The organism is Stenotrophomonas sp. STEN029 (assembly GCF_056760015.1).
In genome coordinates, this window is the sequence record NZ_JBRREC010000032.1 from 1 (window position 1) to 43,726 (window position 43,726).

At 63.4% G+C, this 43,726-nt stretch carries 32 protein-coding genes; 21 read left to right on the forward strand and 11 right to left on the reverse strand.

Annotated elements, in window-relative coordinates; translation table 11 throughout:
* Positions 1-82: 82 nt before the first annotated feature.
* Positions 83-925: a class I SAM-dependent methyltransferase gene (locus ACVOLI_RS09140; RefSeq protein WP_481534346.1), complete on the reverse strand. Its 843-nt coding sequence runs from the start codon at positions 923-925 to the stop codon at positions 83-85.
* A 304-nt stretch (positions 926-1,229) separates the two neighbouring features.
* Between ACVOLI_RS09140 and ACVOLI_RS09145 the strand changes: the two genes are divergently transcribed.
* Positions 1,230-2,723, forward strand: coding sequence for a SulP family inorganic anion transporter (locus ACVOLI_RS09145; protein ID WP_481534347.1), 1,494 nt, complete (start codon positions 1,230-1,232; stop codon positions 2,721-2,723).
* A 267-nt stretch (positions 2,724-2,990) separates the two neighbouring features.
* Here the strand turns inward: ACVOLI_RS09145 and ACVOLI_RS09150 are convergent, their stop codons facing one another.
* A complete protein-coding gene (locus tag ACVOLI_RS09150; protein WP_481534348.1) occupies positions 2,991-4,739 on the reverse strand; it encodes an acyl-CoA dehydrogenase family protein in 1,749 nt (582 codons plus the stop codon).
* 183 nt (positions 4,740-4,922) lie between these two features.
* On the opposite strand from ACVOLI_RS09150, the gene ACVOLI_RS09155 reads away from it, so the two are divergent.
* The 3 genes from ACVOLI_RS09155 (at position 4,923) to ACVOLI_RS09165 (ending at position 7,395) form a co-directional block, all read left to right on the forward strand.
* Positions 4,923-5,891, forward strand: coding sequence for a hypothetical protein (locus tag ACVOLI_RS09155; RefSeq protein WP_481534349.1), 969 nt, complete (start codon positions 4,923-4,925; stop codon positions 5,889-5,891).
* Between the two features lie 188 nt (positions 5,892-6,079).
* Positions 6,080-7,150 (forward strand): chitinase, encoded by a 1,071-nt coding sequence (locus ACVOLI_RS09160; protein WP_481534350.1) that lies wholly within the window; start codon positions 6,080-6,082, stop codon positions 7,148-7,150.
* Positions 7,151-7,221: 71 nt separating this feature from the next.
* Positions 7,222-7,395 (forward strand): hypothetical protein, encoded by a 174-nt coding sequence (locus ACVOLI_RS09165; protein ID WP_481534351.1) that lies wholly within the window; start codon positions 7,222-7,224, stop codon positions 7,393-7,395.
* A 135-nt stretch (positions 7,396-7,530) separates the two neighbouring features.
* Here ACVOLI_RS09165 and ACVOLI_RS09170 read toward each other — a convergent pair whose 3' ends face one another.
* A complete protein-coding gene (locus ACVOLI_RS09170) occupies positions 7,531-7,842 on the reverse strand; it encodes an ASCH domain-containing protein (RefSeq protein WP_481534352.1) in 312 nt (103 codons plus the stop codon).
* 123 nt (positions 7,843-7,965) lie between these two features.
* On the opposite strand from ACVOLI_RS09170, the gene ACVOLI_RS09175 reads away from it, so the two are divergent.
* Positions 7,966-8,739 carry a lytic transglycosylase domain-containing protein gene (locus ACVOLI_RS09175; protein WP_481534353.1) on the forward strand — a complete coding sequence of 258 codons (774 nt, stop codon included), beginning with the start codon at positions 7,966-7,968 and terminating at the stop codon, positions 8,737-8,739.
* A 169-nt stretch (positions 8,740-8,908) separates the two neighbouring features.
* On the opposite strand, the gene ACVOLI_RS09180 is transcribed toward ACVOLI_RS09175, so the two are convergent.
* Positions 8,909-9,382 carry a hypothetical protein gene (locus ACVOLI_RS09180; RefSeq protein ID WP_481534354.1) on the reverse strand — a complete coding sequence of 158 codons (474 nt, stop codon included), beginning with the start codon at positions 9,380-9,382 and terminating at the stop codon, positions 8,909-8,911.
* An 87-nt stretch (positions 9,383-9,469) separates the two neighbouring features.
* Here ACVOLI_RS09180 and ACVOLI_RS09185 point away from each other — a divergent pair, with 87 nt between their 5' ends.
* On the forward strand, positions 9,470-11,554 hold the full coding sequence (locus tag ACVOLI_RS09185) for an NHL repeat-containing protein (protein ID WP_481534355.1): 2,085 nt from the start codon (positions 9,470-9,472) through the stop codon (positions 11,552-11,554).
* 105 nt (positions 11,555-11,659) lie between these two features.
* Here the strand turns inward: ACVOLI_RS09185 and ACVOLI_RS09190 are convergent, their stop codons facing one another.
* The 3 genes from ACVOLI_RS09190 to ACVOLI_RS09200 form a co-directional block, all read right to left on the reverse strand.
* Entirely contained in the window at positions 11,660-14,695 is a 3,036-nt protein-coding gene (locus tag ACVOLI_RS09190) for a TonB-dependent receptor (RefSeq protein WP_481534356.1), read from the reverse strand.
* Positions 14,696-15,046: 351 nt separating this feature from the next.
* Complete coding sequence (locus ACVOLI_RS09195; protein WP_481534357.1) at positions 15,047-18,028, reverse strand: TonB-dependent receptor; 2,982 nt, start codon at positions 18,026-18,028, stop codon at positions 15,047-15,049.
* 384 nt (positions 18,029-18,412) lie between these two features.
* Positions 18,413-21,520, reverse strand: coding sequence for a TonB-dependent receptor (locus ACVOLI_RS09200; RefSeq protein ID WP_481534358.1), 3,108 nt, complete (start codon positions 21,518-21,520; stop codon positions 18,413-18,415).
* Between the two features lie 402 nt (positions 21,521-21,922).
* Here ACVOLI_RS09200 and ACVOLI_RS09205 point away from each other — a divergent pair, with 402 nt between their 5' ends.
* Positions 21,923-22,168: a hypothetical protein gene (locus ACVOLI_RS09205; protein ID WP_481534359.1), complete on the forward strand. Its 246-nt coding sequence runs from the start codon at positions 21,923-21,925 to the stop codon at positions 22,166-22,168.
* A 99-nt stretch (positions 22,169-22,267) separates the two neighbouring features.
* Here ACVOLI_RS09205 and ACVOLI_RS09210 read toward each other — a convergent pair whose 3' ends face one another.
* Positions 22,268-22,642: a YciI family protein gene (locus ACVOLI_RS09210; RefSeq protein ID WP_481534360.1), complete on the reverse strand. Its 375-nt coding sequence runs from the start codon at positions 22,640-22,642 to the stop codon at positions 22,268-22,270.
* A 166-nt stretch (positions 22,643-22,808) separates the two neighbouring features.
* Between ACVOLI_RS09210 and ACVOLI_RS09215 the strand changes: the two genes are divergently transcribed.
* From ACVOLI_RS09215 to ACVOLI_RS09260, 10 genes are all read left to right on the forward strand, one after another.
* Positions 22,809-23,240, forward strand: a complete 432-nt coding sequence (locus ACVOLI_RS09215) for a YciI family protein (RefSeq protein WP_481534361.1) — start codon at positions 22,809-22,811, stop codon at positions 23,238-23,240.
* 29 nt (positions 23,241-23,269) lie between these two features.
* Positions 23,270-23,707: a VOC family protein gene (locus tag ACVOLI_RS09220; RefSeq protein WP_481512334.1), complete on the forward strand. Its 438-nt coding sequence runs from the start codon at positions 23,270-23,272 to the stop codon at positions 23,705-23,707.
* Positions 23,704-24,117, forward strand: coding sequence for a VOC family protein (locus ACVOLI_RS09225; protein WP_481534372.1), 414 nt, complete (start codon positions 23,704-23,706; stop codon positions 24,115-24,117). The genes ACVOLI_RS09220 and ACVOLI_RS09225 overlap by 4 nt, the downstream gene beginning before the upstream one ends.
* A gap of 13 nt (positions 24,118-24,130) precedes the next feature.
* Positions 24,131-24,487, forward strand: a complete 357-nt coding sequence (locus tag ACVOLI_RS09230; RefSeq protein ID WP_282268480.1) for a DUF1428 domain-containing protein — start codon at positions 24,131-24,133, stop codon at positions 24,485-24,487.
* 200 nt (positions 24,488-24,687) lie between these two features.
* The gene (locus ACVOLI_RS09235) at positions 24,688-25,938 is read left to right on the forward strand and encodes an RNA polymerase sigma factor (protein WP_481534362.1); all 1,251 of its coding nucleotides are present in this window, start codon (positions 24,688-24,690) and stop codon (positions 25,936-25,938) included.
* Positions 25,939-26,003: 65 nt separating this feature from the next.
* Positions 26,004-27,653 (forward strand): M28 family metallopeptidase, encoded by a 1,650-nt coding sequence (locus tag ACVOLI_RS09240; protein WP_481534363.1) that lies wholly within the window; start codon positions 26,004-26,006, stop codon positions 27,651-27,653.
* A 235-nt stretch (positions 27,654-27,888) separates the two neighbouring features.
* Positions 27,889-29,862: a hypothetical protein gene (locus ACVOLI_RS09245; RefSeq protein ID WP_481534364.1), complete on the forward strand. Its 1,974-nt coding sequence runs from the start codon at positions 27,889-27,891 to the stop codon at positions 29,860-29,862.
* 237 nt (positions 29,863-30,099) lie between these two features.
* Positions 30,100-31,440, forward strand: coding sequence for a histidine kinase (locus ACVOLI_RS09250; protein WP_481534365.1), 1,341 nt, complete (start codon positions 30,100-30,102; stop codon positions 31,438-31,440).
* Positions 31,430-32,203 carry a LytR/AlgR family response regulator transcription factor gene (locus ACVOLI_RS09255; protein ID WP_481534366.1) on the forward strand — a complete coding sequence of 258 codons (774 nt, stop codon included), beginning with the start codon at positions 31,430-31,432 and terminating at the stop codon, positions 32,201-32,203. Before ACVOLI_RS09250 ends, ACVOLI_RS09255 begins: the two co-directional genes overlap by 11 nt.
* Before the next feature lie 28 nt (positions 32,204-32,231).
* A complete protein-coding gene (locus ACVOLI_RS09260; RefSeq protein ID WP_296252488.1) occupies positions 32,232-32,561 on the forward strand; it encodes a hypothetical protein in 330 nt (109 codons plus the stop codon).
* A 47-nt stretch (positions 32,562-32,608) separates the two neighbouring features.
* On the opposite strand, the gene ACVOLI_RS09265 is transcribed toward ACVOLI_RS09260, so the two are convergent.
* Positions 32,609-33,211 (reverse strand): hypothetical protein, encoded by a 603-nt coding sequence (locus ACVOLI_RS09265; RefSeq protein ID WP_282273375.1) that lies wholly within the window; start codon positions 33,209-33,211, stop codon positions 32,609-32,611.
* Between the two features lie 331 nt (positions 33,212-33,542).
* Between ACVOLI_RS09265 and ACVOLI_RS09270 the strand changes: the two genes are divergently transcribed.
* Positions 33,543-34,469, forward strand: coding sequence for an oxygenase MpaB family protein (locus ACVOLI_RS09270; RefSeq protein ID WP_481534367.1), 927 nt, complete (start codon positions 33,543-33,545; stop codon positions 34,467-34,469).
* Between the two features lie 136 nt (positions 34,470-34,605).
* Here ACVOLI_RS09270 and ACVOLI_RS09275 read toward each other — a convergent pair whose 3' ends face one another.
* On the reverse strand, positions 34,606-36,711 hold the full coding sequence (locus ACVOLI_RS09275; protein ID WP_481534368.1) for a M13 family metallopeptidase: 2,106 nt from the start codon (positions 36,709-36,711) through the stop codon (positions 34,606-34,608).
* A 321-nt stretch (positions 36,712-37,032) separates the two neighbouring features.
* Between ACVOLI_RS09275 and ACVOLI_RS09280 the strand changes: the two genes are divergently transcribed.
* Entirely contained in the window at positions 37,033-39,978 is a 2,946-nt protein-coding gene (locus ACVOLI_RS09280; RefSeq protein WP_481534369.1) for a bifunctional diguanylate cyclase/phosphodiesterase, read from the forward strand.
* Here ACVOLI_RS09280 and ACVOLI_RS09285 read toward each other — a convergent pair.
* A complete protein-coding gene (locus ACVOLI_RS09285) occupies positions 39,970-40,872 on the reverse strand; it encodes a LysR family transcriptional regulator (RefSeq protein WP_481534370.1) in 903 nt (300 codons plus the stop codon). The two genes, ACVOLI_RS09280 and ACVOLI_RS09285, sit on opposite strands and share 9 nt — an antisense overlap.
* Before the next feature lie 101 nt (positions 40,873-40,973).
* On the opposite strand from ACVOLI_RS09285, the gene ACVOLI_RS09290 reads away from it, so the two are divergent.
* Positions 40,974-41,771: a DODA-type extradiol aromatic ring-opening family dioxygenase gene (locus ACVOLI_RS09290; RefSeq protein WP_481534371.1), complete on the forward strand. Its 798-nt coding sequence runs from the start codon at positions 40,974-40,976 to the stop codon at positions 41,769-41,771.
* 202 nt (positions 41,772-41,973) lie between these two features.
* Complete coding sequence (locus tag ACVOLI_RS09295) at positions 41,974-43,620, forward strand: Na+/H+ antiporter (RefSeq protein WP_282271877.1); 1,647 nt, start codon at positions 41,974-41,976, stop codon at positions 43,618-43,620.
* Positions 43,621-43,726: the final 106 nt, after the last annotated feature.

The window sequence follows — 43,726 nt, forward strand, 5'->3', positions numbered from 1 at the left end:
GCTCGTACCCCATCAAGCCCCGGTCCAACGGCGGTTTCATCGACCGAAGCTTCGCGGCTTACGCCGCTCCCACAGAAGCGGGTTATTTGCGCACTGCCAGTACGCCATCCAGCGCCAGCTCAGCTTTGAAGCCGGCCTTCTGCAGGCGCGTGGCGACTTCGCGGGGTACGTCACGGCCGCTGGTGAGCTTGTTGGGGGCGCCGGTGTAATGGAACAGACGGCCGCTTTTGCGCAGCACGCGGGCGAGGTGGTCGTAGAACACCTGTGAATACAGCTCGCCGGCAATGCCGAAGCGCGGAGGGTCGTGCAGGACGGCGTCTATCGAGGCATCGGCGATGGTTTCGATTTCCTTCGACACATCACCATGGTTCAACTGCAGGCGGCCACCGGCGTGTTCACCATCCGGATCAGGTGACCACGGGTTCAGGGTGCGCAGCCACAGCACTTCCGTGCTCTTCTCGAACGAACGGATGCCGGCCACGCCTTCATCCAGGCAGCAGGCGGCGAAGTACCCCATGCCGCCGCAGGTATCGAGCACCTGCTTGCCGCGCGGCTCCACCAGCGCCACCTTGCGGCTGGCGTCGTCCAAGGGCGAGATCTGGGCGCTGACCAGCATCTTGATGCCGTCGATCTCGAAGGTGGGGATGCCCCAGTCGGTGGGCACCAGCTTGTACAGGCCGCTGCCGAAGCGCGAGGCGGCGCTGAACTCCTCGCCATCCCAGTAGTAGATCGTGCGGTCCTTGAGCTTGGCCGGCCACGGGTAATGCTGGCCCTTGTACTGCCAGCTGTCGGCGTTGAGGCCGACGGCTTCCTGATTGCGGCCCAGGTCGAGCGAGGCGCTGAGCTCGCTGCTGCCCTTCTTCAGGGCGCTCTGTAGCTGCTCGAGCAGCGGGCGGGTGAGCAGCGGGCCGGTGTAGTGGGGCATGGGTACGAAGCTGATGCGGGGGAGGGAATGCTACCGCAGGGTGGATTTTGGGGGTTTGGTTCTTCGCGAAGAGCACCCCTCCCCAGCCCTCCCCTTGCCTGCGGCAAAGGGAGGGAGTTCTGCCCCCTCCCTTTTGCGGAGCAAAGGGGAGGGCTGGGGAGGGGTAGCTTTGGACGTTCAGGCTTTTGCCGGGAACCCTGCACCAACCAGCGCGCAGCAACCCAAGCAGGCATAATTCGCGCCCCTCATCTTGATTCTGCCTGCGCTGCCGCACCCCATCGGCCAGCGCCGGCGGCCAGCCCGTATGTCCTTCCTGCATTCTGAACTGGCGCAATGGCGCGCCAATCCCCTGCGCGAGATGTTGGCCGGAGCCGTGGCCACCTTCGCGCTGATCCCCGAGGTCATCGCGTTCTCGTTCGTGGCCGGGGTGGACCCGCAGGTTGGCCTGTTCGCTTCCTTCGTGCTGAGCATCGTCATCGCGGTGTTCGGCGGGCGGCCGGCGATGATCACGGCGGCTGCCGGTTCGGTGGCCTTGGTGGCGGCGCCGCTGATCAGTGCGCATGGCCTGCCGTATCTGTTTGCGGCGGGCCTGTTGGCGGGTGTCATCCAGATCGTATTCGGCGTGCTGCGGCTGGGCGTGTTGATGCGCTTTGTCAGTAGCTCGGTGCGCACCGGCTTCGTCAATGCGCTGGCCATCCTGATCTTCGCCGCGCAGCTGCCGCAGCTGCACGGCGCCACTGCCGCCACCTGGGCGATGCTGGCGTTGGGCTTGTTGATCATCTACGGACTGCCGCGACTGCCCCTGCCGGGCATGCGGGCGATTCCGTCGCCGCTGATCTGCATCGTGGTGCTGAGCGTGCTGGCATCGTGGCTGAAGCTGGATCTGCCCACGGTCGCCGATCTGGGCAAATTGCCGGATGCGCTGCCGCAATGGATGGGCCTGCCATCACTGCCGGTTGATCTGGAGACGCTGCGCATCATTGCGATGCCGGCCTTGGCGATCGCGATGGTGGGTCTGCTGGAATCGATGATGACGGCGCGGGTGGTCGATGAACTCACCGATACGCCGAGTTCCAAGAACAGAGAGTGCACGGGTCTGGGCGTGGCCAATATCGCCGCCAGCCTGTTCGGCGGCATTGCCGGCTGCGGCATGATCGGGCAGACCGTGGGCAACGTGAAGTACGGCGGGCGTGGTCGGCTGTCGACCTTGTTTGCCGGCGTGTTCCTGCTGGTGCTGATGGTGTTGCTGAAGCCCTGGGTTGGGCAGGTACCGGTGATCGCGCTGGTCGCGATCATGGTGATGGTCAGCGTGTCCACCTTTGACTGGCGCAGCCTGGGCGCACTGCTGCGGCATCCACGCCTGTCCGGTGTGGTGATGCTGGCCACGGTAGCGGTGACGCTGGGCACGCACAATCTTGCGGCCGGGGTTGGCGTTGGTGTGTTGCTGAGTGGTGTTTTCTTCGCGCTGAAGGTGGCGCGCCTGTTGCGCGTGGAAACGCTGGATCAGGCTGATGGCAGCCTTCGCCATGTGGTGCGCGGGCAGGTGTTCTTTGCGTCCACGGATGCCTTCATTGATGCCTTTGATCCACGCGTTGCTGAAGGGCGTGCGGTGACGATTGATCTATCTGGTGCGCAGCTGTGGGATATCACCGCGGTGGCGGCTTTGGAGAAGGTGGTCAGCCGCTATCGCCATCACGGCGTGAAGCCGCGCGTGCTGGGGCTGGACCGACAGGCACGGACGCTGATGCGGCGGGTGTTGCGCGAGGGTGAGCTGGCAGCGGATGACCCGTCTTTGTAGGAGCGGCGTAAGCCGCGAAGCCGGTGGAGCTGCCGATTACCAGGTTGATTGCAATTACAGGATCTTCTTCGGCGGATAGCTCGGTTGCTTCGCGGTTTACACCGCTCCCACAAGCGTTGGCCGCACGTGTTGCTGTTGTAGGAGCGGCATCAGCCGCGAAGCTGATGCACTTGCCGGTTGCCTGGGGAGTTTGCAATATCAGGAACTTTCTCGGCGGATGGTGCAGTGGCTTCGCGGCTTACGCCGCTCCTACAAACACCAGAGGGCTTACATCACGTCCCAGGTGTAGCCGCCGCGTTCCAGCACCGATGCGGCCAGCGATTCGACGATCTCATCTTCGTTGCGCTCCAGTCCCCGCACGTTGCGCGCCATGCGCCGGCGCGCCTGACGGGCGAACAGGCGGGCGATCTTTACCGCGTCGTCCGCTGCGGGGTGACCGGCCTGCAGCAGGCTCTCCACGCGCGACAGCACGCACAGCCCGACGAACAGGTCGATGGCGATATCGGCTACGCGCTTCTGCGCGTGCTGCTGGTCGGCGATCCTCTTGCCGTGCTTGCGCAGCAACCGGTCCGAGGCCTTGGACAGCTCCACCGTGTACTTCTCGCACAAGCGCGCCAAGGGCCGCAACGCATCATTGAGTGGTGTGCGGATACGGCCAGTGCCATAGCCGGTGGCTTCACGCACGCGGCGTCCGGCATAGTCGCTGAGCACGCCGAAGCCCTTGATCGGGTCGTTGAAGATGCCGCCGACCGCGCTCTGCAGCTCACTCAATGTCGCGCCCACACCCTTCAGGCCATTCAGTGCCACGTACAGGCGCAGGATTTCGTTGGTGCCTTCGAAGATCGACAGGATGCGCGTATCGCGGGTCATCTGCTCGTAGGGCAGTTCGCGCATGAAGCCGTTGCCGGCAGCAATCTGCAGGGCCTCGTAGCAGCTGCGCTGCACCGCTTCGCTGGCGAATATCTTGCTCATCGCCGCTTCCACCGAATAGTCGGTGCGGCCGCTGTCGATCAGGTGCGCCACCATCCACACCGTGCTTTCGGCGGCGAAGCAATCGGCGGTCATCTGTGCGATCTTCTCGCGCACCAGGCCGAACTCGGCGATCGACTGGCCGAACTGCTTGCGCTCGCTGGCCTGTGCGCAGGCCATGCGGATCAGCGCACGCATGCCGCCGACCGCACCGCCGCCCAGACCCGTGCGGCCGCTGTTGAGGATGTTCATCGCCACTTTGAAGCCCTTGCCGACCGGGCCCAGCACATTGGCCGCGGGAACGCGTACATCGCTGAAGGCGACCGTGGTGGTGGACGAGGCGCGGATGCCCATCTTGTCTTCGTGCGGGCCGTGGCTGACGCCTTCCCAGCCGGCCTCGACGATGAAGGCGGTGACCTTGCCTTCGGGCGTGTCGGTACGCGCGAACACGGTGTAGAAATCGGCGATGCCGCCGTTGGTGATCCAGATCTTCTCGCCGCTCAGCGTCCAGCTGCCGTCGTCGTTGCGGTGTGCCTTGGTGCGGATGGCCGCGGCATCGGAGCCGGCGCCGGATTCGGTGAGGCAGAAGGCCGCGATCATCTCGCCGCTGGCCAGTCTGGGCAGGTAGCGCTGCTTCTGCTCGTCGTTGCCGAACAGCAGCAGGCCCTTCATGCCGATCGAGCTGTGCGCGCCGATGGTCAGCGACACCGAGCTGTCATGGCTGCTGGTCTGGCCCAGCACGCGCGCGTAGGCACCGTTGGACAGCTCCAGCCCGCCGAATTCCTCCGGAATGATCAGCCCGAACAGGCCCATGTCGCGTAGCGCCTGGATGAATTCCGGCGGCTGCTCGGCGTCGCGGTCGTACTGGCGCAGCTCGGCGGTCTTGTCGGCCAGGAACTGGTCGATGGCATCGGTCATCGCGCCCAGCATCTCGCGGTCACGTTCACGGATCTGTGGGTAGGGGAACAGCACATCTTCGGCGATATGGCCAAAGAACAGCTGCTTGGCGATGCTTTCATCCAGGTTCTGTGCTGCAACGGTATTCACGTACGGCTCCTTGTGCTGCGAACGATGACGGCGTTTGCCCGATGATGACCCACTCTTGCCACAGGTTCACACATTCGGCGGGCACAATCGTGGAACTCGTTGTGCTCTTGTCGGTCTTTGCAGTGTGCCGATCTACCGTGACAGGGCCGGTTGTTGCCCTGCGTCGTCTTTTGCTGGAGTTGCATGCGTTCTGATCCTGCTGCCGAACCGCTATGGACCCGATTGACTGCCGGCGTGGTTGCCTTGGCGTTCATGTCCGGGCTGGTGCGTTTGCTGTTGCAGTTGCCGGAGCTGAACGTTGCACGGGAGGAAGCCCGGATCCAACTGCGCTGGTTGCTGACCTCGCCCCAAGCTGCGGCGCGTTTGCCGGCACAGCAGGCCGTGGCTTCGACGCTGCAGAATCCACCGCCTGCGCAGGCAGTGGCCAGGTTTGACCTGCCTGCGGTTGATGTACCGCCTGCGATTCCGTCGCCAGCCGTGACTGCGGCACCTGCAGCGAAGCCAGCACCAGCGCAGACGGGCTGGTCGCAGCGCCTGTATGGCAAGGACGGCAGTTTGGCGGTGCCCACCGACGGTAACGCCACGCGCCAGAAAAGTGCGGCCGAGCGGGTGTTCGAACACCGCGATGCGTTGGCCACCGGCGTCGGCGAGCGGCCGCTGGAGGAGTTGGTCTCCGGCATGTTCGAGGACAAGACGAAGCCGCCGACGTTGGGCCAGATCGGTGCCCGTTTGATCCACGGTCCGGATATCCAACCGGCACAGGCACGGCGCCCGCCCGAGGTGGCGTTCAATCCCAGCCTGCATGAGCGCAAGTCCGATCTCGGTAGCGAAGCCACCGGCGATGCCTACAAGGCCGCGCCCATCCGTTACGAGAAAGTACCGGACATGAAGGGTGAAGCCAGCCGCCGCATTCGCGTTGCGCTGGGCGCGCTGGAGCAGCGCTATCCGCGTTGCAATGGACAGCAGCGCCGGCAATGGCTTGCGCCGGTGATGACGCACCTGGATGCGCTGCAGCGCGCCGAGTACCGTTTCAACAATGGGGCCGATCCGGTGGAGGCCGAGCACAGCCTGCTCAGTGCCGCGGACAGCGCCTATGACATGGCCCGGCGCGCACTGTGGGATGCCGAGCGACGCATGAAAATGTGCACTTGAGCGGCGGTCATCCTGGGCCAGCGACGGGCTTGGCTGTCGCCATTGCCGGTTCTCGCTGAGCGGCCTGCGCGTCAGCTGCCGGACAAACCGGGACAAAACAGGACGACTTTCCTAAGTTATTGTCTTTGAATGGTTTTTCGCCGGTTTCGCATGCCTAGAATCGGGCGTCTTCCTATTCTGGTGGTGCGATGAAGTCGATCGGTCTTTTGTTCTCCACGCTGGCGCTTGTTTCGACATTCGGTTGCCAGGCAACGCCGGTGGCGGTGCCGTCGGCAGGTGTTGGTGTCGCCCCGGGGCATAGCCACGCGCTACCCAAACATGCGTTGGTTGGCTATCTGCATAACTTCGACAACGGCCAGGGCCTGTTGCCGGTGGGCAAGGTGGATGAGAGCTGGGACGTGATCGTGCTGGCCTTCGCCGATGACATGGGCGAGGGCAAGGTGGCGTTCAATCCGGATCCCGCGCTGGACCGCGCGCAGCTGATTGCCGACATCGCCGCCAAGCGTGCGCAGGGCAAGATCGTGGTGTTGTCCTTCGGTGGTGAATTGGGCACGGTGACCTTGAACACCCAGCGCGACGAAGACAATTTCGTCCGCACCACCGCCGATGCGATCAACACCTACGGCTTCGATGGCATCGATGTCGATCTGGAAAAGATCGCAGGTGTGGTGCACGGCGCGCCGGTTACGCCGCACCTGATTTCGGCGGTGAAGCGCCTGCATGGCATGTACCCGAACCTGTATGTGTCGATGGCGCCGGAGCATCCGTATGTGCAGGGCGGCATGGTGTCTATGGAAGGCATCTGGGGTGCGTATCTGCCGCTGATCGATGGCCTGCGCGAAGAACTGGATCTGCTGCATGTGCAGCTTTACAACAACGGTGGCCTGCCCACTCCGTACCGCGCTGAGAAATATCCGGGTGGCAGCGTGGACATGATGGTGGGCTCGGCCAGGATGCTGATCGAAGGGTTTGATCTGGCCGGTGGCAAGGGACGCTTTGCTGGGTTGCGTGCGGACCAGGTTGCCTTGGCCCTGCCGTCGGGTCTGCGCGCTGCAGGCAATGGTTATGCGACGCCGGTGGATATCAATCGTGCCTTCGATTGCCTGACCATGGCGAAGCAATGCGATGAGGTGAAGCCGAGCCAGCCGCATCCGGATTTCCGTGGCGTGATGACCTGGTCGATCAATTGGGATGTGGCCGATGGGCGCGCGTTCTCGGGTCCGGTAGGCGCGCATCTGCGGGCAGCGCAGGGGCGTTGATTGTGGCGGGAGCTTTTGCGGCTTTGGTTTTTGCTTGAAGCAAAAGCAAGAGCAAAAGCTCCCCTCATCCGGTGCTTCGCACCACCTTCTCCCGTGAACGGGAGAAGGAAAAAGCCACGGCCACGGCAGAAGCAACAGCAGAAGCAGAAGCAGAAGCAACAGCAGAAGCAACAGCAACAGCAACAGCAAATGCAGAAGCAGAAGCAAAAGCAGAAGCAAAAGCAGAAGCAACAGCACATACGTAGCCCGGGTAAGCGCAGCGCCCCCGGGGCTGTTGGCAGCCTATCGGAATGACCGCCAGAGCTCCGCCCACCGGTTCTGCTTGCAAGATCCAGCTCGCTGCGCGGCCAGGCAATCCGTTGGCATTCAGGTGTGTTCTCTCACTCCACCCAGAAATGCACCAGCGTCACCAACTCATCACTGCGGAACCCGGGATACAAGCGCTGCATCACCGCAAGTAATCCTGCAGGCGTGCGACAGCCAGGATCATGCTCATCGCGCAGATCGGCTTCATGCAGGGCATCAAAGGCCCGCAGCTCGGTCTGCAGTGAGATCGGGCCAATCTGGCGGCCTTCACCTCGTTCGATACACGCCTGCGCCACCCCATGCCAACGCGCGCCTCGCCGTACGCTGGTGTTGCGTCCGGTATGGAATTGAGGGTTGTCGAAGCCGAGCAAGGGAACGGTCGTCATGGGTGCTGGAAGGGGCTGGAAAGCAGGTATTCATTCTGGGCGCGATTGGCGGCTTTTTCATCACCTGCCGTTCAAACAGGCAGGCTCAGCATCGTCTCCTTGCTCACGATTGGATCTGGCCCCATGCCGCGCGCGGCCGCGCTTGTGCTGTTGCTGCTGTTGTACGGGCTGTGCGCGCCGTTGCAGGCACGCATGGTGTACCGCTGCGTGCAGAAAGGCACGGTCAGCATGGCCACTGCGCCGGAGCCGGGCTCCAACTGCAAGGTCATCGAGATAGATGACAACGCCGTGCAGACTCCCAATCTGTGGGGCAACTTCGGTGTGTTCAGCGGCACCCTGTATGAGCGTGAGCAGGATGGCAAGTTGGTTTATTCCACCCGCAACCTGCCGGGCTCGACTCCTTACCTGCGTTTCACTGTCGCCACGCCGCCGGGAGAGCCGGCCCATGAAGGTCTGGGGCGGGTAGGCACGCCGCAGTTGAACCGGCACGCCCCGCAATTCCGTGCCGCTGCCAAAGCCACCGGCGTGGATGATGCCTGGTTACGTGCGGTCGCCCATGCCGAAAGCGCATTCGATGAAAAAGCGGTGTCGCCCAAGGGCGCGCAGGGGGTGATGCAGTTGATGCCGGAGACGGCAACCGAGTACGGGGTGAGTGATCCCCTGTCCCCTGCACAGTCCATCAGCGGTGGTGCGCGCTACATGAAGTCGCTGCTGCGTCGCTACAACGGTGATCGGACTCTGGCGGCTGCCGCGTACAACGCCGGGATCGGTGTGGTTGCGCGCTATGGCGGGGTGCCGCCGTATGCGGAGACGCGGCAGTACGTGGACAAGGTGCTGGCGTTGTACGGGCGTTATCGCGAGGCGATGGGGACGGCGCCGGAGAAGCCAGCTTTGTAGTGGGTTTTCCGGGAGTGAGAGGCAAACGCAGAGCAGAGGCACCCCTCCCCAACCCTCCCCTTGCCTGCGCCAAAGGGAGGGGGCAGTTCGCGCGGTGCCGCAGCTTTGGCTTGAGCTCCCTCCCTTGCGCAGCAGGGGAGGGTTGGGGAGGGGTGCTTATGCTCTGGCTTCAGTTCTCAGCCCCAACCAGCCCAGCCTCCAGCAACCGCAACTGCTCCCAACCCACGTGATGCATCAGCTCGCGCACCACCACCAGCGCGGCGACGAAATCCGGGCGCTCGGGGATATCCAGGCTCTTTGCCGGCATCCCCGCCGCTACCTGTGCCAGCTGGTTGAATGCCCGCTCGACTTCGTCGATGTCCAGCTCACAGATCGCCTGCGGCGGATAGCCCAGCACGCCCGGCAGGGGAGCCAGCACCGCATCGGCACACTCCAATACCTCCAGCGAATCCAGGCGCAAGGCTGGAATCCATGGCATCAAGGCATCTTCGGTGCTGGCGATGGCCTGTTCCATTGCCTGCTCCGAAGGCGGAAAGTGCTGCAGTCCCGCCTCCAACAGCGAGGGCAGCGACAGTGACAGGCTGATATCCGTGCTCTGCCCAGCCTGCAGGCGGATCGCCTCTTCTTGCAGATATAGATGCATACGGTTCTCCACCATGCAGGGCTTTCGGCGGTTTCGCCGCGGGCCGTGAGCGTCTATGGTGCCGGGTCCGTCGTTGGTTGGGTGTACATGGATCGCAAACATTGGGTAATTGCCGTCATCGCCGTGACCGGCGCCGCGCTGGCTGCCACCTTCGTGTGGGCGCCGCAGGCGCCAGCGCCAGCGGGTTCGCCGCCTACACCGCTGGGCTGGCAGGCGCAGATCGAGTTGCTGGGTGGCGACGGCGTGGCGGGTAACAGCGCCGGCAAGGCCGCACAGACCCGCTTCAGTGATCCCTGGGGGCTGGCGATGGGCGGTGGCCTGTTGTTCGTCGCCGATGCCGGCGACAACAATCGCATTCTCTACCGCGGCCTTGACGGTGCCTTCCAGGTTCTGGCCGGTGGCACTGAAGGATTTGCAGACGGCCAAGGCGCGGCGGCGAAGTTCAATACGCCGTCGGGCATCGCCCTGGATGGGCAGGGCAATCTCTATGTGGCCGACACCGGCAACCATGCCATCCGCAGGATCAGCGCGCAGGGCCAGGTCACTACCCTGGCCGGTGATGGCACGCCGGGCTTCGCTGATGGCAAGGGCGCGCAGGCGCGCTTCAATGGACCAATGGGCGTGGCGGTGGCTGCGGACGGACGCGTCTATGTCGCCGATACCTGGAATGACCGCATCCGCGTTATTGCCACCGATGGCACGGTCAGCACCCTGGCCGGTGGTGCACTGCCGGGTTGGGAGGATGGGCAGGGCGCCCAGGCGCGTTTTGATACACCGACCGACCTGACGTTCGACAGCCACGGCAACCTGTGGGTCGCCGACCTGCAGAACAACGCGCTGCGCACGGTCAGCAGCACCGGCATGGTCAGTACCCGGGTTGGCATGCCCAACGCCGATCGGGTGCTGTGGGGGCCGATGACCCTGGCCATCACCCATGACGACGTGGTCTATGTTGGCGAGCGGCTGAGCGGCCGCGTGGTGCAGCTGTCACCACACGGCCATATCGTGGCCGTGGCGGGCAACGATGCCCAGCGCTTCGCGCGCCCTGCAGGGTTGGCGCTGGCGCCGGACGGCAGCCTGCTGTTGAGCGACGCCGATGCCTATCGCATCCATCACCTTGTGCCGCGCACCGCGACCACAGTGCATGTGCCGCCGCAGCTCGGGCCATCGGCCGATAACCCGCTACCCGCCAACCAAGGCCGCTGGCCACTGGCACCCCAACTGGGCTGGCATGAAGTCACCGGCACGCTGGGCGAGGTGCGTGGCAACTTCAGCGGCGAGAGCCGCCACCACCTGCACAGTGGTTTCGATGTGCGCGGTGATGTGGGTCAGACCGTGTTGGCCATCGCCAGTGCCAAGGTCAGCAGCCCGGCATCGACCTGGACGCTGGGCGGCCAGGCCGAGGGCCTGTCATTGGACAAGCTCGACTACATCCATATGAAGGTTGGTCGCGATGCATCCAATCGCGCACTGGATCCGGCGCGCATGCAGCTGGTCTACGACGAAGCCGGCCAGCTGGATCGCGTGCGTGTACGCCGTGGCACGCGCTTCCAGCCCGGTGATGCGCTGGGCAGCATCAACAACCAGGCGCATGTGCATCTCGCAATCGGGCCATCTGGTTACGAGCGCAACGCGGTACGGCTTGGCTTCTCCAACTACGCCGACCACGTGGCACCGAAGATCGACGACATCGCCCTGCTCGACAGCAACAACCAGCGCCTGATCGACAAGCTCGATGGGCGACTGCAGGTGCCACGCGATGGCGGTGGCCTGCAACTGGTGGTGGAGGCCTGGGACCAGGTTGACAACAACCTGCCGCGACGCCGGCTAGGCCTGTACAGCCTGGGTTATCAGATACTCGACGCTACTGGCCGCGCGCTGCCTGGCTACGAACAGCCGCGTACCAACATCATCTTCAACCGCATGCCACCGCAACGCGAAGCGGTGAAGCTCGCTTATGCGGCGGACAGCGGCATCACCGTGCATGGCAGCAGCAGTACCCGCTTCCGCTACGTGCTGACCAATACCGTGCGTGATGGTTTGTTGGCCAGCGGCGAGCTGCAGCCGATGGAGTTGCAGCCGGGCAACTACACGATCCGGATCACCGCGAGAGACTACAGTGGCAATGAAGCTGCGCTGGGCAGCCGGCTTGACATCAGCATTGCCCAGTGATTGTGCGCACAGCGCCTGCTCGGCAGGTGGCGAAATGGCGGGTTGCGCTGGTTGCAGGTGGCCACGGGTGGAATCACCCGTGGCCATCTCGTTTCGGCTTGCTGCCTACCAGTCGTACTGCAGCTGCAGGCGGGCGTAGCGCGGCGTGGTGTAGTACTTGCCGGCCCGGTAGTTGTAGAAATCGGTGACCGTGCCTGCCGAGTTGTACGAGTACCTGGTCTCATATACCTGCAACGGTTTGATCGAGTTGAAGGCATTGAGTACCGAGAGCTGCATGCTCAGGCCTTGGGCCCACTTCGGCTTGTAGACCACGTTGGGGCTGACGTTGAGCGTCCACGGTGTACGGCCGGAGCCGCCCAGCCTGGAGATGTCGTCTTCGCCCACATTGCAGGTGTGAAATACGCCGGCGTAGCCGTACTCGGTACCGAAAGTGCCCGTGCCGCCGCCGAGGCAGCTGATCGGTGCGCCCGACTGCACCTGGATGTTGGCACCCACCTGCCACTCGTCGTTGAAGTTGTAGCCGCCGTAAAGCTTGAAGGTATGGCGATGGTCGTTGAACAGGTAACCATCGGCGCCGTACATGATCTCGGCGAAATCGAAATCCGAGGTGGTGCCGGTATCGCTCTGGCCATTGGTGCTCTTCACCAGGCCTTCGTAGTTACCACTGAGCTTGGCCCAGGTGTAGTTGAAGCTGGCATACCACTTGTCGGTGTGTTTCTCCGCAGCCAGGGTCAATGCCTTGTAGTAGCGCTTGGCCTCCGGGCCCAGCTTGTCGGCGGCAACGGTGAGGGTTTCAGCGCTGCCGTTGCCGTCCACATCCAGGCTCAGGGTCAGGTCGCGGCCCGGGTTGTACAGGTAGCAACCCGGCAGGCCTTCCCGCACGCCCCACTCGCCGCCCCAGCTGGAGACGTCATAGCCGGCGTCCTCGGCAACGTGGTACAGCTGGCGCGTGTCGCAGGTGTCATCGATGACATTGTTGATGCGGCGATAGGTGGCTTTTGCACTGAGCGTCCATGCATCGAGCCAGCTTGTGTCCGAGTGCAGCTCATACTGGTAGCCGAGGATGGCCTCATCCTGGGTATAGGGCTTCAAGCCCTTGCTGGCGACGGCCTTCGGGTCCGGGGTGCTGCCGTCTTCGCCGTTCACGACAAAGTCGTATGCGCCGCCGGCATAGGATCCGGTGACATTGGGGACGCCGCTGACCGGGTCATAGCCGCTATAGCTGTAGTAGTTGTAGGTGTAGTACGAGGCAGATGCAGCGCGCAGCGCAACATTGGCGGCGATCGGCAGTGAGTAGCGGCCGAGCGATGCATACAGCTTGCTGCTACCGTCACCGAGCACGTCCCAGGTGAAGCCAAGGCGTGGTTGCCAGATATTGTCCTGCTTGACGAACGTCGCACCCGAGCTGTTCCTGTTCTCGAACGAATCGTTGCGGACGCCGACGTAGAGCATGAAGTTGTCGGTGATCTGCCAGTGGTCATCCAGGTACCAGGACTTCTGGTCGATGCCAATTCCGCCGCCAGTGCGGAAATTGATCAGGTAGGCATAGGCTGGGGTCAGCCGCCAGTAGGCACCTGCCGAATAGGATGTGCCTGCGGTGGAATCCCAGTCTTCGTCGCTGTAGCCGCCGCTGAGCTTGTGCTTGCCCAGCTGCCACTCCAGGTCGAGGCGTGTGTTGCTGCGCTTGTCATGGCCTCCCTGCATGTTGACGGAGCTGCTTACCGCGCAGCCGATCTGTGCGCCGTTGGTGTCGATGACGTAAGGGCATGCGCCGCTGTCGCCGTCGATGCTGCCATCGTAGGCACTCACGGTGCCATCGGGGCTGATGGTGAACTGTGAGTTGCGGTTGCGCATCTGCCCGTATTGCAGTGACGCGGTCAGGGTGTCGGTCAGGTAGCTGGTCCATTTGAAGATGTCGGTCTGGCCGCCACTCTTGCCAACCAGTTGCCCCAATGCTCGTACCTTGGACGGCTCACCGTTGCTGCCATCGTTGCTATAGGCTGCATTGAAATAGTCGTAGGTATAGCGGCTGCTGTTGTCAAAGCCGGTGTACTCGATGTGATTCGCATCATTGGGGTACCAATCCAGCTTGACCAGCCAGTAGGGGCTTTTTGAGTCGTAGTCGTAGGTAGTCGTGTCCAACGAGGCAGGAACCACCGGTGTGTCCGGGGCGGTGGCATTGCGGATCTGGCTGCCAACGCGGGAGCCATAGAGGGTTTGTTTGGAGCGGCCGAACTCCCCCAAGGCGAACACGAATAGTTTGTCCTCGATCAGCGGGCCACCAACCCATGCGGTGTAGGTATTGGAGCTGCTACTGTTCCTGTCGTAGGAGCGGAGCAGGCTTCCGTCGGTGCGGAAGGTATCCGGCGCTTTCTCGCGCAGACCGGCGGGGACACCCGCCCAACTGAAACCGCCCTTCCATTCGTTGCTGCCGCGCTTGACGTTGACCGAGGAAACGCCGCCGGTGGAGAAGCCATAGGCGGCGCCGTAGCCACCGGTCTGGACGTCGAGCTGGTCGATGGCCTGGAATGGCACTTCAGAGAACGACAGGCTGTCGTACAGATTGGTGACGTTGAAACCGTCGACGTAGTAGCTGTTCTCTGCTGCCGACGCGCCACCGAACGAGGCTGGGCCGAAGTAACCGGAGCTGGCGACAGTGCCTGGTGTAAGCAGCGAGATGCTGGTGATGTCGCGACTTACCGGCAAGGTGTTGAGCTGCTCGGCGGTGAAGGTGGTTCGGGTCTCCACGCTGGTAGCGTCAATCTGGTTTGGCCAACGCCCTCGTACAGTGATTCCGTCCAGTGAGGTGGCGCCGCCGGTTGCTACCAGATGGACTGTGCTTGCTTGGCCGGCGATCACCTGCACTCTGGCAGTGTTGACCACCGTGATGCCATCCAGCGTTGATACTTCGTATTCGCCGGTGGGCAGTGCAGGGACGCGGAACCTGCCATCGGCCGCAACCTGTACTTCGCGTGCATTGCCGGTCGTCAGGTTCCTCACCTGTATCCGCTGGGATGCGGCGGCATTGCCGATGATGTCGCCGGTGGTGCTCTGGGCATGGGCCGAGGTCACGCATGCGCCCAGCATCAATGCCAGTGCAGCGCAGTGGAAGATACGCGTTGTCCGTGGGTAAGTGCTCATCGGTTCCCCTCAATGGAGTAGTTGGCAGGTGACTCCCAAACCTTGCGTTGTGAGTTCTTGCTGACTGAACTCCCACGGAGATTTGGCGACTCAGTCTGTTGCCTGACAAATTACGGCGGCGAATATGAGGGGCTCTGCTTTTTTTTATGGCCTTTTTTCATCTGTCAATTTCGTGAACAAGCGACTTGGAAGGACGGAATGTTCAGTGATGGACTTGCCTTTGCATTTTGTTGACGTTGGCGGGTACAGCAGTTCGCAGTGCTGCTGTTGCAGCTAAAAAAAACCCCGGCGCCAGGCCGGGGTTTCAAGTAAATCGTCAATGAGAGATTGCTTTGCTGCTTCGCTTCCTGATCAGAAGTCGTAGGACGCAGTCAGACGGACCGAGCGCGGGGCGGTGTAGAACGTGCCGATGCCGTAGGTCTCCGAGATCTTCTTCGGGCCAACTTCGTACGAGGGATCGCTCTGCAGCGGCTTCAGTTCGTTGAAGACATTGAAGACATTCAGGCCGAATGCGAGCTTGTGCTCGGCGAAGGCCGGACGGTACTGTACACCCAGATCCAGGCGCTTGGTCCACGGCTGGCGACCTGCATCACCCGGACGCGACGGCTTGCCACCACAGTAGTGGTAGGCGGACTCGTAGCCCATCGGATCGGTGATGTCGGTGCCGTAGTAGCCCAGGCAGCTCTTTGGCATGCCCGAGGCGACGCTCAGCGTTGCCGACGCGGTCCACTCGTCGTTGAACTGATAGGCAGCAAAGCCCTTCAGCTGGTGGCGACGGTCGTTGGCCAGGTAACCACCGGCGTACTCCATCAGGTAGGAGCCGTCCCAGTCCTGGGTCTTGGACACGTCGTCCTGACCGATGTCCGACTTCACCTGGCCTTCGGTGTTGCCGAAGCTGCGCGACCAGGTGTAATCCAGGCGGCCGTACCACTTGTCGCTCATCGGGTGTTCCAGGAACAGGTCGATGGCAACGTAGTCACGCTTGGCCTTCTGGTTGCCGAAGCCCCAGTCGTGGCCGCTCATCTGCAGCTGGGTGTAACCCGAGCCGTCGACGTTGGCCAGCATGAAGGTGTTGGTCTTGCCCGGGTTGAAGATCAGGCAGCCCGGGATGGTCACCGAATCCGGGTCCACGCCAGCGGCGGACAGCTTGTCGGCCATGCGGTCCGGATCGCAGACGTCATCGATGGCAGCCTGCAGACGGCGATAGGTAACCTTGGCGCCGGTGTTCCAGGATTCACCCACGGTCTTTTCGAAACCGAGGATCAACTCGTCCTGGTACTGCGACTTCAGGTCGGTTGGCGCGACCGAGTACGGATCTGGTGCAACACCGTATTCGTTGTTCGACGACACCGGACCCGGGCCCAGTGCGTTCAGACCAGTCGGGTTGCCGTCAGCATCGATGCCCGAGTAGGTGAAGTACTCGCGGGTATAGGTGGATGCAGAGGCGCCGCGGATGGCCACGCTGTTGGGCAGGGCCAGGTAGTAACGGCCAAGGTTGGCGAACACCTTCAGCGAGGAATCACCGAACACGTCCCAGCTCACGCCGGCACGCGGGGCCCACTGGTCACCGCTTTCAACATAGGCAACCGATGCGCTGTTGAAGTTGGTGAACTTGTCGTTGCGCACGCCCAGCGTGACCAGCCAGTTGGGGGTGATCTGCCAGCGGTCTTCCAGGTAGTAGGCCTTCTGTTCCACGCTCATGCTGGTGGTGGTGGAGAAGATGTACTTCTGCACCATGTAACCCTCGCCACCCGGCGCAGCGATGTTGAACTTGCTGTTCGGCGACTCGTTTGGATCGACCTGCGAATAGATCCACGCATAACCCGGGCCGGTCATCGACTGGCCTTCGTTGTGCGCGTTGTAATACATGTTGTCGATACCGGCAGTCAGCTCGTGGTTGCCGATGCGGTATTCCAGATCCACGCGCAGGCCCCGGGTCTTGCTGCCTGCGTCGCTGGCCTTGCCCGCATTGGTGGCCTGCGAGTTGCGGATCGGAGAGCCGCCGGTGATCAACGGGTCCTGGTAGGCGGAGCCACTGATGTACGGCAACGGCGAGTCGCTGGGGTTGGACGCAAGGTTGTCCTGCTTGCTGCGACCGTAGGTGGCACTCAAGGTCAAGTCATCGGTCAGGTAGCCGGTGTACTTGAAGATATCGAAGGTGTCCTTGATCTTGGTGGTGTTCGGATAGACACCGGTACGGTCGCCGCCGCTCAGGTCATCGTAGTCGAACGCGGTGTAATAACCGGCCTGACGGTCGGTGTTCTGGATACGGGTGTATTCCAGCGTGTTGTTGTCGTTGATGTTCCAGTCGATCTTGCCGTAGAACTTCGGCGAGCTGTAGCTGTAGTTGTTGCGTGCCTGCTGCGCCGACTCGATGTTGTTGGTGGACACGCCATCGGTCTTGTCGGCCTCGGCGGCTAGGTGCACGAACAGGCGATCTTCGATCAACGGACCGCTGACGTAGCCGCTATAGGTGGTCTGGGTCTTGCCGTCGCCATCGCGGTAGCGGTAGATGGAACCGTCACGCGGGTACCAGACGTCGCGCGGCGAGGCCGAAAGGCTTTTCGGCGACCAGGTGGTCTGCACGCCGAACTTCCATTCGTTGGTGCCACGTGCGCCGAGCTGGTTGATCACGCCGCCGGTGGAGCGGCCGTAGCTCGCGCTGTAACCACCGGTATAGGTTTCCTGCTGGTCAATGGAGCCGTAGGGCAGGCTGACGCCACCCAGGTAGTTCAGCGGATTGGTGACGTTGTAGCCGTTGATGTAATAGGCGTTCTCGGAAACGCTGGCGCCACCGAAGGACAGTACCGAACGCGAGCCATTGGTGAACTCGCCGCTGCCGGCGATCACGCCGGGTGCGAGCAGCGCGATCGACTCGGCGCTGCGGCCCAGCGGCAGCACGGCCAGTTGCTCGGCGGTGACCACCGACTTGGAGACGGTGTTGCTTACGTCGATCTTCGGGATGTTGGCAGCGGTGACAGTCACCGCATCCAGGGTGGTTGCACCTTCACTGCCGAAGGAGACTTCGGTGCCGGCGCCGACGCGTAGCAGCACGTTTTCGCGCTTGTCGAGGACCTGGCCATCACGCTCCAGGCTGATCGAGTACTTGCCCACCGGCAGCGAGCCGAGGTTGTAGCGGCCATTGGCGTCGACCGCGACGCTGCGCTTGAGGCCGGATTCGTTCTGGACGGTGATGGTGGCACCGGCGGCAGAGGGGGCGCTGCCGAACAGGGAACCGGTGGTGCTCTGGGCAGCGGCGGCGCCGATGACCGAGGTGAGGACGATGGCCAGCGCGGTGCGCTTGAGCCGGGTGACGTTGGTGCTGCGGGTCATCAGATTTCCTTGGTTCATTGATCTTGCAAAGTGCTGTTGCAACCGCGCTGCACAGAAATGTAGTTTTCGTTACAGCTGAACGAAATCTTAATTTCACTTACAAGCTATTTACAATCTCAGCTGTAACTAATTTCAACCAATTGATAAATAACGAAAAAAACTTCTCGCATGAGAGTTTGCTCGCGTTCATTTTCGCGACTCTCACTTGCTCTCGGTCGCACTGAGGGGCTGTTTCAAAAAAAAACCCCGGCCGAGGCCGGGGTCAATCACGTGTCAGAGAGTGATCTTGTTGGTTGGCTAGAGTCTGGCGTTGCCACGGTGTAGTGCTGTTCGTGGAGAAGCGACCCCGCTCGGGGGCCGCTTCGTTCTGCCACAGCGGATTTCTTAGAAATCGTAGGTTGCAGAGAACATCACGTAGCGCGGGGTCTGACGGGCAATCGGCACCATGTAGGTGTTGGACACCGTGTATGCGTCTTCTTCCGAAGTCACATCCACCTGGGTCGCCTTCTGCTCATTGAGGACATTGAACACCTGCATGCTGAAGGTGACCTTTTCGTCGAAGTACGACGGACGGTACGTCACGGCCAGATCGACGTTCTTGGTCCAGGGATTACGACGTGCACCCGGCTTGGCGATGCTGCCCAGGCAGGTGTGGTAAGCAGCGCCGTAACCGATCGGATCGCCGGCCGTAGTGCCCTCGTTGATGCCGCCGTCCGGGTTGTAATAGCCCAGGCAGCTGATCGGCGAGCCGGACATCACGCGGATGTTGCCACCCACCATCCATTCCGGGGTGATGGCATAGCTGCCGAACAGCTTCAGCTGATGGCGACGATCGTTGGCCAGGTAGCCGTTGGCGAAGCGCATCATCTCGGCAGCATCCCAGTCCTGGGTCTTGGAGATGTTGGTCTGGCCGAACTCGGACTTCACCTGGCCTTCGTTGTTGCCTTCGCTCTTGCTGTACGTGTAGTTCACGCGGCCTTCCCACTTGCCGTCGAACGGATGCTCCAGGTACAGGTCGATCGCCTTGTAGGTACGCTTGACGCCTTCATCGAAGCCCCAATCGGAGCCGTTCATCTTGATCTCGGTGCGGCCGGAGCCATTGACGTTCTTCAAGCTGAAGGTGTTGCTGCCGCCCGGGTTGAACATGTAGCAGCTGGCGACTTCAACCGAATCCGGATCGATCTTGTTGGCGATGAGCTTGTCGACGATCTTGCCGCTGTCGCAGATATCGTCGATGGATGACTTCAGGTCACGATAGGTGAACTTTGCACCGTAAACCCAGTCGGAACCCCAGGTCTTCTCGAAGCCCAGGATGTACTCATCCTGGTACATGTTCTTCATGTCCTTGGGGGCGAAGGCCAACACATCGACCGGCACGCCATATTCGCCGTTTGACGACACCGGACCCGGTGCAGGTGCACCGTTGAGGCCAGGAACCTCGACAAGGCCGGTGGGCAGGCCGCTGGCATCGACACCACTGTAGGTGTAGTACTGGTAGGTATAGGTAGATGCCGATGCGCCGCGGATTGCGACGTTGTTGGGCATTGCCAGGAAGTAGCGGCCAGCGTTGCCGAACACCTTCAGCGAGGCATCACCCATCACGTCCCAGCTGAAACCAAGACGCGGTGCCCACTGGTCCTTGGCATCCATGTAGGACTGGCCGGCGTCGTTCTTGTTGGTGAACTCGTCGTTGCGAAGGCCGATCGAGAGCAGCAGGTTCTCGGTCACCTTCCAGCGGTCTTCCAGATACCAGGCCTTCTGGTCGAGCGACATGCTGGTGTTGTTGAAGTACTTCAGCTGGCGAACGTAGTAGCCCTCACCACCCGGCGCACCCACGCCCAGCGACGGCGAGATGTTGGTGGCGCCGCTGCTGGCCTTCCTGTATTCCCAGTAGTCGGCAACCTGCGACGTGCCCTCGTTCTTTGCTTCGAACTTGATGTTGTCCACGCCAACACTGAGCGTGTGGTCGCCCACCACCCATTCCAGGTCAGCGCGCAAGCCGCGGGTCTTGTCCTTTGCATCAATGGACTGGTAGCCACCCTGGATGTTCTTCACCTCTTTGCCGCCGTTGGCAGCCGGGTCCTGGAACGCCGAGCCTGCGATATACGGGGTGTTTGCGAGGATGCTCGGGTTGACCTGGCGGTTGGTGAAATCGCTGGTGCCGTAGGTGGCATTCAAGGTCAGATTGTCGGTGAGGAAGCTGGTGTACTTCAGCACCCGATAGTCGGTTTCCTTGATGATCGGTGTCGGTACGGTGGAGAGCTTCGCACCTTGAGTGAAGGTGTCCAGGTCGTACGCACGGTAGTTGCCGCTGTAGTCATCATTCTGCTGGAACCAGGTGGCCTCCAGCAGATTGTTGTCGTTGATGTTCCAGTTGATCTTGACGTAGTACTTGGAGTTGTCGTCCTCAGCATGGACGCTGCGGGCATTGCCGAGCGTGTTCGGATTGGTCACCGAGTCGGTCTTGTACCACTCACCGCCGGCAAAGAAGAACAGCTTGTCCTGGATGATCGGGCCGCCCACGTAGCCGCTATAGCGGGTGGAGCCGAATTCGACGCCCTTGCCGCTCTGGTACTTGGTGCCTGCCAGATCCGGATCCGAGTAGCCCCATTCGCACTTCTCATTCTTGCCGGTACCGCAGGTCGACGGCAGGTTGGGATTGGAGTTGTACTGCGACAGGTCGATGTCGGGCAGGTACAGGTCGTCGCGGCGCGAGCGCAGGGACTTCGGTGCCCAGTCGATCTGTGCGCCGAATTCCCACTCATTGGTGCCGCTCTTGCCGACCTGGTTGATCACGCCACCATCGGAGCGACCGTACTTGGCGCTGTAGCCGCCGGTGTAGGTTTCCTGCTGGGCAACTGCAACGAACGGCAGGCCGGAGCCGCCCAGGTTGGAAAGCGGCTCGCCGGTGAAGTAACCGTTGATGTAGTAGGCATTCTCCGATGCGCCAGCACCGCCGAAGGAAACCAGGTTGGCCAGTGCGGCATAGCCGCCGGCGCCGCCTACCGCGCCTGGCGCCAACATGGCGATGGCTTCAGCGGTACGGCCGATCGGCAGGCGCTTGAGCTGCTCGGCGGTAATCACCGTGCGCGTGTCCACGGCGGTGAGATCGATCGCCGCTGCGGCGGTAGCGGTGACATTGACCGTCTCCAGCGTGGATGCGCCGGCACCGCTGCTGGCGAACGAGGCATCCGTACCTGCGCCCACGATCACCGACACATCACGTGTGCCGATGACCTGGCCATCGCGCTGCACGTTGATCTTGTAGTCGCCAATTGGCAGGGAGCTGATGCTGTAGCGGCCGTCAGCACCCACGGTCACCGTGCGCGAGAAACCGGCATTGTTGGTGACCTGGACGGTGGTACCTGCTTCGGCCGATGGCACCGTGCCGTAGATGCTACCGGTGGTGCTCTGCGCATGGGCAACGCCGGCGAGGCACAGGCTCAGGGCAGCGCTCAAAGCAGCCCGTTGAATGGTCTTGCGATGGGTCATCTCTCTCTCCGAAATGGGTGTTCTCTGGCAGGCATCAAGTTAGATACCTAAATACCAGGTGAACGAAAGATAACGCCGGTTACGCGTGAAAGTTAATAGCCATTCATTAAATTTTCCGTAAAAATTTTCATTTTTCTTTTAAATCATTGCCTTGCATGTCAAGGTGCCAAGGTAATGGATGACGCCATTTTGCCCTTCCCCGTATTCAGGTTCTCGGAATCGAGGCACTGGGGCGCCCGGCTTGCGAGCCTGCTTCCAGCAACCAGGTATTTCCCCATCTGGGCCTTGGTGAGTCGGTGCCGCGACCTGCGATCAGCAGGCCGACGACGATCGGTAGTGCGTTTTCTCTGGGGCTGCCTGCGAGCCCGAGGAGGTGTGGCCGAGTGCACAGGCCATCCTGGAATGTGCCAAGTCCAGATTGGCCGCAGTTCTGCTGGCAGGCGATGGAAGCGTCATGCACACACGGCCGAAGTGGCCCCGGTTGGTGCAGCGAGATTGGTGCTGATCCATGCAGAAAAGGACATCGGCAGCGGGCGAATGGCGCCGCTATTGGAGGACCGCAAGCCTTGCGATCAGGAAGACGTGGATGGCGGTTTGATCGGTCCGGATACGGGCTCGACGATTGCCACGTTGAGCACTGCCCGCTGAGCGAAGGCGCTGGCAGGTATGCAACCAGGACCAGCTGCCCATGCGGGCCGTGGATCATCCTTCATTGCCAGCGCCGCCTTGCTGTACCGCAAAACGCGCTCACGCCCCGACCCGCACCCGCTCCGCATCCAGGTCATCCACCGCCCGCACCTCGATGCTGCCGTACGCTGCCCACGGGAATTGCCGCGCGATGCGCATGGCCTCATCGGCGTCAGCTGCTTCGATCAGGTTGAAGCCGGCCAGGATTTCGCGGGTCTCCGCGAAGGGGCCATCGATTATCCGTGACTGGCCCTGGCGGCTGCGCAGGGTCTGAGCAGTGGTTGGTGGCTGCAGGCGTTGTGACATCAACAGTATGCCCTGCGCCTGCAGGGCATCGGCATGCTGCAGGCAGCCGCGCATCAGTGTGTCGTAGTCATCGGCAGGCACGGTCTGCAGCAGTTGCGGGTCGATATAGATCAACAGCATGAACTTCATGGTCCAACCTCAGGCGCAGGGGTTGCACATGATGTCGCATCGCGCCTGCTGCGTTGCCGCATGAATTCATTCATAAAAAAGATGGCGGGACCTCGTCGAGGTTGCCAGCCGTGCTTCGTCGTACCTGTTGTTGAAGCGGGCATGTGGCCTGCAACGGAGCAAGGTGATGAAAGTGATGGTGCTGGTGAAAGCGACTCCCGAGACCGAGGCCGGCGTGATGCCCACGGAGGCGGAAATCGCCGCGATGGGAGCCTTCAATGAGGAGCTGGTGAAGGCCGGAATCATGCTGGCTGGCGAGGGCTTGAAGCCTACGTCACAGGCGGCGCGGGTGCGTTTCGCCGCCGAGGGCCGCAGCGTGATCGATGGTCCCTTCGCCGAAACCCGCGAGCTCGTTGCCGGCTTCTGGTTGTGGCAGGTGCGCTCGCTGGACGAGGCGGTGGAGTGGCTCAAGCGGGCCCCGTTCACCCCGACCAACGGCAGTGCGGTGGAAGTGGAGATCCGCCCGTTCTTCGAAGCTGAAGATTTCGGCGCCGCCTTCACCCCGGAATTGCAGGCACAGGAGCAGCGTTTACGCGAGCAGATAGAACGCAACAACTGAACCCAACCCCAGGCAGCAGGAGCAATACGATGAAATTGATTCCGTTTTTGGGCTTCAACGGCCAGACCCACGAGGCGATGGCGTTCTACGCCAAGGCGCTGGGTGGCACGGTGGTGTCGGAAATGAAGTACGGCGACATGCCGCCGAGTCCGGACATGGATGCGGAAGGTTGCGGCGGTTTCATGCCGCAACCGGAGCAGATCGCGCATTGCCAGGTCGAAGCCGGCGGCGCGACGCTGATGGCGGCCGATGGTCCGCAAGGTGCTGGTGGCAGCGCCACCACCATCAACGTCGACGTGGACAGCATCGAGGAAGCCGAGCGTGTGTTCGCGGCCCTGGCCGAAGGTGGGCAGGTGCAGATGGCCTTGGCCGAAACCTTCTGGGCGCACCGCTGGGGCATGTTGCTGGACCGCTACGGCAAGCCGTGGATGGTCAACTGCATGAAGCCGATGCCGGCGGAGGGCTGAGCATGGGCAACCCGCAGATGATCTTCGTCAATCTTCCAGTGCGTGACCTGCAAGCCTCCAGGGCTTTCTTTGGCGCACTGGGTTATAGCTTCAACCCGCAGTTCAGCGACGACAACGCGGCCTGCATGGTGATCAGCGACAGCATCTTCGTGATGCTGCTGGTGGAGCCGTTCTTCCAGACATTCACCAACAAACCGTTGGCCGATGCGCGCAAGCAGACCGAGGTGATCACCTGCTTGTCGGCGGTCAGCCGGCCAGCGGTGGATGAGCTGGTGGACAAGGCCCTGGCCGCCGGCGGCAGCGAACCGATGCCGGCGCGTGATTACGGTTTCATGTACCAGCGCGGTTTCGCCGATCTCGATGGCCACCTGTGGGAAATCGCCCATATGGATGGCGAGCCGGGTCAATAACCAGGAGAAGATCATGGCTTACGTGGATGGATATGTGTTGCCGGTACCCAGCGCGAAGATCGACGACTACAAGCGCATCGCGCGCAAGGCTGGGAAAGTGTGGAAGGAGCACGGCGCCTTGGCGTATGTCGAAGCGGTGGCCGAGGACGTGAAGCCGGGCAAGCGCACCTCGTTCCCGCAGGCGGTGAAGCTGAAGGAAGACGAGGTGGTGGTGTTCGCCTACGTGGTGTTCCGCTCGCGCGCGCACCGCGACAAGGTCAATGCCAAGGCGATGGCCGATCCACGATTGGCCGGCATGGGACCGAAGGACATGCCCTTCGATGGCAAGCGCATGTTCTGGGGCGGGTTCAAGCCGTTCGTGCAGTTGTGAGCTTCTGCTCCCTTTCGCGTAGCGAAGGGGGAGGCTCTGCTCCCTCCCTTGCGCCGAAGGCGGAGGGGAGGGCTGGGGAGGGGGTGGCTTTTCGCATCATTAGTACAGGCCCCTGCCGAGCATGGCTCGGCACTACCGTCGTTCCTGCAAATGCGCTGCTTGCTTGCAGCAATTTCACCGCGATGCTCTGATCGCGCCCTATGAGCGATCCACAACTGCAACGACTGCTCGACACCCTTTGGCGCATGGAGTCGCCACGTCTGGTAGCGCGCCTGGCGCGCATGCTGGGTGACCTCGACAGCGCCGAGGAACTTGCCCAGGACGCGCTGGTTGCGGCCTTGGAGCATTGGCCAAGGCAGGGGATTCCGGACAACCCCGCCGCCTGGTTGATGGCCACCGCGCAGCGGCGGGCCATTGATCGGCTGCGGCAACGGCGCCTGCATGCGCAGCGGCAGGCGCAGATCATCGACGAATTGCAGGACTACAGCATGGGCGCGGATCAGTCCGACCATCTGGACGACATCGGTGATGACCTGCTGCGGCTGGTGTTCGTCGCCTGCCATCCCGAACTGCCCGCCGATGCGCGGGTCGCGCTGACCCTGCGCCTGCTGTGCGGCCTGAGTACCACCGAAATCGCCCGTGCGTACCTGGTTCCGGAGCCCACCATCGCCCAGCGCATCGTCCGCGCCAAGCGGTTGCTGGCCGAACGCAAGGTGGCGTTCGAAGTGCCGCGCCTGCAGGAGCTGTCCGCCCGCCTGCAGTCGGTGCTGGACGTGGTCTATCTGGTGTTCAACGAGGGCTACGCGGCCAGCAGCGGCGAGGACTGGATGCGGCCGGCGCTATGCGAAGAGGCGCTGCGGCTGTGCCGGGTGCTGGCCGGATTGATGCCCAACACGGTGCCGGTGCTTGGCCTGCTGGCCTTGATGGAGCTGCAGGCCTCGCGCCTGCGTGCACGAACCGCCGCTGATGGTTCGGCCGTATTGCTGCTGGAGCAGGACCGCAGCCGTTGGGATTGGCTGCAGATCGCGCGCGGGCAGGCGGCGTTGGATCAGGCAACGAAACTGGGCGGTGCCGATGACGCCTATGTAGTGCAGGCTGGCATCGCCGCCTGTCATGCACGCGCAAGGCTGGCCGAGCAGACCGATTGGCAGACCATCGCCGTGCTGTACGCGCGCCTGGCCGAGGTGATGCCCTCTCCCGTGGTTGAGCTCAATCGGGTGGTGGCGGTGGCGCAGGCCCAAGGTGCGTTGCCGGCCTGGAGCTTGTTGCAAGCGTTGATCGATGATCCGCAGCTGCAAGGCTACGCGCCGTTGCAGGCCGTGCGCGGTGACCTGCTGGCACGGCTTGGGCGTGCCGATGAAGCACGCCAGGCGTTTGAGCAGGCCGCGGCGCTGAGCAGCAATGCGCGCGAGCGCGAGGCGCTGCTGGGCCGTGCGGCAACCCTGCACTAAGACACTGCACATCGGCGCGCTGGGCTGGCTACACTCCAGAAGTTGCCTTACCACTGGAGTACAGCGTGAAACGAGTCGTAATCAGCCTGTTGGCGATGTCGGTATCCACGGCCCTGATGGCTGCCCCGCCCAAGTTTGATGGCGCGCGCATCTCGGCCGATGTCCGCGAGCTCGCCTCCGACGCCTATGAAGGCCGCTCCCCGGCCACCGCTGGCGAGGAAAAGACCATCGCCTTCCTGAGCAGGCAGTTCGCTGCTGCCGGCATGCAGCCGGGCGGTGACCTGCAGGACGGCAAGCGCCTGTGGACCCAAGCGGTGCCGCTGCTGAAGGGTGACATCGTCGGCAAGCCGGTGCTGTCGCTGAGCAGCCAGGGCAAGCCACAGACGCTGACCCAGGGCCAGGAGATCGCCGTGCGCGCGGCCATGAACGGTGCCAGCGCAGTGGATATCAGCAATGCACCGCTGGTGTTCCTCGGCTATGGCGTGAAGGCGCCGGAGCGCAACTGGGACGACTTCAAGGGCGTGGACCTGAAGGGCAAGATCGCCGTGGTGCTGATCAACGACCCGGATTTCGAGACCGGTGCCGGTGACTTCGACGGCAAGGGCATGACCTATTACGGCCGCTGGACGTACAAGTACGAAGAGGGCGCGCGCCAGGGCGCCGCCGGCGTGCTGATCGTCCACGAAACCGCCCCCGCCTCCTATGGCTGGGCGACGGTGGCCGGTTCCAATACCAACACCATGTTCGACGTGGTCCGGCAGAACCCGGCCGAGGCGCACCCGGCGCTGGAAGGCTGGATCCAGCGCGACCTGGCGGTGGATCTGTTCAAGCGCGCCGGACTGGATTTCGAGACGCTGAAGAAGCAGGCGCAGTCGCGCGACTTCCAGCCGGTGGAGCTGAAGGGTGAAACCTTCTCGGCCAGCTACCAGGTCAAGAACGAGGTCATCACCTCGCACAATGTGGTCGCGCGCCTGGAAGGCAGCACCTATCCGGATGAAACCGTCATCTACTCCGGGCACTGGGACCACATTGGCGTCGGTGAGCCGGATGCGCGTGGCGACCGTATCTTCAACGGCGCGATGGACAACGCTTCCGGCACCGCCGCCCTGGTCGAGCTGGCGCGTGGTTTCGCCACCCAGCCCAGGCCGCAGCGCTCGGTGCTGTTCCTGGCCGTGACAGCGGAAGAAAAGGGCCTGCTGGGTTCGGAGTATTACGCCAGCAACCCGCTGTACCCGTTGGCCAAGACGGTGGCGGTGATCAACATGGACGGCATGTCGCCGTACAGCCCGTCGCGTGACTTCGGCATCTACGGTACCGCCAAGGTCGAACTGCTGGATCAGCTCAAGGACGTGGCCAAGGGCTGGGACATCCGCTACACGCCGGACACCAAGCCGGAAGCCGGCCTGTTCTTCCGCTCCGATCACTTCCCGTTCGCCAAGCGCGGCGTGCCGGCCTTGTCGTATGGCGCGGGACAGGACTGGATCGACGGTGGCGTCGCCGCTGGCAAGAAGGCTTCCGACGAGTACACCGCCAAGCGCTACCACCAGCAGGGCGACGAATGGCAGGCCGACTGGACCTTCGCCGGTGCCGCGCGTGACCTGGAAGTGCTGTACACCCTGGGCGAGAAGCTGGCCAACTCGCGCGACTGGCCGAACTGGAGCCCGGAGGAGAGCTTCCGCGCGACGCGTGATGCGAGTGCGGCAGAGCGCAAGTAAGGCTTGAAGGCTTTGAAGCCCCTCTCCCGCTTGCGGGAGAGGGGTTGGGGTGAGGGCAGCTTCTGCGCAGCGCGCAGCGCTGCCGTGCCTTCAGGCGTTACCGGTAAAGCCCTGCCGAGCATGGCTCGGCACTACAAGTTCCTCTCCTGCGGGAGAGGGGTTGGGGTGAGGGTCGGGGACCCATAAATACATACAGCCCCCAAGAATCCGGTCACCGCACCATCAAGGAAGACCCATGACAAACACCAGCGCCTGCGGCGCGATCCTGTGCCTGGTTGGCATCACCTCCTCGTTGTGGGCCTCTGCCGCGCCCTTGCCGGCAAACTGGCAGATGTTGCCGACCGCGCAGCAGGCGCCAGAGAAAGGCCTGCCGTCAGCCCTGCAGGCACCGTTGCTGGCCAAGCAGCAACGCCCGTTGGACAGGGTGGAACTGCTGGTGGCGTTGCCGTTCGAGCAGGTGCTGCCGGTGGTGCAGGCCAGCCTGGCACCGCTGGGCAAATTCAATGCGCCAGTACAGCGCACCCGCGTGGCCTACATGGATCACGGCTGGGGCAATGTGCTGATCGCGCGCCGCCCGGAATTGAAGGCCGAGTTCATCCGCCGCTACCGCATGCCTGCATTGCAGACGGCGGTGGAGCAGGGCGCGCTGCTCGCCGAGGAACTGCCGCTGCGTGAGCAGCGCCTGCAGCGTGATCCCACGGTCGATGCGATGAGCGACAAGCTGGCCGAACTGCAGGGCAGCTTCGCCAGCTGGCAGGCCAGTGCCGAGCAGAAACACGGCGTACTCGGCCGTGCCAAAAGCACGGTCGAAGTGCGGGTGATGCAGGTCGACGAAGCGCTGGGAAAACCGGCAACGGCAATCAGCTTGAGCCGAACCGACGACTGGCCAAATCCGAACGGTGGCATCGTCGACCAGCTGCGCGAGTTCAACGTGATGGGCGGCGGCCCCTCCCCACGCCTGAGCCGCCGCCGCGTGCCGGAGGCGCTTTTCAATCCGGTCTACGATGCCGTGCGCAAGCTGCCCGGTGCAGCCCTGCAGATCGGCGTCGGCGTCAGTGATTGGCAGCTGCCGGCGCAGGCAGATATTCGCATCGTCGAACCGACCTTGACGGCGCCGGGCGGCAACAAGGACGCGACCGCAGCGCAACGCCTGCTGCCCTTCGGCAGTGGCGACTACTACGACATGCGGCCGCTGGCCGACGGCAGCGTACTCCTGCTCAGCAGCTATCCCGATGCCTTGTGGCGCTGGGCGCCGGGCATGGGCGAGAAGCCGCAGCGTCTGTGGCAAGCCAGCGCGGATGCCGGCCGCGCTGGCCTGAGTGTGGATCCGCAGGGCCGCACTGCCTGGCTGGCGGTACAGCAGCAGATCGTGGAGTACAGCCTGGACCAGCAACGTGCGCTGGCACATCCGCTGCGCTGGGCAGCCGGTGTGCGTCAACCGATCAGCGGCGGCTGGAAGTGGACGCATGACACGCAAGGCCGACCGGTGCCGTACGACCATGCCCTGGACGGCGGTGGTGTGATCCGCGACGTGTTGCGCGTGCTTGAGCCGCAAACGTCGCCATCGGCCGATGGTGAGCCGTGGATCTATGCGCAGCGTTTCGATGCGCCACGGCAAGGTGTGGTTGGTGGCTATCCGGGCAACTCGCTGGTCAAGCCGGTGCGCTGGGACAGGCCGGGGCAGGGTTTCTGGATCGAGGACCCGGCAGGCTTGACCGAGTTGGATGGCACGACTGGACGGGTCAGTCGCGTGCTGACCCTGCCGCGCCGCTTCGGCAAGGTCGATGGCAATGACGACACCGGCATGGCGCAGTGGGTGCCAGCGCCGCTGGGCTCGGCCAAGGGCGGTTGGGTTGCCGTCGGCTTCGTGCTGATGGAAGGCAACCGCCGCGATCCGGGCATGCATGTGGTGGATCTGGCCAGCGGCAAGCTGCGCTATTCGTTGGCGTTGCCGGGGCTGAACGCATTGAATGCGGCAACGGCCTCGGCCGATGGACGTCTGCTGGCCTTGGGCGGCAACGATGGCGGCACCCCGGTGCTGGCGGTGTGGAATCTTGAGTCGGGGCAGTCGCTGTCATTGAATGCCAGCCGCTCCGCCTGCTGGGACCTGCGCCAGCTGCATTGGGCGCCGCAGGGTGACGCGCTGATCGGCCTGTGTGGCGATGGCGTGTCGCGGTGGGCGCTGCCGGCAGAGTGGCGGTCCCGGTGATGCAGGTCGGATTTGTAGGAGCGGCGTAAGCCGCGAAGCAGGTCGATCATCTGATTGCGGGCTTGTCTGGCCCGTCATTGCTGCCGGCTTCGCGGCTTACGCCGCTCCTACAATTGCCCGGCCTCTCCATCCCCGCCAATCCGGGCTTGGTCGCCCTTTTTCGGGTTTCGTCGCAGGCTGCTTGCAGCCTGTCCGGCGGCGCCTATGCTCGATCCCAATCCCTACGGTGACTGCCCCATGTTCGCCAGCCTCTTCCTCGGTTTCCGCATCCTCGCCGCCTGGGCGCTGACGATCCTCGTCGCCGCGTTCCTGTGGAGTGGCCTGTTCAGCGGTATGGACCAGTCACCGGGCTGGATCTTCGGCCTCGCTGCGATGGCCTTGGCATTGTTCGCGCTGACTGCCGTGGTTGGCCATATCCGCCGCGTCACCCTGATTGCCGATCGCCTCGACGCACAGTCGCTGGCCAATCGCCATCGCCGCCAGGTCGAGCTGCCGCTGGATGCGCCCACCGCATTCGCGCTGCTGGAACAGGTCATCGGGCAGATGCCGCGCATCGAGCGCCTGGAGCGCTCGATTGGCACCTTGCAACTGCGCGCTACCCAGCGCCGCGCCGATCCCTACGGCGAGCGTCCGCCATCGCGCTGGAATCCGATGGCGCGGCTGGCGATCAAGCACAACCAGATCACCGCCCGCGTGATTCCCGGTGCGGACACCAGCAGCGTCACCCTGTTCTTCGAGCCCGATGCCGGCGCCTGGGTCGACCTGTGGCTGCTGGATGAAGGCAGCAACTATGAGAACGCCGAAGCCATCACCCATGCCTTGAGCGGCAAGGTCGCCCAGCAGCGCCGCGAAGAACGCGCACAGGCTGCACGCACCGAGGCCGAAAAAGAACTCAGCGTGGCCCGTTTGAACCTGCTGCATGCCCAGGTGGAACCGCACTTCCTCTACAACACGCTGGCCAACGCGCAGGTGCTGACCCGCAGCGATCCGGCCCGTGCCGAGCAGATGCTGGGGCACCTGATCCAATACCTGCGCAGTTCCCTGCCCGGCATTGACCAGTCGGTGTCCACGCTGGGACAGGAACTGGAGCGGGTGAAGGCCTATCTGGAGATCCTGCAGATCCGCATGGGCTCGCGGCTGACGTTGCAGATCGATGTGCCCGAGCACCTGCACGGCGTCAGCCTGCCGTCGATGTCGCTGCAGACCCTGGTCGAGAATGCGATCAAGCATGGCCTGGAGCCCAAGAGCGGCGGCGGCACGGTGTGGATACTGGCGCGCGAGCTGGATGGTCAGTTGACGATCACCGTCGCCGACGACGGCCAGGGCATCAGCACCGACAACAGTGGCACCGGCATCGGCCTGAAGAACCTGCGCGAGCGCCTGCGCCTGAGCTGCGGCGAGCAGGCCACGCTTGCGCTGGTTTCCAACTTCCCCAGCGGCATGGCCGCCACCATCAGCCTGCCCAAGCAGCTTGCCTCGCCACCGCCGGTCGTCGCCGCCGCAACGACAGCTGCGCCGGCAAACAACGCGCCGGGACAGGCAACAGTGAATATCCCGGAGCTGCCCCGTGCATCTTGAAGCCCTCATTGCCGAAGACGAGCCGCTGCTGCGTCAGGCCCTGGTAGCCCAGTTGCAGCGCCTGTGGCCTGAGCTGGACATCGTCGCCGAATGCGAGGACGGTGCCGCCGCACTGGAAGCGCTGGAAACGCACAAGCCCGATCTGGCCTTCCTCGACATCCGCATGCCTGGCATCACCGGCCTGGACGTGGCCCGCGCGCTGCAGCGGCTGAGCCCGCACACCGAGGTGGTGTTCGTCACCGCCTACGATCAGTACGCGATCAGCGCGTTTGAACAAGGCGCGGTCGACTACCTGCTCAAGCCGGTCAGTGATGAGCGGCTGGTGGCGACCCGTCAGCGCGTGCTGGCGCGCAGGCAGAGTGGCAACACCGATCCAAGCGTGCTGGAGCGGCTGTTGCAGCAGCTGGCAAGGCAACCCACCGCGCCTTTGGCCGCACCGCCGCTGGCCTGGATCACCGCCAGCAATGGCCGCGAAACCCGCCTGGTGATGCTGGACGAAGTGCTGTATTTCCGCGCCGACAGCAAATACACGGTGGTGGTCACCGCCGAGGAAGAACTGCTGCTGCGCAGCTCACTGCGCGAACTGACGGCTGCCCTGGACGCCAACAGCTTCCGCCAGATCCACCGCGCCACCATCGTCAACATGAAGGCGGTGGCGGCGGTGAGCCGCGATGACAGTGGCCGCGGCGTATTACGGCTGAAACAGCGCAGTGAAACGCTGATGGTCAGCCAACCCTTCATGAGTCTGTTCCGCGGCATGTGATGCCGCCCCCGCTTGCCGGAGTATTGCCATGCATTACCTGACAGTTTTGATCGGCAGCCTGCTGTCGATGCTGGGCATCCATGAAACCCCCGGGCAGACCTCGGTGACCCGCATCAGCGGTGAACAGAGCCTGCTCAGCCGCACCACCGTGAAAAACGGCGTCAGCCGTTTCCAGTGCCTGCAGAGTGATAGTGGTCGCTGCAATTATCTGCTGTACCGCGAGCATTGCAGTGGCGCAGCCGATGCACAGCTGTGCCGGCGTGAAGGCCTGGGCGAGTTTGTCGTCGTGGTTGGCGCCACCCGTCAGCTCAGTGGCTTGCCCAGTGGGTATTCCCAGCAGGTAACCCTGCAGAAATAAAATCGCCGCGACGAGCGCGGCGATGGGTTTCAAAGCGTGCGACTGGTTCAGAACGCAGGCTGTAGCCGCAAGCCATCGTCACCGATGTGATTGAGCTTGCCGACCAGTTCCGAATGCTGCCGCATGCGTCCGAGTTCACGCATGATGCGCACGTCCTCATGACGCAGCTCGCGGGTGCTGGTGACGGCCTGCTTGTAGTCCAGGACCTCCGGATAGTGCTCAGCCATTTCCAGCGCCTCGGCCACTTCATCCACGCTGTCGGCATCGGAGCTGATGCGGGCGCGGCTGTTGAAGGCCTTCATCCAGCGCTCGAAACCGGCGGTATGGTCGAACATGTTGGCCATGAACCAGATCACGAACAGGATCGATACCCATGAGCCGAGCACGATCACCACGCGGGTGAAGGTGATATGGAAGTCATCGCGCCACAGGTAATTGGTGATCAAGCCAAGAATCAGCAGTGACGATGCCTGCCACAGCACGATCGAGGCCATCAGCCACTGGCACTTGGCCTTGGCCAGTACTGACACTTCCTCGCGTATCTGCTGATCGCTCAGGTTTTTCCAATGATCGACCTGTTTCTCGAACGGGCTGTTGTACAGCTCGTTGTCTTGCAGCAGCAATCCCAAACCTTTGAACAGTGCGATCATGTTGAGCTCCTTGCAGATACTTGCTGGAACGAGCGACGGATGCAGGTTGGTGCGGTCAGGCAGGCTCAGTTCTAGCACTTTCGTCGCACTTGGCAATGGGGGCGGTGCGAAGAACCGACCGGCGGTGTTTGCCGTGACACCGTGACAGCGCGGATTTTTTGCGGTGCGTCATCGTCCAAGCCGAAGGACGTTTCAGTTTTTGTCGAGTTCTCTGCTGCGTTCGCACATGGGGCGCCGGTCGCTGGCACCGGGGCTTGACGGCGGCTGTACGGTTGCCGGATCGGCGGCTCAAGCAAGCCAGCTGCGCAGCCGGACCGGTACGATAGGCACCATGTCATCCCTGTTCAGCCCCGTCTCTGCCGCCGCCACCGCCCATATCCGTCGCTGGGTGCTGGACGCCTTTCCACGTAACCAGAACGGCGTTGAATACGACACGCCGCTGGCTGACCCGGGCTGGTTCGGGCCGGGCAGTGTTACCTGGCGTATCCATTCCGAGTTCCCCGGCATGTTGGCCGGCGGCCTGTGTGCGCTGATGCTGCAGTTGCTGCACCCGCGTGCCTTGGCTGGCGTCTACGACCACTCCAATTTCCGTGAAGACCTGGTCGGGCGGCTGCGCCGTACCACCAGCTTTGTCGCCGGTACCAGCTATGCACCGGCAGCCGAGGTCGAGAAGCTGATCAGCAAGGTTCGGCGTATTCATGCGCAGGTGGTGGGCACGCTACCCGATGGCCGCACCTATGCCGCTGATGATTCGCAACTGTTGACCTGGGTGCACGTCACCGAAGCCTATGGCTTTCTGGAAGGCTGCCGGCGCTATTGTCGTGAGGTGCCGACTGCCATCGCTGATCGTTATTACGACGAGTATCGACGCGTGGCCGAGGCCTTGGGCGCACGTGATGTGCCAGCCAGTGAAGCGCAGGTGCGTGAGTACTTCCAGGCGCAGCAGTCGCAGTTGAGGATGGATGAGCGTTCACGCGAGGTCTTGGAGGTGCTCAGCGATGTGCGCTTGCCGGTGCCATTGCCGGGCGTGTCGCGCGATGTGTTTCTTGCCGCGGGTGCGGCCTTGTTGCCGGAGTGGGCGGTGCAGCTGCTCGGCCGCAGCCGCGGCCAGCAGTTGCAATCGGTGGTGGCGGCGCGGGTGCTGCGCAGCGTGGCGCCGTTGTTCCGGATTGCCTTGAACGATGGCATTTCGACGCGTGCCTGCAAGCGGGTAGGGCAGGACCCAGCGATGCTCTCGGCCTGGCCTGATCCGGCGTAGTGCCGAGCCATGCAAGGCAGGGGCTTTAACAGCAAAAAGCGACCCCACCCCCCCCCACCCCTACCGCCAGCAGCACAGCAACCCCTCCCCAGCCCTCCCCTTGGCCTTCGGCCAAAGGGAGGGAGCGCAAAGCCTTTTACCAGACCTTCACCCGCTTCTCGGGCGCCAGGTACAGCTTCTGGCCTTCCTTGACCTCGAACGCCGGGTACCACGCATCCACGTTGCGCACGGTCAGTGCACGGAACTGGCCCGGTGCATGCACATTGGTCAGCAGTGAATTGCGCAGTGCCTGTTCACGCGCCTTGCTGCGCCAGGCCTGGGCGAAACCGAGGAAGAAGCGCTGGTCCGGGGTGAAGCCTTCCAGCGTCTGTTCCTGCTTGCCCTGCAGTGACAACCGATACGCGTCATACGCAGTACCAAGGCCGGCGACGTCGGCGATGTTCTCACCCAGCGTCAGGCGACCGTTGACGTGTACGCCCGGGAACGGCTCGTAGCTGTCGAACTGCATCGCCAGCGCATCACCGGCGGCGTTGAACTTCTTCAGGTCGTCTGCCGTCCACCAGTTGTGCAGCTTGCCGGTTTCATCGAACAGCGCGCCGGCATTGTCGAAACCGTGGCTGATCTCATGGCCGATCACCGCACCGATGGCGCCGTAGTTGATCGCATCATCAGCGGCGCCGTCGAAGAACGGCGGCTGCAGGATGGCTGCCGGGAACACCAGGCGGTTTTCCAGCGGCACGTTCATCGCATTGATGGTCTGCGGCAGCATTGCCCATTCGCTGTGGTCGACCGGCTTGCCGAGTTTGGCGATGTTGCGCTGGTATTCGAACAGCGAGGCGCGCTGGGCGTTGCCGAGTGCATCGTCCGGCTTCACTTCCAGTGCACTGTAGTCGCGCCACTTGCTCGGGTAGCCCATGTCCACCTTGAGTCCGGCAACCTTGGCCTTGGCGTGCGCCTTGGTTTCCGGTGACATCCATTCCAGCGCATCGATGCGCTTGGCGAAGGCAGCAATGATGTTCCTGGCCATTTCATCGGCGCGCGCCTTGGTGGCGGCATCGAAGTGGCGCTCGACGTAGATCTTGCCAACGGCCTCGCCAACCGCGCTGTTGGTCTCAGCCACCGCACGCTTCCAGCGATCGCTCTGCTGTGGGGTGCCGCTCATCGCAGTGCCATGGAAGGCGAAGTGGGCATCGGCGAAGGCCTTGGGCAGGTAGGTGGCTGCCTCGTCCAGCGCGTGGAAGGCCATGTAGTCCTTCCACACATCCAGCGGCTCGCTGGCGACCAGCTTGGACAGGCCGGCCACGGCCTTCGGCTGCCAGACGATGAAGTCCTGCTGGGCTCCCAGGTTGGCGCCTTCCAGGAAGGCCTTCCAATCCATGCCCGGTGCCTTGCTGGTGAGGTCGGTTTGCTTCCAGGCGTTTGCGCCCTTCTGCACGTCGTTGGTTTCTTCCTGGGTGGCGTGGGCGCGGGCGATCTTGGTTTCCAGCGCGACAATGCGCGCCGCCTTGGCGGCCGCGTCCCTGTCACCGGACAACTCCAGCAGCTTGGCTACATAGCCCTCGTAGGCCTTGCGCAGCTCGGCCATGCGGCCGTCCTGCAGGTAGAAGTCGCGGTCCGGCATGCCAAGGCCGCCCTGCACCAGGTAGGGCGCGTTGCGGTCCGGCTGCAGCAGATCCACCGACACCCACACGCCAAACAGGTGCGGGGTGTAGAAGTTGGTGGCGTTGAGCAGGTCCACGTCGGCACGCAGGCTGGCACCCAGGGCCTTTGCCAATGCCGGTTTGTCGGCAATGCCGGCGATGGCCTGCAAAGCCGGCTGCACCGGCGCGATGCCGCGCGCTTCGATGCCGGCTTCGTCCATGAATGCGGCGTAATAGTCACCAATCTTGCGGACTTCGCCGGGATTGGCCTTGCCGGCTTCTTCCATGATGGCGCGGGTATCGGCCAATGTTTTCTCTGCGATCACATTGAAGCTGCCATAACTGGAGCGATCGGCGGGTATCTCGGTGCGCTGCACCCATTGCCCATTGGCGAAGTCGTAGAAGTTGTCGCCGGCAGCGACGCTGCGGTCCATGCCGTCGGAATCAAAGCCAAAGCTGCCCAGCTGCGGTTTGGCAGCACTGCTGGCGGGTGCGGGTGTCGCGCTGGTATCAGTGGCGGGCGCGCTGGCGTCCTTTGCGCAGCCGCTGAGGGCAAGTGCGGTGCCGATTGCCAGTACCAGGAGAGAACGTTGCAAAGCCATGACGGTATCCAGAGGATGTGTATGACAAGTCTAGACCTCGAACCCCGTTCACAAAGATATTGATTCTGGCACTTGACGGATGTGCACAAGTGCGGGGAATGCGAGAAAATTGGTCACGCACTCTTCACGCCGACGGTGATTGTGCTGCATGCTTGAGCGAACGCGCTGCACGTGGTGTCTGGGGAGACATTCGCAGGGTGGAGTATGTGGTGTTCGCATGCGACCGTTGCAGGTCCCCACCTGCCGGTTCCTAGTTGTAGTGATGCCAGGACCAACATACGCAATGCCAGCTTTCCGTCTACTGATACGTTGGATTCACCGGTGACTCGGACGCCGGCTCATCCATTGCGGGTCATGATCATTGCCGGTGTGGCAGTGGGCTTGCTGTTGGCAGGCGGCATGATCAGCATGTTGTGGAACGACCGCAACAGTCGGCTCGAGGCCGCGCAGCGGCAGTCGGCGGCGCTGGCCAGTGGCAGCAGCCGCTTGCTGCGCGCGCAGCTGGTTACCTGGGAACGCGCATTGCGCGGCACCGCCAGCGACACCCGGGAGTTCTATCGACAGGTGCCTGAGCAGGCACCTGCCTTGTTTGAGGCCAGCGTGCGCGGCGTGCTGGAGCGCAACCAGGACCTTGCCTCCATTACCCTGGTGGATGATCGCGGTGTGCCGCTGTCGGCAGGAGTGGGCGATCTCACGTTGCAGAGTTGGGTGGTTCCGGAAAACCGTCTGCTCAACGGTGGCCTGTTTCTGGGTGCCCTGGAGCAGAGCGCGGACAAGCATTGGGTGCTGCGTGCGGCCTTGCAGGTGCAGCCCGATCAGTGGCTGCTGACACGGGTGCGGCTGGGGGCCTTCCAGGAGGTTGTCAGCGGCCTGGATCTGGGCCGCGACGGTACCGCCTCCATTGGCAACCGCTACGGTCAGTTGCTGGCCCATAGCCGCGAACCGGAACGATTGGTGGGCAGGCCGCTGGCGAAGCCGATGCGGGTGCTGCCGCCATCACCGACGGTATTGAAGCGCGGTGTGGTGACCAGTCCTTTCGACGGCCAGCGCCGCATCGCCGCGGTCAGCGTGCCCACCGACTTCCCGTTGAGTCTGTACGCCTCGTTGTCCTACCGCGAGGTGATGGCTGGCTGGTATCTGCTGCTGTATGCCTCCATTGGCATCTATCTGCTGTATCTGGCCGGTTTTGCCTACCTGCTGTATCGGGTTGACCGCAGTGCCCGACACCAGCAGCAGCTCAGCGAGGAATTGCAGGCCGGCAATGCCGAGCTGGCATTGGCCCACGAAGTTGGCAAGGTGGGTACCTGGTCCATCCATGGCGAACGGCCGATCGTGTATTGGTCGGCGCTGACCCAGCAGATGCTGGGCCTGCCGGGGCGCAGCACTTCGCTGGAAGGGTTCTTGACGCGGGTGCACGATGAAGACCGCGCCTGGCTCAACGACATGCTGGTGCGTGCCTTGGCCGGCAAGGGCGCCTTGAACGCGATGTTCCGGCTGCGCAGTGGCGACGGTTCGCTGCGTTGGCTGTCCGCGCGCGGTGAGCTGGTCGACGATGCCGGTGACAGCAAGCGCCTGGCCGGTGCGGTGGTCGACATCAGCGAGCGGGTCACCACCGAGGCGCGCGCGCAGGAGGCACAGCGCCAGTTCCGGCTGGTGTTCGATCGCAACCCGGCGCCGTTCTGGATTTTCGATCTGATCACCCTGCGTTTCCTCGAAGTAAACCAGGCTGCGATCGATCAATACGGCTACAGCCGCGAAGAGTTCCTGGCGATGTCCATCCTCGACATCCGTCCAGCAGCGGAATGGGATGAGATCCGCCAGACCGCCGGCCGTGCCTTGAGTGGTGATCTGCTGGGGCTGCAGATCAGCACCCACCTGCGCAAGGACGGCAGTGCCTTCCACGTGCAGGCGCATTTCGCCAAGCTGGAATTTGCCGGCCGCAATGCCTGCCTGGTGCTGGCCGAAGATGTCAGCCAGCGCCTGCGCTACGAGAACGAGCTGGCCTACCGCGCCAGTCACCATGCAGGCACCGGCCTGCTGACCGTGCGCGCGCTTTCCGAGCGCCTGGATGCGGGCAGCCGCGGCTACACCATCGCCCATGTGCAACTGCGTGGCCTGCAGATGATCACCGATACCCTGGGACGTGATGCCGGTGAAGAGGCATTGCGCGCGGTGTCGGTGCGGCTGGGCGGGCTGGCCGCCCGCCATGGCCTGCTGGCGCACCAGCCGGCCGAAGACTTCGTGCTCGCGATCGAAGGCGAGGGCGACCCACAGATGGCGCTCAACGCCTTGTTGGCGGCGGTGGCCGAGCCCATCCGCGGCCGCGATACCTATCACCAGCTGGAAGCACGCATCGGCGTGGCCAGCTGCCCGCGGGACGGCGAACTGGCCGAGCAGGTGCTGGGCCGCGCGGCACAGGCCGCGCACGCTGCGCGTGAAACCGGTGTGGCGCTGCTGCACTTCCATACGGGTATGGCGGCGCATTACACCGAGCGGCTGCAGTTGGCCGGTCGCATCCACATGGCCATCGACCGCGGCGAATTCCTGCTGCACTTCCAACCCATCATGGATGCCTCCGAAGGCAGCCCGGTGGCGCTGGAGGCCCTGCTGCGCTGGCCGCAGGCCGATGGCAGCTTCATCGCACCGGCTGATTTCATCCAGCTGTGCGAAGACACCGGCCTGATCATCGCGCTCGGTCGCTGGGTGATCCACGCTGCCGCACGCGCGCAGAAACAGTTGTCTGCCGCGGGTTGGCAGCACCTGCCGATCGCGGTGAACGTCTCGGCGGTGCAGCTGTTCAACAGCGACCTGGTCGGCGAGTTCAGCCGTGCCATGCAGGACCACGGCCTGGCCCGCGGTGCGCTGCAGATGGAGCTCACCGAGAGCGTGCTGATGCGCAATCCTACCCAGGCGCTGCAGACCCTGGGCCACCTGCATGCCAATGGCGTGGGCGTGGCGCTGGATGATTTCGGTACCGGCTTCTCCAGCATGTCCTACCTGCAGCATCTGCCGCTGGATTCGCTGAAGATCGACCGCGGTTTTGTCAGTGATGTCGAAACCAATCCGCGCAACGCCGCCATCTGTCGTGCGCTGCTGTCGCTGGGCCACAGCATGGGCTTGTCGGTGATCGCCGAAGGCGTGGAGACCGAGGGCCAGCGGCGCTGGCTGGCCGCGCATGGCTGCGACCAGGTGCAGGGCTACCTGCTGGGCCGGCCGATGCCGCTGCAGCAGGTACTGGCGATGCTGGCAGACAGCCGCTCAAACTGAGCGGTCGGCGTCCTCGTCCAGGCATTCGACCAGGTAGTCGATGAAGCTGCGCACCTTGGGTGCCAGGTGGCTGCGGCTGGTGTAGACCGCATAGATGCCGATCGGCGGTACTTCCCACTGCGGCAGTACCGGCATGAGGCGGCCGTCGGCAAGTGCCTGATCGATGATGAAGTCGGGTTGGGCGATGATGCCCATGCCGGCGATGGCAGCCTCGCGAAGTACCTCGCCATTGTTGGCGCGCAGGTGCGGTTGTACGGGGATGCTGACTTCACCCTCTGGTCCCAGCAGCTGCAGTGCCTCGCCGGCGGCGGAGTAGGTGTAGGTCAGGCATTCGTGCGTGGCCAGATCCTGCGGGGTGGTAGGAGTGCCGCGTCGGGCCAGGTAGGAGGGTGCCGCGCATAGGCGGATGTGGACTTGCCCCAGGTGCCGGGCAATCAGGTTCGGGGCCGGCTGGCGGATGATGCGGATGGCCAGGTCATAACCTTCCTCGACCATGTCGACCAGGCGGTCGGACAACTGCAGGTCAAGCTCCACCTGTGGATAACGCGCGCTGTAGGCCGGCAGCAATGCACCGAGCCGGGCGATGCCGTAGCTGACCGGCGCATTGATACGCAGCCGTCCGGACGGCTGCAGCGCCTGCGCGCCGACCGATGCTTCCAGTTCGTCGAACTCGGCCAGCAGCTGCACGCAGCGCTGGTAGTAGGCGGCACCGGTGCTGGTCGGGCTGACCCGTCGCGTGGTGCGGTTGAGCAGGCGGGTGGACAGGCGCTTTTCCAGCGCGGCAATCTGACGGGTGACCGCGGCGGTGGAGATGTCCAGGGCATCAGCGGCGGCGCTGAAGCCATTGCGCTCAACCACCGCGACAAACACCCGCATGGCATCGATGGTGTCCATTGTTCCCGTTTCCGCAATAAAACGTTGCTGTCGAGATTATTTGTTGCTGGTGCTCCGGGCAATAACCTGTGTGCTCCCCAAACCCCGTCAGGGAGCCCACGATGAGCAGCCAGCTGCCTTCCCTCTACATCTCGCATGGTTCACCGATGACCGCCCTGGAGCCGGGGTTGGTGGGGCCGCGGCTGGCTGAGCTGGCTGCCGGGATGCAGCGGCCGCGCGCCATCGTCATGGCCTCGGCGCATTGGCTGGGGCATGCGCCACAGGTATCGGCAGCGGCCGAGCCGGAGACCATCCATGATTTTGGTGGCTTCCCCGAGCCGCTCTACCAACTGCAATACCCGGCGCCGGGCGCACCGGCGCTGGCCCGGGAGGTGGCCCAGCGGCTGGCCGATGCCGGCCTGCAGCCGGGCATCGACCCGCAGCGCGGGCTCGATCATGGCGCCTGGGTACCGCTGCGTTACCTGTATCCGGAGGCAGAGATCCCGGTGCTGCAGGTGTCGATCCAACCCCGGCTCGGCCCGAAGCACCAGTTCGCGCTGGGCCGTGCACTGGCCCCGCTGCGTGAGCGGGGCGTGCTGCTGATCGGCTCGGGCAGCATCACCCACAACCTGCACGACTGGCGCAGTTACCACGAGGGCAAGGAAGCGCCGTATGTGCGGCCGTTCATCCACTGGGTGGAGCAGAAGCTGGCGGCCAACGACGTGCAGGCCATGTTCGACTACCGCCAGCAGGCGCCGTTCGCGGCCCAGGCGCATCCCACCGACGAGCATCTGTTGCCGCTGTACTTCGCGATGGGCGCAGCCGGCAGCGACCAGCTAGGCGCACGGCGGATCGATGCCGGCATCGACATGGGATTCCTGGCGATGGACATCTATCGCTTTGACGGCAAGGCCCGATGAAGTTTGCTGGTACAGCTTGGCGTGCAGCACGGGAACCAGCGCTGCACGCTGAGTGATCTGGCGCTGGCGTGATGCGATTGCGAGCAATCATCAAGCACTTCAACAGCAGCAACGCCTGATTGCTGTGGTAATTTCCCGGTATTCATCCGCCACTGCCAGTGTCGGCAGCCTGCTGTCGTGGTAGTGAATCCGTGGAACGGGCATGCACACGATTGAAGTAGTCCTGGCGATGCTGGTGGCGGTTGTCGCCAGTGGCTATCTGGTAAGAATCCTCCCCTTCTCATTGCCGTTGCCCTTGGTGCAGATCGGCTTGGGTGCGCTGATTGCAGGCGTGTTCAATCGCGGCCATGCGCTTGAGCCGGACATGTTCTTCCTGCTGTTCCTGCCGCCGCTGCTGTTCCTGGATGGGTGGCGCATTCCCAAGCAGGGCCTGTTCCGCGACAAGGGCGCGATCCTGGAACTGGCGTTTGGCTTGGTGGTGTTCACCGTGCTCGGTGCTGGACTGCTGATCCACTGGATGATTCCATCGATGCCGCTGGCGGTGGCGTTCGCACTGGCGGCGATCATCTCGCCGACCGATCCGGTGGCAGTCAGCGCGATTGCGTCACGCGTGCCCATTCCCAAGCGGCTGATGCACATCCTGGAAGGCGAGTCGCTGCTGAACGACGCCTCCGGCCTGGTCTGCTTCCGCTTCGCGGTGGCGGCGGTGATGACCGGTTCGTTCTCGCTGGCCGAGGCATCGTTGACCTTCCTGTGGGTCGCTTTCGCCGGCCTGGCGATTGGCGTGGCGGTGACCTGGAGCGTGTCCACCTTCCAGCGCTGGTTGTGGCGCAGTTTCGGTGAGGAGCCGGGCGCGGCGCTGCTGGTCAACCTGCTGATTCCGTTTGCCGCCTACCTGTTGGCGGAAGAACTGCACGCATCGGGCATCCTCGCCGCGGTGGCCGCGGGCGTGACCATGAGCTACGTGGAGCTGACCGGTCGCATCAGCGGCAGCATGCGTGTGCAGCGCAACGCGGTGTGGAACATGGTGCAGTTCAGCTTCAACGGCATCATCTTCGTGCTGCTGGGCGAGCAGCTGCCGGGCATTGTCGAGCGTGCGATCGAGACCATGTCGGTGACTGGCCATCACAGCGCGTGGTGGCTGCTGGTCTATGTGCTGGCGATCAATGCCGTGCTGGTGGTGCTGCGACTGGTCTGGGTATGGCTGTCGCTGCGCTGGAACCTGCTGCGGGCGCGGATGCGTGGCGAGAAAGAAACCACCAGTACCTCGTGGCGGGTGGTGCTGGCGATGTCGGTGGCCGGCGTGCGCGGCGCGATCACCTTGGCCGGCGTGTTGACCCTGCCGCTGATGATCCCCGGTGGTGAGCCGTTCCCTGCGCGTGACCTGGTGATTTTCCTGGCGGCGGCGGTGATCCTGGTATCGCTGGTCGGCGCCAGCCTGATGCTGCCGCGCCTGCTCAAGGGCCTGGAGCTGCCCAAGGACGATGACAGCCGGCGCGAGGAAGACCTGGCCCGCAGGGCCTCGTCCAAGGCTGCGTTGGCAGCAGTGGAGAAGGCACGACAGGCCCTGGTCGAAGGTCAGTCCACCAGTTCCGTGCAGCTGCTCAACGACGCTGCGGCGCGGGTGAGCCTGCTGTACCAGCGCAATCTGGAGAAAGGGCAGGGCCCGGACGAAGACCCGGAGAAAGTGCGGCGCATGGAACAGGCCTATCGCAGCCTGCGTAGCGCCGGCTTGAATGCCGAGCGCGAGGAGCTGTTCCGGCTGACCCGGCGCGGGCAGGTATCGGATGAGATCGCGCGCAAGCTGATCCGCAATCTGGACCTGCTGGAGACCCGGCAGAGGGATTGAGGGTGGTTGTTTTGGGTCCGCTTGTTAGAAGCTTCCCCTCACCCCAACCCCTCTCCCGCAGGCGGGAGAGGGGCTCGGATCACGTCAGCTGCCAGTGCACTAGCCC

Bases quoted from the DNA above. Each gene is read 5' to 3' on its own strand.
- ACVOLI_RS09295 (WP_282271877.1), top strand. From the start codon at position 41,974: ATGCACACGATTGAAGTAGTCCTGGCGATGCTGGTGGCGGTTGTCGCC.
- ACVOLI_RS09205 (WP_481534359.1), top strand. From the start codon at position 21,923: ATGTGCCAAGTCCAGATTGGCCGCAGTTCTGCTGGCAGGCGATGGAAG.
- ACVOLI_RS09215 (WP_481534361.1), top strand. From the start codon at position 22,809: ATGAAAGTGATGGTGCTGGTGAAAGCGACTCCCGAGACCGAGGCCGGC.
- ACVOLI_RS09190 (WP_481534356.1), bottom strand. From the start codon at position 14,695: ATGAGCACTTACCCACGGACAACGCGTATCTTCCACTGCGCTGCACTG.
- ACVOLI_RS09285 (WP_481534370.1), bottom strand. From the start codon at position 40,872: ATGGACACCATCGATGCCATGCGGGTGTTTGTCGCGGTGGTTGAGCGC.
- ACVOLI_RS09245 (WP_481534364.1), top strand. From the start codon at position 27,889: ATGACAAACACCAGCGCCTGCGGCGCGATCCTGTGCCTGGTTGGCATC.
- ACVOLI_RS09200 (WP_481534358.1), bottom strand. From the start codon at position 21,520: ATGACCCATCGCAAGACCATTCAACGGGCTGCTTTGAGCGCTGCCCTG.
- ACVOLI_RS09185 (WP_481534355.1), top strand. From the start codon at position 9,470: ATGGATCGCAAACATTGGGTAATTGCCGTCATCGCCGTGACCGGCGCC.
- ACVOLI_RS09235 (WP_481534362.1), top strand. From the start codon at position 24,688: ATGAGCGATCCACAACTGCAACGACTGCTCGACACCCTTTGGCGCATG.
- ACVOLI_RS09250 (WP_481534365.1), top strand. From the start codon at position 30,100: ATGTTCGCCAGCCTCTTCCTCGGTTTCCGCATCCTCGCCGCCTGGGCG.
- ACVOLI_RS09290 (WP_481534371.1), top strand. From the start codon at position 40,974: ATGAGCAGCCAGCTGCCTTCCCTCTACATCTCGCATGGTTCACCGATG.
- ACVOLI_RS09170 (WP_481534352.1), bottom strand. From the start codon at position 7,842: ATGACGACCGTTCCCTTGCTCGGCTTCGACAACCCTCAATTCCATACC.
- ACVOLI_RS09175 (WP_481534353.1), top strand. From the start codon at position 7,966: ATGCCGCGCGCGGCCGCGCTTGTGCTGTTGCTGCTGTTGTACGGGCTG.
- ACVOLI_RS09155 (WP_481534349.1), top strand. From the start codon at position 4,923: ATGCGTTCTGATCCTGCTGCCGAACCGCTATGGACCCGATTGACTGCC.
- ACVOLI_RS09160 (WP_481534350.1), top strand. From the start codon at position 6,080: ATGAAGTCGATCGGTCTTTTGTTCTCCACGCTGGCGCTTGTTTCGACA.
- ACVOLI_RS09230 (WP_282268480.1), top strand. From the start codon at position 24,131: ATGGCTTACGTGGATGGATATGTGTTGCCGGTACCCAGCGCGAAGATC.
- ACVOLI_RS09220 (WP_481512334.1), top strand. From the start codon at position 23,270: ATGAAATTGATTCCGTTTTTGGGCTTCAACGGCCAGACCCACGAGGCG.
- ACVOLI_RS09145 (WP_481534347.1), top strand. From the start codon at position 1,230: ATGTCCTTCCTGCATTCTGAACTGGCGCAATGGCGCGCCAATCCCCTG.
- ACVOLI_RS09265 (WP_282273375.1), bottom strand. From the start codon at position 33,211: ATGATCGCACTGTTCAAAGGTTTGGGATTGCTGCTGCAAGACAACGAG.
- ACVOLI_RS09140 (WP_481534346.1), bottom strand. From the start codon at position 925: ATGCCCCACTACACCGGCCCGCTGCTCACCCGCCCGCTGCTCGAGCAG.
- ACVOLI_RS09275 (WP_481534368.1), bottom strand. From the start codon at position 36,711: ATGGCTTTGCAACGTTCTCTCCTGGTACTGGCAATCGGCACCGCACTT.
- ACVOLI_RS09270 (WP_481534367.1), top strand. From the start codon at position 33,543: ATGTCATCCCTGTTCAGCCCCGTCTCTGCCGCCGCCACCGCCCATATC.
- ACVOLI_RS09195 (WP_481534357.1), bottom strand. From the start codon at position 18,028: ATGACCCGCAGCACCAACGTCACCCGGCTCAAGCGCACCGCGCTGGCC.
- ACVOLI_RS09210 (WP_481534360.1), bottom strand. From the start codon at position 22,642: ATGAAGTTCATGCTGTTGATCTATATCGACCCGCAACTGCTGCAGACC.
- ACVOLI_RS09180 (WP_481534354.1), bottom strand. From the start codon at position 9,382: ATGCATCTATATCTGCAAGAAGAGGCGATCCGCCTGCAGGCTGGGCAG.
- ACVOLI_RS09260 (WP_296252488.1), top strand. From the start codon at position 32,232: ATGCATTACCTGACAGTTTTGATCGGCAGCCTGCTGTCGATGCTGGGC.